Source organism: Mesorhizobium sp. BHbdii (assembly GCF_053848045.1).
The window spans coordinates 1,800,512-1,855,070 of sequence record NZ_JBSPKX010000001.1; the positions used below are offsets into that span (position 1 = coordinate 1,800,512).

Genomic DNA, 54,559 nt, shown 5'->3' on the forward strand with positions numbered 1-54,559 from the left:
GCGAAGGAATAGATCCGCCCGGTGACGCCGGCGATGTTCATGAGATTGCCGGCGAAGATGAAGAACGGCACGGCGAGCAGCGGAAAGCTCTCGACACCGGCGATCATGCGCTGCGCGGCAATGATGTCGGGCGCCACGCCATAGAAGACGAGATAGAGCAGCGACGACACTGCCATCGACACAGCGACGGGCACGCCGACCAGCATCAGGACGAGAAACGCTCCGATCAGAAGCAGCATGGCCTATTCCCCCAGTCCGTCGAACGCGGCAGGGCGCTCCAGCGCCGAGTAGCCACGGCGGATGTTGCCGATGAATACCTGGATGGCGCGCAGCATCATCAGCACGAAACCGGCGAAGACGGCGTAGAAGACGACGTTGCGCGGCAGGTTGATGGTGACCATCCGCTCGCGATGGACGATCCCGACATAGCGCCAGAGGAGCCAGGACATGTAGGCGAAGAAGCAAATGGTAATCAGATTGACCGCGAGCGCCAGGTAGCGCCCCACCCCAGCGGGGAGATAATGATAAAGCACGTCGACGTGGATGTGGCGCGTGGTGCGTGTGCACATGACTGAGCCCAAGAAGACCACGACGACGAGGCAGTTGATGGCGATCTCCTCCGTCCAGGCAAAACTGTTGTTCATGACGTAGCGCGTGAAGAACTGCAGGAACACGCAGAACGACATGCCCCAGAACACGGCGAGCGTGAGCCAGTCTTCCACCGCGTATCGCGACAGATCGACGGGCGCGGTTTCTTCCTCGAATGCATGCGCCAGTTCTTCGGGGGTAACCTGGGTGTGGACCTCTTGGGTCATCGGCAAGCTCCGGACACCGTTGGGACAGCGGGCTCAACAGACCCGACGCGCTTGTCGCGCCGGGCCGGGATTGATGCAGGTTACTTGGCGGCGCGGATCGCCTCCCAATCCTCCTTGCGGTAGCCGAACTCCTCGAACGTCACCTTCTCCATCACGTTCTTTTCGAAATCGGCGCGATCGACTTCGGTGACGGTGAGACCGCGTTCCTTGAAGGTCTCAACCAGGGCCTTCTCGCGATCGACGATGATCTTTGTCGCTCGCGCGGCGGCTTCCTGCATCACCTCGGTGAAGATCGCCTTGTCCTCGTCCGACAATTGCGACCAGCGCGATTGCGACACGATCGTGTTGAGATGGTCGACGATGTGTCCGGTCAGGATAATATGCTTTTGCACTTCGTAGAACTTCTTGGCGTCGATCGTCGTCAGCGGGTTTTCCTGCGCTTCCACCGTGCCCTGCTGCAAGGCGAGATAGACCTCGGCGAAGGCGATCGGCGCGGTGTTGGCGCCGCAGGCGCGCGGCATGGCGAGATAGGCCGGCACATCAGGCACGCGGATCTTCAGGCCCTGCATGTCGGCGCATTTTTCGATCGGCCGGTTGGAGGTCGTGTGACGGGTGCCGTAGTAGGTGGTCGCCGTGATGTGATGGCCGGACGCCTCTTCGTAGCCGCCGGTCAACTCCTTGTATTTGTCGCTCTTGGTGTAAGCGAGCAGATGATCGGCGTCGCGGAAAGTGAACGGGAAGTAGGTCACGCCGATCGGCGGGAATTCGCGGGCGGCGAAGCTCGATCCGGAGATGATGATGTCAACCGTGCCGAGGGTCAGCCCCTGGTTGATGTCGGCTTCCTTGCCGAGCTGCGACGCCGGGAAGACGTCGATTGTATAGCGGCCGTCGGTGCGCTTCTTGATCTCTTCCGCCGCCCACACGGACTCGGTGTGGAAGGGTTCGGACGTTTCGTAGACGTGAGCCCATTTCAGCGCGGTTTGTGCAGAGGCCGAAGCCATGGGCAGAGCGATTGCGGCGATCGTGCCGAGCAGAACGGCGTATTTTCTCAACATCATATTCCTCCCTGTGATTGGATTTGACTGTGCCGACAGGATCCTCCCGGTCGGCCGGCTCCTATCCCGCGACCTCCCGGGCCGCGGATTTCTCACCGAAATTGCGTGAGAATCTCAGTTGAGACTGACGCAGATGTTCCTGCATGGCGGCCTTGGCCCGTTCGGGCTCGCGCGCCGCGATCGCGTCGCGCACCGCGCGATGCTCCTCCGCCGCGGCTCGCCAGGAATCCCTGTTCTCGAAATAACTCGACAGTCGTTCGAAATATGGGTTCATGCGCTGGTCGAAAAGCTCGCCGATACAGCGCACCAGGACGGCGTTTCCGAGAATGCCCGCCACCATCGTATGGAACTCGCGGTCGAGCGCGATCGTCATCTTGGTCGGGTGAAGTATGTCCTCCATGCGGCGCAGCACGTCGTCCATGTGTTCGATGTCAATCGGCCGAACATGGAGGGCGGCTTCGGCGGCGATCGCCCCTTCGAGGAACTCGCGCGCCCGCAACAACTCGAACGGGCCTTCATCCATCTCTGCGGTCAAAACCTCGGCACGCGGCCGGTCGGTAACGTAGATGCCGGAGCCGACGCGAATGCGTATGCGCCCCTCGACCTCGAGCGCGATCAGCGCTTCACGGACAGTCGGGCGGGAGATGCCAAGCTGATCGGCCAGTTCGCGCTCGGTCGGCAGGCGATCGCCGACTGCGAACTCGCCGGCGTCGATCAGCTGCCTGAGCTGATCGGCGATCTGTCGGTAGAGTCGACGCGGTTCAACGGCCTGGATCGGCATTGTCACCCAGTTCTACTTCAACAGAATCATCCGGCTGACCTCGGATCGGTAAATTGGTCTGACCTATTGATCGAAAGTGCCGCGAAAAAAACGAAGAGTCAAGCAGTAGAGAATGCCCGTGGCACTTCGTGCCTTGCTTGGAACGACGGATCGGCCACCGCTGAACGGCAACTCTTGACCTTCCAGCAACTGGAAGACTTATCGCGTGGTTTCGCCGCCAACATCATCTCCGGAGTTCTACGCAGGTGGGCTATGACGCGGCGCGTTCAAGAAGGCGGCCGAAACAGTCCGCCGCCCTAGGTCAGTGGAGAGAAAACCGATAGGAGTTCTGCAGTGTTCGTACAGCCCGTCGACTACTTTCTTGCAGTCTGGTTCGTTCTAGCGGCCCTCAGCACGGTTTACGTGGCGTGGGATCAGTTCCGCAACAATCCCGAACCCGTGGTGATGAAATGGGGCTTCATCCTGGTCACGCTCTATATGGGGCCGCTCGGGCTGCTGATTTACGTGCTGGCCGACAAGGAGCCGCGGCCGGGCGAACACGAGGCGTTCACCAAGCCGCTCTGGAAGCAAGGCGTCGGCTCGACGATCCACTGCGTCGCCGGAGACGCCACCGGCATCATCCTCGCGGCGGCAATCACCGCCGCGCTCGGGTTGCCGATGTGGATCGATCTCATCGTTGAGTATGTCGCCGGATTCGCCTTCGGCCTGTTCATCTTCCAGTCGCTGTTCATGAAATCGATGATGGGCGGCACCTATTGGGAGAATGTCCGCAAGAGCTTCATGCCGGAATTCATCAGCATGAATTTCATGATGGCGGGCATGGCGCCGGTCATGAGCTTCCTGATGATGGGCAGCGACATGCGGGCCATGGAGCCGACCGAGCTCCTGTTCTGGGGTGTCATGTCGTTCGGCGTGATCGTCGGCTTCATCACCGCATATCCTTCTAACGTATGGATGGTGGCCCGAGGCCTGAAGCACGGGCTGATGACCGAACGCGTACCGGAATTCGACAAGGCCAGGGAAGGCAGGCGCGAGCACGCATATGGCGGCGCGGAAGTCGGGATGGCGGGGCACAGTCACGCTGACGCGCGCTTTGACGAACACAGCAACCCCAGACATGGCAACCCAGGCGATAACTCCGGAGCCGGCCATCATGGATCCAGCCATGGCTCCTCCCACGGCAATCGGGGAGGCGGGTCGCGTGCTACGCATGGCGGTCACGGCATGGAACCGGATGCAACTGTGCCGCAACTCGCGGCCTTGGGCGGCGTGTCCGTACTTGCGCTGGCGCTCGGCATGATCGCTCCGGCCAATTGGGTGAACCTCACCCTCAGCGCGCGAGACGTAGGCGGCGCCATCATGCCGCCCGGCATGGTCATGGACCGCGACACGCCGGCTGCAGCGATGCTGGACATGGCCGCCGTGCATCCTCGCCTGATCACGGCCAGCCATGGCCTGGAGGTTCGCGGCGACCGGGAACTGCAAGCCAGGATGGAGAACGGGGTGAAGGTGTTCGACCTGGAAACCTCGGTCATCCGCTGGGCGATCCTGCCGGACGTGAAAGTCGACGCCTATGCTATCAACGGTCAGGTTCCGGGCCCACGGCTGCATATCCGGCAAGGCGACCGGGTGCGGATCAATGTCACGAACCGCCTGCCGGAGAGCACGACCCTGCACTGGCACGGGTTGATCCTGCCGAACGAAATGGATGGCCCGGCCGAGATCACGCAGGAGCCGATCCAGCCCGGCGGCAGCTACCGATATGAATTCACGGCGGGCCAATCGGGAACATACTTCTATCACTCGCATGACCATGTCGATCGTCAGCAGGCGCTCGGACTCTACGGCGCGCTCATCATCGATCCCGCCAATCCCCAGGACGAGATTGCGGCAGACCACGACTATGTTATCCAGCTTCAGGAATGGCTGATGCGGGAGGGCCTGACTTTTCCGTCGATGCCGATGGACGGCGGGCAGCCGAATTATTTCACCATCAACGGCCGCGCCTATCCGTCAACCGACACGATCAGGATGAAGGTCGGCGAAACTCTGAAAGTGCGCTTCATCGGCACCAATAATGGGTTTATCCACCCGATGCACATCCACGGCGGTCCATTCGAAGTTGTCGCCCGCGATGGCGAGACTATGCCGGAGTCGGCGCGTTTCCTTGCCGACACAGTCAACGTCGGACCAGGGCAACGCTACGATGTCGTCTGGCAGGCACGCCGCCCCGGAAAATGGCTGATCCACTGCCATATCGGGCATCATACGACCAACAACAATGTCGAAGAGAAGGGCGGTGGCGGACTGATGGTCGTGATCGATGTGCAACCCTGAAACCTTTCCGCAAGGCGAAACATAGATGGATGTGTTTGCCGTATACGGCGGCCTGTTTGCCATTGCCTTCGCCGCGGCGACCATCCTTCCGGCGCAGTCGGAGGCCGCGCTTGCCGGGCTCCTCGCCACACATTCCTTCTCGCCCGCAATGCTGGTTGTTGTCGCCAGCATAGGCAACGTCCTGGGCTCGGCGGTGAATTGGGGGCTTGGTCGAGGCATCGAACGCTTCCGGGACAGGCCCTGGTTTCCGCTGCCTCCCGCGACGCTCAACCGCGCCATGAGATGGTATCACCGTTATGGAAGATGGTCGCTCCTGTTAAGCTGGATGCCGATCATCGGCGATCCACTGACAGTGGTCGCTGGGGTTTTGCGCGAGCCGCTATGGAGCTTTGTCGCAATCGTGGCCCTCGCAAAGGTTTCGCGTTATCTGGTTGTCGCCGGGGTGGTCCTGGGCCTGATGTAAACCGAAATGGCAGGCAGTTGCGTTCACTTTTGGTTGCACCGCAGCAAAGTGACCGCCACGACCTTGACAAATCAGACGAACAATTGTCGGAAGGATGCGATGAGGGCTCTTGGTCGAATTACGATCTTAGGAAACATACCGGTCCGAGCAATGCTGGCGGTTGTGTTCCTGGTCATGTCGGCACTTCAGCCTGGTCTGTTCGCCACAGCCAATGCCACGGGTTTTCACGCCGGGGCAGATCTCCAGGCCGGGGTGGATCTCCAAGCCGAGACATCCGCACACGACATGGGCCATCACGGCGCCACTGCGGACGACGCGGATACGTCGGAGCATCATCACGGCGCCAAGCAATCCTCCGACAAGAACTGTGAAGTCCATTGCGCGCCGGCAAATGCGGTGCCGGTCGACTGCCCTGACTTGGAGCATGTTGTCTCCCGCTGCTTTGCACCCGTCGTTGACGTCACCTTACCGCTTGGCGAATACACTGCGCTCATAAGGCCCCCCAAACATCTGAACTGACGCGCCCTTTCGGGGTGTTCGCGCAGCGTCGGGAATCCGTTCCCGCGCGGCCAAACGCATACGTCAAGCTTCAGGTCTACAATGAAAATCGCAAGCTCCGCGATGCTCGCATCGCTGTTAGTTGCCGGATGTGCGGCAACCACGCCGCCGGACATCCTTCCCGCCTTCAATCCGGCCGATCCCGCAATGGGCGTCCGTGATGCACACTACCACCCGGTCGTCGTCAACTATCGCCACCGGGACCCGGTGGATCCGCAGAATTGGCGGCGTCTCAATGAAGAACGCTCCTCTGCGAACCCGGGAGCCGGATCATGAAGCGCCGGCCCCTGACCATAGCTGTGGTGGTAACCATCCCGCTGATCGCAGCCGGATGCACGACCAGCAGGCCCCTTGATGGCATCTCAGCCCCGATGGCCGGCTTCACGACGGTCGCGGCGCGCGCCGAATCCGTGATCGGCAAGAAAACCGTGTGGGTACAATCCAGCGAGGAAGCGCGGGCGGTTTCAGAGCGCGTGAAGCGCCTCGTCCAGAAGAAGACGATCGGCCCGGACACCGCAGTGCAGGTCGCCTTGCTCAACAACAAGGGCCTGCAGGCCGCCTACGCCGAGATCGGTCTCTCGGCGGCCGACATGTGGCAGGAATCGATGCTCGTCAATCCGACGATCTCTGTCGGCATGATCGGCGTCGATCCTGTGCGGACGATTGAAGGAGCGGTGGTCAGCAACATCCTTGCGCTGGCGACCCATAAGCGGCGAGTCGCAGTCGCGGATGCACGTTTCCGTCAGGCCCAGCTCCGCGCCGCCGAAGAAACGCTACGACTGGCCGCGGACACGCGGCGGGCCTGGATCAATGCTGTCTCAGCCTGGGAGAGCGTTTCGTATCTGAACAAGGCGCAAGCCGCCGCTGACGCTGCCTCCGAACTCGCTCAAAAACTTGGCGAGACGGGCGCCTTCACAAAGACCGGCCAGGCCCGTGAACATGTCTTTTATGCCGAGATCACCGGTCAGGCGGCGGAGGCGCGGCTCGCCGCGCGGACCGCCAAGGAAGAGCTCACCCGGCTGATGGGTCTATGGGGACCGGATGTCGATTATTCAGTCCCCAACATGCTTCCAGCCTTGCCGAAAGGGGCCAAGGCCAAACGCGCAATCGAGGCGGAGGCGCTAAAAAATCGCGTTGACCTTGAGATCGCGAAACTTGAGCTGGAAGCGCTGGCGAAATCCTACGGTCTGACCGAGGCGACCCGCTATGTCAGCGATCTGGAACTACTTTCCGGCGTGGAGGTGGAACGCGAGGAGTCGGAGGAGGGCGGAACGGAGACGAGTGTCTCACCCACTCTGGAGCTCGAGTTCGTCATTCCGATTTTCGATACCGGCAAGGCACGCATGCGCAAGGCCGAGCTAGCCTACATGCAAGCCGCAAACCGGATCGCGGAAAAGGCCGTCAACATCCGGTCGGAGGCCAGATCCGCCTATGACACCTACCGTTCGACCTACGACATTGCCCGGCACTATCGGAACAATGTTGTGCCGCTGCGAACAAAGATCGAGGCGGAGTCGGTCCTCACCTACAACGGCATGATCACCAACACGTTCGAGCTGCTGGCGGACACACGCGCGAAAATCAGCTCGATCATGCTTTCCCTCAACGCCAAACGCAATTTTTGGCTGGCCGACGTCAACCTCGGAACCGCTATCCACGGTGGCGGCGCAAGCTCGTCCGGAGGCGGCGATGCACCGGCCGCGGCCGAAGCGGGCGCCGAAAGCCACTGAACTCAAGGAGAAGAAAAATGCTTTCAAGACGTCAGTTGCTAGGCGCGGGAGCCCTGCTCGCCGGCGCCACTGCATGGACCAAAACGTCCGCGATGGGGCTGCCCGACGCTCCAATCATGGAGTCCCCCGACATGCAGCCTCCGATCTTCCCGACAAGCGGACCGGACTACCAGCCGGTCGTGACGCTCAACGGCTGGACCCTTCCGCATCGCATGAACAACGGCGTGAAGGAGTTCCACCTCGTGGCCGAGCCGGTCGAGCGCGAGATGTCGCCCGGCATGACTGCCTATCTCTGGGGCTACAACGGTCAATCTCCCGGCCCGACCATAGAGGCGGTCGAGGGCGATCGAGTCCGCATCTTCGTAACAAACAAGCTGCCGGAGCACACGACTATCCATTGGCACGGCATGATCCTGCCCAACGGCATGGACGGCGTGACCGGTCTTACCCAGCCCGGAATCCCACCTGGCAAGACCTTCGTCTACGAGTTCGAACTCGTGAAGAGCGGCACATTCATGTACCACCCGCACGCCGACGAAATGGTCCAGATGGCGATGGGCATGATGGGCTCCTTCGTCATTCATCCCAAAGACCCTAAATTCATGCGGGTGGACCGCGATTTCGTGTTCCTGCTGAATGCCTTCGACATCGAGCCGGGGTCGTACGTCCCGCGCATCATGGAGATGACGGATTTCAATCTCTGGGGCTGGAACAGCCGCGTCTTTCCGGGGATCAGTCATCTTCCAGTTGCGAAAAACGACCGAGTCAGGGTCCGCGTCGGCAACCTGACCATGACCAATCATCCGATCCACATGCATGGCTACGACTTCGAGGTGACCTGCACCGATGGCGGCTGGATCCGGCCGGAGGCGCGGTGGCCGGAAGTGTCGATCGACATCCCCGTCGGCGCCATGCGGGCATATGAGTTCGAAGCCAAATACGAAGGTGACTGGGCGATCCATTGCCATAAGTCACACCACACAATGAACGCCATGGGCCACGACGTGCCCACGTACATTGGCGTCGACAACTCGAAGCTCACCGATAAAATCCGCCGGGTCCAGCCCGAATACATGGCCATGGGTGACCGCGGCATGGCCGACATGGGCGAAATGGAGATGCCGCTTCCCGACAACACGATCCCGATGATGACCGGCTGGGGCCAATTCGGCGCCATCGAGATGGGCGGGATGTTCTCGGTCGTGAAGGTTCGCGAGGGCCTTGCCTCGAACGATTACGCTGATCCGGGCTGGTACCAGCACCCGGAGGGAACCGTGGCTTACGAGTGGAAGGGAGAAGTCCCCGCTCCGACGAAATCAGGCGATGCAAAAACGATGGCCCCGGCAGCGCACGGCGGTCACGGCAAACAGGGATGAGAAACCGAACCCTCAACCGCAACAACGAAAGAAAGTGCAGCATGAAACACATAATCGCAGCGGCCGTTTTGATGGCGGTCAGTTCGGAAGCAGCTCTTGCCGGTGGAACCCATGCCGGAGGCCATGGCGACAAAGCCGCCACGATGCCGATCGGCAACCCTGGTGAAGCTGGCAAGGCAAAGCAGACTGTCAACATCTCGATGTCGGAGAAGGACGACGGGACGATGTTGTTCCAACCGGCCGTGCTCAAGGTGAAGAAGGGCGAGACCGTTCGCCTGAAGTTCGTCAACAAAGGCCAAGTCGACCACGAGTTCGTCATGGACGTCCATGAGGGGATCATGGAGCACAAGGCGCTGATGGAGAAGTTCCCCGAGATGGAGCACGCCGATCCCAATTCGATCCGGCTGGCGCCCGGCGCCAGAGGCGAGATCATCTGGACGTTCGCCAATGCCGGCGAATTCGGTTTCGCCTGCCTGGTTCCGGGTCACTACGATTCCGGCATGAAGGGCGACATCACCGTCGCCAACTGACCGCCAAACCGCAAAGGAAGCAGATCATGACACTATTGGTAAAGACACTCTCGACACTCGCGCTTATGCTCTCCATCGGCGGGAGCGCGCTCGCGCAGGAATACGTGAAGGGCGAAGTCGTCAAGGTCGACGCGAAACAGAAGAAGCTGACGATCAAGCATGAGCCGCTGACCAATCTCGATATGCCCGCCATGACGATGGTGTTCGTCGTCGCGGAGGGCGGTATGCTCGAGAAGGTCAAGGCGGGGCAGGCGATCGAGTTTACAGCCGACCGTGTCAACGGACGCATAACGGTCACCGGCATCAAGTGATCCGGGACCAGCGCCGCGGGTTGAAAAATCAACCTGCGGCGCTGCCCTGGCGAGAATGCCATTACGGAAGTCAGGATGAAGGGGCCGCGCAGAAAGTCATCCAGAGTTTTTCTTTCCAGTCGTCATGTGCGGAGCGGCTCAGAGGCGTCTCTATAGGGTATTTTCGCGTACCCACGCTGACATATGCCGGATAATTACATCGAACGCGTGCATGATGCCTGCCGGTATCTTCGTACCTGATGACGCCGTTCGCGTCCGTCTCGACCAGGCCAATAGCGACGTCAAAGTCATAATCCCCATGTCGTGAGTCACTGTTGTTCATGACGCTGAGCTGGACCGAGGTGGCATCTGGAAAATTGGCGGTGTGAAAGACCAGTTGCTCCGCCGCCATCGACGGCGTAGCCACCAACACGCCGGCAAATACTGCAATGGCGCGCATTTCCTCCTCCGAGGAGCCAAGGCGAGACTATCACCTGTCGCATCGGTATTCGAATCGAATCTCCATTTTCGGCAGAGCGGCGGAGGCAATCGAAAGGGCCGGATATCCCTCGAAGCGCGCAGCACTCGAGCCATGCCCATGATCGGCGTCCTGACGCTCGTCGTGATTCCGGCCGTCTACGGCATCGTCAAGGGCTGGCGGTTGCCGAGCCGGAGTATGGTCGATGAGCCAAGAGCAGACGCTGAACTGAAGTTGGCCGCGGAACAGGAGCGAAATTATGGATCAGATGATGTCCGGGGAATGTGGGGAATGGGCGTGGCAGGCTTCATCCTCCTCGCTCTGGTCGTGCTGGTGACCGCTGGCTTGGTCAAGTTCGTGTTCTTCAAATGACAATCGCAGTAACGAGGGCGCGGGTTCTGAACCGGGGGCCCTCGGACAAGATCCTAGGCTGCCATTTTCCGGCAGCTCTCTGCGCAGCGACGGCAGGCCTCGACGCATTCCTGCATGTCGCCAATGCGCTCACAGTCATCCGCACATTCGCTGCAGATCTCGGCGCATTCGCTACAGGTATGCTTGTGGTGCTCGGAACCGATGAGCATGAAATGCGCCGATGTCCGGCAGATCTCGGCGCATGCCATCATCAACGTGAAGTGCCGCTTTTCTGTGTGTTGGCCGCCCAGTTCCAGGCAGTGGCCCATCGCGGTCGAAAGGCACACGGAATAACAGCGCAGGCATTCGTCGATGCAGCTTTTCATTTCGGGGCTAAGGTGATGCATGGAAGGTGTTCCTTGTTCGAGTCGAGAAGCGCCTTACGACGTCTCCTGACGATCACTTTGCGTTGGCATCAAGCCACTGCTTGAACTCACCGATTTCGTTAGTCTGGCGTCGATGATCTTCTGAGCCATCTTTTGGCTTCGTCATTGTCGCCGTATTTCAGCTCGACTTCGGCCATGTCGATCGCGCCCTGGTGATGCGCGATCATCCCGGAGGCGAAGGCGACATCAGGGTCTTTGGCCATCATCCCTTGCATCATGGCAGGATGCATCTTCATCATCGCGGCCATGTTGGCCTTGTGCGCTTCATCCATGCCCGACATGTCCATGCCTGCCAATCCTGGCATGGTGTGCCCTGCTGATGCGCCTTCAGCCTGACCGCATTGCTCTGGCAGGGGCGTCGGAGCCACATCCATAGGCTGGTCGGAGGATTGCTGAGCGAACGCCGCCGGGGCGAAACCCGACATCAACAGTGCCATGGCGAACGTGAGTTTGGTACTTGCCATGATTCATCTCCTAATCTTGAACTACGACGCGCGGTGCCGAGGTCTCGCCCCGGCGCCGGCTCGGGGCATGAATGCGTTCATGGTTTTGGAGGTCGGCCCAACCGGTCAGGGATCCGCGAGCAACGCATGACATGCTGCGTAACTGGAAGCGTAGAAGTTTGTTCCGGTGTGGCGGAACGCCGGTTTTAGACGGGCTGCATCTATGGATGCGGAGCCATCGACCCCTCATACTGCTTGCGCCACCCATAAGGGGTCAGGCCTCGCGGCTTGTAGAGCGACAGAACCACGGGCACGAGCAGTGCTAGCAGCCCTCCCGCAGCGTGGATCACAGGTGAGACCCTCAGCCCCCGAAGATCCGCGCTGGAAAACATCGCCTCTGCGGAGACGTCTGCTAAATAGCCGATTAGCTCCAGCTGAAGCAGCAGGACGATGGTGACAAGGACGTTCAGCAGCAGTTTCGCCACGACCCAATAGTGGCGGAACAGGCCCCATGGAGTGCCCAGTGACTGGACAAGCCCGGTGACCAATGAGGCCAGGACCAGCGGAACGATGACGTACCATGCGGTCAACTCCATCGCGAGATAGGCGGCGCGCACCATCTGCAGATCCTTGCTGGCCAGGCCGGCGACGGCGAGAGCCAGGAAGCCGGCGACCGCGCCGAGCGTGCCGACCGAGGACGTGATATGCGCGGTGAGCGCGAACTTTCGAAGGCCGGGTGTCATGGTCATCGCTGTTGCATGCCAGGCTCTGTAACGCTGGAGGACTGCAGGTGCCGACCGGGGCCGTGGGGCCCGCCGACGCCCGTGAAGACCACAGCGATAATCAGCAGGACCAGGACGATCGCGATGATCCCCGAAACTTTCACCCAGCGGGGTGCGCCGGGATAAGGAGGTGGGTCGGCCATGGGCGTCTCCTGCGTCGTGCGGGGTGGTCGCGTTTTCATGACACGAAGATTTTATCGACACAGTATGTCTCCATCAAGTCTTGATGTCTCGTATCTCGACACGGCTGCTACGTCACGTATATTGGGACGGTGCCGAAGTTATGGAACGAAACAATCGATGCGCACCGCCGCGCGGTGCGCGACGCCACCTTGGACACCACCGCGGCGCTGGTGGCCAAGCACGGGCTGCTGTCAGTTACGATGGCGAAAATCGCCGAGGAGACCGGAATAGGTCGCGCAACGTTGTACAAATATTTCCCGGACGTCGAAGCAATCCTCGTCGCCTGGCACGAACGCCAGGTCGCCGGTCACCTCGAACACCTCGTTGCAATCCGGGACAAGGCTGGCGACGCCGGTGAGAGGCTGGAGGCAGTACTTGAAGCGTACGCGTTCATTTCTCAGAAGCACCATGGCACCGAACTCGCCGCACGCCTGCATCGCGGCGACCACGTCGTCAAGGCGCAGCACCATCTCCACCTGCTTATACGCGATCTGCTGGCCGAGGGCGCAGCGATGGGCGCCCTCCGGAACGACGTCGCGCCTGCCGAGCTTGCGACCTATTGCCTCCACGCCCTCACGGCAGCCAACCGCCTGACATCCAAGGCCGCTGTCCGCCGGCTGGTCGCGGTTACACTGGCCGGGTTGCAACCTCGCGGCTAACCCGTGCAAAAGCGGACCCAAGACGTTGATACAGCGCTTCTAGCGGTTGCGATCGAGGAGTTTCTGGCTGTGCATGTTGCCGGCGTGCTGCGATCTTGTCGGCGAGCTAAGACCAAAACGGAATCGTGCGCACGTCGCCGGACCACGGCACAGCTCTGGACCTCGCTGGGCGCGGGGTCGCGGATCCGGGCAGCCTCATCTCTGCGATGCCGCCAGGATCGCGAAACATCGTTCTCTGTCCAAAACGTGAATCCTCGCGTGAGACAGATACGTCTCGGTGCCAGGCGGTCGTCACCGTGGACTTGCCGGCCAAAGCCGTATCGGTCGAGACCGGGGCCGATGCTGAAAGAATTTCGCACGCGGTCGAGAACGCCGGATGCCTGAATAGGGCGGCCTGACATCAGCGGCGCATTTGCACGGCTCGCCTTGCGCGTCAGTCAAACCGGGGGCTGGCTGCGCAGACGGGATCCGATGCACTGCAATCCCCGTTCTGATATCGTGCGCACAATGAATGCCAGAAGCCGGAGGTGATCAGATGAGACGAACTTTGATGACGATCGCCGCAAGCATGATATCGGCCTTTGCGCTTGCGGCCGCCTGGAGCGCATCCGCGGCGGGAGCCGAGGCTGTTTCGGTTTCACAGCTGAAACAGCGCACCCATATCCATGGGCTGGCCATCGACAGGGAAGATTCGCAAAAACTCCTGATAGCAACGCACCATGGGCTCTTTCGTGCCGGGCCGGACGGGAAGGCAGAGCTCATTTCGCCGGTGCAGGATTTCATGGGATTCACTCCGGACCCATCCGACCCGAGGTCGCTTTACGCCAGCGGCCACCCCGCAGGCGGCGGTAATCTCGGATTCATCGCCTCGACCGACAACGGCGCGACATGGACGCAGATCGCGCCGGGTGCAGACGGGCCGGTCGACTTCCACCAGTTGACGGTCAGCTCGGCCGATCCTCAGGTTCTCTACGGCGCCTACGGCGGCCTACAGGTGAGCCGCGATGCCGGGAAGACATGGTCGGTGGTTGGACTGCTGCCCGAAAAGCTGATCGACCTCGCCGCATCGGCAAAGGACGCCGACACGATTTACGCCGCGACTGAAGGAGGTCTGTCGGTCAGTAGGAATGGAGGCCTGATCTGGGAAACGGTCGTCGATGGCGCGCCCGTCAGTCTCGTTGAGGTGACGGCCGACGGTTCCGTCTACGCGTTCGTGGTGGGACGAGGACTTGTCCGATCCGCGGAGGCTGCTCTGAACTTCGCGCCTCTTTCCAGCGGCTTGAGTGACCGAATCCTGCTGCATCTCGCGGTCGATCCGGCCGACGAGGATCGGATATTCGTGGCGTCTCACCAAGGTGATATCCTGGCCAGCACCGACGGCGGCGTCAACTGGACCGAACTCGGTCGTTGATGCAGTGACACAGTGGATCGTAGGGTGACTGGAAAGCTGGCGCTGGCGCTTGCTCTCGCCGCCTTGGTGGCGGTCTGCGTGGTTCTTGTTTTCGGCGGCAAGTCGGGCGGGATCCTCAAGCCCGACGATGCTCGTGTCATCGCGCGCGGCGAGGCCGTTTACGTGGCGCATTGCGCCTCTTGCCATGGCAAGAACCTCGAAGGTCAACCGGGCTGGAAAGCGCAGGACAAGGATGGATTCCTTCCGGCCCCGCCCCACGACGAAAGCGGTCACACCTGGCACCACCCGGACACACTGCTGTTCAGGATAACGAAACTTGGCGTCGCCGAAGCCGCCAACCTCAAGGATTACAAAACACGGATGCCAGCTTTCAGGGGACTCCTGACCGACGCCGATATCATCGCGGCCTTGTGCTATATCAAGTCGCGCTGGCCGGACGACATGCGCCGTCGCCACGACGAACTGAACCGCGTCTTTGCGCGGCGGGAATCGTACGCACGATGAGCCGCATTGTGGCGGCACATTATCGCCGACGGGCAAGCTCCCGATAAAACGCCTCCGGCGTAACGGCGATCTCCGACGCAACGTGATGCCAGCGTCCCTTGGGCGGCAAGATGCCACCGTTGCATGCCATCCAGGCACTAACTCTCGCCGCGACGGATTTCAGGGATAATATCTCGGCCCGCGTTCGCGTCCGGTGGACCTCGCCCGCCAAGTGTCGCAGCAGTGAGGAGGCCAGCGCGCGATCGCTTTCGAGCACCGCCTTGGCCCTGGTGATCGACACAGCGCGCACCGTCGATTCCTCGGATGCCAAGGCGTCGCAATGGTATCGATCCGCAAACAGCGAAGCCTCGGCCAGGATCGAAGCAGAGCCGGCACGCTGCAACGTCAGCTGGAACCCGTCAGGAAGTGCCCGGACAAGGCGCAGTTCTCCCGCGGTGACCAGGAAGAGCGACAAGACCGGGTCGTCCATACGAAACAGGACGCTGCCGGCAGGGAGAGATTGCTCGCGTTCCGCGAGTTCAAGGAATCGCTCGAAGAGGAGTTCAGACATGATCGCAATCATGTTTCAGTTCCCGCGGCCGTGTCAAACCTCGCAAGAAGAAACGCCGGAGATCGCTCGATGAACCGCATCCCCATTGCCGTGCTGTCTCTCATGCTGACTTTTCTTGCCGTCCCTCACGGGCTGGCACAGCAGCATGGCAGCATCAACCATCACAAGGCCGCTGAAGGAAAGGATCCAGCCACATCTTCTTATTCCGGGATGGATAAACGCCGCGTGAAAGCGCTCTCGGGCGAGCAGATGGCTGATCTTTTGGCCGGGCGAGGGATGGGTCTGGCGCTGGCGGCCGAACTCAACTCCTATCCGGGTCCGTCACATGTCCTCGAACTGCGGGATGCTCTTGGCGTCACCGATGAACAGGCGTCGCGGACCAAGGCCCTGCTGGATCGAATGAAGGCAGAAACCATCCCGCTCGGACTACGCATCATCGAGAAAGAGACCGAACTTGACCGCTTGTTTTCCGAACGAAAGATAATTTCGGCACACCTCGCTGAACTGACAAAGACCATCGCCGACGTGCAAGGCGCGCTACGGGCAGCGCACCTGCGCTATCATCTCGAGATGGCCGAATTGCTTACCCCTGAGCAGATCCGCCGGTACTCACAGCTTCGCGGATACTCTGGGCAGGTCGATTGAACAGGGCTACGCCTTGGTTTCATCAGCGGACACTATTGTGCGACCGCACCTTCCAGATAGCCGATGATCGCGGCGCGCTGAGCGGCGTTGGGAACGCCCACTGTCATCGACGTGCCCGGAACCATCTGGCGTGGCGCCGCGAGGAAGGTATCAAGGGTACCGCCTTCCCAGACGATGGCCGATTCTCGCAGCGCGGCCGAATAGCGGGCGCCCTCGACACTGCCGGCCTTGCGGCCGATGACGCCCGACAGATGCGGACCGGTTCTGTTCTGGCCTGGCTCCAAGCTGTGGCAGCTGCCGCAGCCTTGCCGGAACAGCCGCTCGCCGTCGGCCTGTTGCGCGGAAGCGGCGCCCGGCAACAGCAGGCCGCCGGCAACCAAGAGCGCGGCCAGGGACGCACGCGCTCGCGTGATGAACGTCGCCGGAGATGCGGTGGCAACTCCGACGGAAATAACGTGGTTGCGTGTCGTGGTTTGTGAATGACTCATCGGATGACCTCTGCGGAACGTTGAAGAGAGGGGCTTTGCTGGTGGCCGGAAGCTTCCGGCAGGACCAGCCACTCAGCAGCGAGAGCGGCGGCTGGGTTAAAAAAGGCACTGGGGAGCATGTGGGTTGCGATGACATTGATCGAACCGTGGCGCGACAGCGCGGGAGTTCCGATCGCGGGACAGGTTTCGGTCAAACGGGCAAGGATCGCAGTCCGGTCGGAGGGTGCGTTTCAGGTACAGGCGCCGGGGCCAGCTGCTTGGCCATGTCGATGAGCGGCAGCCTGATGACCGCGCGAAGACCGTTGCTCCGGTTTTCCAGCACGATGTCGCCGCCGTGGTGACGGGCGATGGCGCGGGCAATTGACAGGCCGAGCCCGACGCCGCCAGTCTCCCGGTTGCGCGACTGCTCCAGGCGGAAGAAGGGGGCGAACACCTGTTCCATATCGCCTGGCGGTATGCCAGGTCCGGCGTCCTCGACCATGATGTCCAGGCTGTCGGCACTCCTGACCAGGCTCACCTTGGCCTGCTCGCCATAGCGGACGGCATTTTCGACGAGATTGCGGATCGCCCGGCGAAGGGAGTCCGGCCGGCAGCGATACAGCACCTTTGGCCCGTCGCTGACGGTGATGTTTTGGCCCAGCTCTGCCAGATCGTCGCAGAGGCTGCCGACCAGCGCCGAAAGATCGACGGTTCGCGTCTCCTCCACGGCGGCGTCCTCGCGCGCGAAGGCGAGCGCTGCTTCCGTCATCGACTGGATCTCCTCGATGGTCTTCAACATCTTTTCCTGGAGATCGTGATCCTGGACAAACTCCGCGCGCAGCCTGAGCGAGGTCAGCGGCGTGCGCAGGTCGTGGCTGATCGCCGCCAGCATGCGCGTGCGGTCCTCGACGAAACGCTGCAGGCGCTCCTGCATGCGATTGAACGCCTCGGCGGTCTGGCGGATGTCGGCCGGCCCTGATTCCGGCAGCCGCGGCACAGCCTCGCCGCGGCCGAACAGTTCAGCGGCATTGGCGAGCCGTCGCAGCGGACGCGCGATTGCCTGCGCTCCGAAAATCGCGATGGCGGAGAGGATGAGTGCAGTGAGCGCCAGCGATATGGCCGATTGCGTCGTCCAGAAGGCGTTCGGCATTGCCTTGGCGTAGGCCGCATTCAGCCAGGTGCTGTCATCGAGGCGGACGGAAAGGCCCATGCCGTTTGGGGCGGCGTCCATATAAAGAAACTTGGCCGGCCGAGAGAAAGGTCTGCCATTGCCGGACAAATCCACCATGCGCGGCGGCACGGAAGGGTCGGCGGCATCGACTGCGCTCGAGGCCTGTCCGTTCACGTAGGCGGCATACTTCCCGGCAATCCCGGGCAGCGGCTTGGCGAGCTGGGTCAAGGCTTCCTGTTGCCAGGCGAGAGGATTGTTCGGTCCGCCGTCCGAGGTCCAGAAACGCGTATAGGCCGTGCCGCTGACGTTGAGGATGTCGGGCCGAAGCGAGGGCGGCGTGGTGTCCAGCAGAAGCGCAAGCGAGGACGTGCGGCTGACGAACTCGCCCTTGGCCGCCGCGTGCAGGGCCTGTCCGCGCTCGTCCCACGAGATCAGGAATGTGATAGCCTGCGACAGGGCGAGCGCAAGCAGCACCAGCATGAGGAAGCGGGCCGCCAGGCTGCGTCTCCACAACAGCATCATGCCGGAGCCACCTCGGCGGTGAAGCAGTAGCCGCCGCCCCAGTGCGTCTTGATCAGCATCGGACTCTTCGGGTCCGCCTCGATTTTCTTGCGCAGCCGGCTCACCTGGTTGTCGACGGCCCGGTCGAAACCGTCGGCCGAACGCCCAACCGTGAGGTCGAGCAGCTGATCCCGGCTGAGTACGATCCCGACATGCTCGATAAAGGCGGTGAGAAGGCGGAATTCAGCCGTGCTGAGCGCGACCGCCACGCCGTCGAGCCCGACCAGCTCGCGGCGGCCTACATTCAGCGTCCAGCGGTCGAACCGCAGCGCGTTCGATTTGAGACGACCGCGCTGCGGCGGCAGGCTGTGGACGCGCCTGAGCACGGCCTTAATCCGCGCCAGCAGCTCTCGCGGATTGAACGGCTTCGTCAGGTAGTCGTCGGCCCCGATCTCGAGGCCGACGATCCGGTCGATCTCCTCGGCCATGGCGGTAAGAAAGATGATCGGAACGTCCACCGTCCCGCGCACGTGCCGGCAGGCGGCAATGCCGTCCTCACCAGGCATCATGACGTCGAGGACGATAAGATCGGGCAGGCTGCGGTCGAGCAGCCGCTTGAGCGCGGCCGTGCTGTCGGCGACGCTGACGCGATAACCTTGCTGGGTGAGGTATTTCCCGACGAGGTCGCGGATGTCCCTGTGGTCGTCGACGACCGCGATGTGCTGCGCCGCTTCCATACAATGCTCCAAAGCCGCCGCTGAACAGTCGGCCAGTATCGACGATATCTAGTTTGCGTCTACACGGATGATCACCTTCTGCGCCACGGCGGCAATCTCGTGCGGCATCAACAAAGCGTGAGAAGTGTAACGAGATGTATCAGAGCGCAGCGCCTGCGACAGCTTGCGATGAACTGCCGGTCGTCGGGACAAGGTTCTGCGACAGCTTCCGCCTAACTTGGCCTCGTCGCTAGCCCGGACTTCCGGTCTTGCCGCCAGGCCATGCCGCGCGGCATCCAGACGGCGGTCCTCGCCAGCCTTTGATCGAAAGGATTGCACAATGGCCAGATTGATCATCAACGGCACGTCCCGTGACATCGAGGTCGATCCGGATACGCCGCTGCTGTGGGTGATCCGCGAGCAGATCGGGCTTACGGGCACGAAGTACGGTTGCGGCGTTGCCGCCTGCGGCGCCTGCACCGTCCATATAGACGGCGTCGCCACGCGCTCCTGCGTACTTCCGGTGAGCGCGGTCGAGCCGGACCAGCAAATCACCACCATCGAAGGGCTTTCGCCAGACAGTTCACATCCGGTCCAGCAGGCTTGGCTTGCGCTCGATGTGCCGCAATGCGGCTACTGCCAGGCCGGCATGATCATGGCTGCGGCGGGCCTGCTCATGCAGAACCCGAACCCCGCGGACGAGGACATCAACGCCGAGATCACAAATATCTGCCGCTGCGGCACCTACAACCGGGTGCGCGCCGCGATCAAGCTGGCCGCCAAAAGCGGCGAAGCCACGCAGCGCGGTTGAGGAGATCAGTCATGAACGCCATAATTTCCATCTCCCGCCGCAGCTTCATCATCGGCGTGGCCTCCACGGCCGGCGGCCTGTCCCTCGGATTCAACGTGCCGTTCATCAAGCCCGCACTTGCCGAGGGCGCCGAGACCGCGCCGGAGATCAATGCCTGGGTGGTGATCAGGCCCGACGATACGGTTGTCATCCGCATCGCCCGTTCCGAGATGGGGCAGGGGACGCTGACCGGCCTGGCGCAACTCGTCGCCGAGGAGCTGAATTGCGACTGGTCAAAGGTCACGACCGAATATCCGTCGCCGGCCCAGAACCTCGCACGCGACCGCGTGTGGGGCAATTTCTCGACCGGGGGCAGCCGCGGTATCCGCGAGTCGCACGAGTATGTGCGCATTGGTGGCGCCGTTGCGCGCGAGATGCTGATTGCCGCAGCGGCCGCCGAATGGGGCGTGCCGGCCAGCGAATGCACTGCAAGGATGGGCATGGTCACGCATGCAGCATCCGATCGCGCCACCTTTTATGGTCAGTTGGCCGCCGCCGCCGCGCGGATGACGCCGCCCGCCAACATCACGCTGAAGGACCCCAAGGATTGGACCATAGCCGGCAAGCCGCTGCCGCGGCTCGACACGGCCGACAAGCTCAACGGCAGCCAGGTTTACGGTGTTGATCTCAAGCTGCCGAACATGCTCAACGCGGCGATCCGGGCCTGTCCGTATTTCGGCGGCAAGGTGGAGAGCTTCGACGCGGCGGCGGTCGCAGGCATGCCCGGCGTGCGCACCGTCGTTCAGGTCGACGAAACCGCCGTTGCCGTTGTCGCCGACACGTGGTGGCGGGCGAAGACCGCTCTCGATGCCCTGCCGGTCGTCTGGGACGAAGGTCCCAACAGGCAGGTCACCAGCGCCTCGATCGCGGCGATGCTCGAAGAGGGCCTCGCCGCAAATGATGTCTTCATTGGCGCCGAGCAAGGTGACGCGGGTGCCGCCCTGTCCGCCGCCGGCCGGACGGTCACGGCGACCTATGCCTACCCCTATCAGAACCATGCGACCATGGAGCCGATGAACGCGACGGCGCTCTACACGCCGGAGCGCTGCGAGGTATGGGTGCCGACCCAAAATGGCGAGGCGAGCCTTGCTGCAGCGGCCGAGGCCGCAGGCCTGCCGGTGCAGCAATGCGAGGTGCACAAGATCCATCTCGGCGGCGGCTTCGGCCGGCGCGGCAACTTCCAGGACTATGTGCGCCAGGCGGTCAGCATTGCCAAGCAGGTGCCAGGAACGCCCGTAAAGCTTATGTGGTCGCGCGAAGAGGATATGCTGCACGGCGCCTATCACCCGACCACGCGATGCCGACTGACGGGCTCGCTTGACGCGGACGGCAACCTGACCGCTCTGCACATGCGTATATCCGGCCAATCGATCCTTGCCGCAGTGCGGCCGGAAGGCATGCAGAACGGTATGGACCCGGTGGTCTTTCAGGGCCTCGTGCTCGCCGGCACGGAAGGCACGCTGGGATATACGGTGGACAATCTGCTTGTCGACCATGCGATGCGCAACCCGCCGATCCCGCCAGGATTCTGGCGCGGCGTGAACCTCAACCAGAACGCGCTCTACGTCGAGTGTTTCATGGACGAACTCGCCCATGCGGCCGGCGTCGACCCGCTCGCCTTCCGCCGCAAGCTGATGGCCAAACATCCGAAGCATCTCGCTGTGCTGGAGGCGGTTGCCGAACGGATCGGCTGGGACACCCCGGCCGCAGCGGGTGTTCACCGCGGGCTCGCGCAGATCATGGGTTTCGGCAGTTATGTCGCGGCGGCAGCGGAGGTTTCGGTCACCGACGGGCAGCTCAGGATCCACCGCATTGTGGCGGCCACCGATCCGGGTCATGTCGTCAATCCCGCACAGGTGGAACGGCAGGTCGAGGGCTCCTTCGTCTACGGCCTTTCCGCCTGCATTTACGGCGAGTGCACGGTCAATGGCGGCCGAATGGAGCAGGAGAACTTCGACAGCTACGAGGTTCTGCGCATGGCCGAGATGCTGGAGGTGGAGACGATCATACTGCCGTCCGGCGGCTTCTGGGGCGGCGTCGGCGAGCCGACCATAGCGGTCGCCGCGCCGGCCGTCCTCAATGCGATCTTCGCCGCCACCGGAAAGCGCATCCGCACGCTGCCGTTGAAAAACCATGACCTCGCATGACATGAGGCGCTCGAAGAACAGGCGCGGCAGACGATCGTTCGTGCCCGTTCTGCTTGCGGGGCTCGTGGCCAGCGCGTCGGCGAGGGCCGACGCGGCGCCTGGTGCGACGGCGTGCACCGGCTGTCACGGGCCGGCGGCGCTCGGCTCAGCCATCCCCTCGCTCGACGGCCATGCGGCCGACGACATCATTGCCCAGATGCAAGCCTTCCGTTCCGGTGAGCGCAAGGCGACGGTCATGGACCGCATCGCCAGGGGATTTACCGAGGAGGAGACGCGCGCCATCGCCGAATGGCTCGCCAAACCGGAGGCGGCACGCCATGCCCAGCCGTAGAGCCCTGATCGGCGGCGCGGCGGCCAGCGTCGCCGCGGCCGTCCTTACCGCGCCGCAGGTGCGCGCACAGGTGCAGCCCTGCGTGATCGTCGTCGGCGGCGGCTTTGCCGGGGCGAGCTGCGCCCGCGCGCTGAAACGGCTGGATCGCGACCTTGCCGTGACGCTGATCGAGCCAGATACAGCCTATCTGGCCTGCCCGTTCAGCAATGCCGTTGTTGCAGGGCTGCGTGGCATCGAGGCGCAGACCTTCGGTTATGACCGGTTCGGCGACATCGGCCTCATCCGCAAGCGCGCTGTCGCCGTCGATGCTGAGCGCCGGCGCGTTCGGCTCGAGGATGGTACAGACATCGGCTACGTCAGACTGGTGCTGGCGCCCGGCGTCGACCTGCGCTTCGACGCTTTGCCGGGCTACGACGAGGCGGCAGGGGCGATCATGCCGCATGCCTGGAAGGCGGGGCCGCAGACGCTGCTGCTGCGCGACCAGCTCGCGGCGATGCCGGACGGTGGGGTCGTCGTTCTCTCCGCGCCAGCCAATCCGTTCCGCTGCCCGCCCGGTCCCTACGAGCGGGCAAGCCTGATCGCGCATTACCTCAAGACCAGCAAGCCACGCTCCAAGCTGATCATCCTCGACGCCAAGGACGCCTTTTCGAAGCAGCGCCTGTTCGAAGCAGCCTGGCAAGAGCTCTATGCCGGCTTAATCGAATGGGTGCCGCTGTCCTTGGGCGGCAGGGTGACGGAAGTCGACCCGGCAACAAGGACGCTGGTGACCGAGTTCGGCAATCACAAGGCGGATGTCGCCAACGTGATCCCGCCGCAGCGTGCGGGCGGGATCGCGCAGTCGGCCGGCGTCGCCGATCAGACGGGCTGGTGTCCGATCGACCCGGTCACCTTCGAGTCCCGCCTGCAGCCGGCGATCCACGTCGTCGGCGACGCGGCGATCGGCGGGGCTATGCCGAAATCCGCCTTCAGCGCCAACGCCCAGGCAAAAGCCTGCGCCGCGGCGGTCAGCGCGCTGGTCAGGGAGCGGCAGCCGGCGCAGCCGAAGCTCATCAACACCTGCTACAGCCTGGTCGCGCCCGGCTACGGCATTTCGATCGCAGGCGTCTACCGGCCGCGCGACGGCCTGCTTGCCGAGGTGGAGGGTGCGGGCGGCACCAGCCCGCTCGAAGCACCGCCCTCCGATCGCGAACTGGAAGCGGCCTATGCGGAGGACTGGTTCCGAACGATCACCAGTGAAGTGTTCGGATGAGCAGGGTGGCTTGCCTCGCTCTTATCGGATTGCAGCTTGCGGCCTCGCCCGGTGCCGGCGAGGAGATGGGGTCTTATGTCGTGACCAGCGATGCGATCATGGAGCCTCTGGTCGGCGGCACGGGTGATCCGGCGCGCGGCGCCACGCTGATCTCGGACCGGCAGCGCAGCCTCTGCACGCTCTGCCACAGCGGCCCGTTTCCCGACGCGCATCTGCACGGCACGCTGGCGCCCGACCTGACCGGCGTCGGGGCAAGGCTTTCGGATGGCCAGATCCGGCTGCGCGTGGTCGACATGAAGCGGCTCGTGCCGAACACGATCATGCCTTCCTACTATCGGGTCGCGGATGAGCAAGTCCGGCGTGTCGCCACCGTCTGGCGCAGCAAGCCGATCCTGAGCGGCGCCGATATCGAGGATATCGTCGCCTATCTCACCACACTGAAGGGGTGATCATGCACGAAGACCCGCTTCGCTTGGCCGGACGGCGGCAGTTTCTTCGGGCCGGCATGACTGGTCTGCTGGTGATCAGTCTGCCGCGCTGGGCTGTTGCCCGTCCGAGCCTCGAGGACGCGATCCGGACCTTCACCGGGGGAGCCGATGTCCTCGAGGGCCGCGTCCGGCTCGATCTGCCACCCCTGGTCGAGAACGGCAACGCGGTCGGGATCACGGTCGCCGCCGAGAGCCCTATGACCGCGGACGACCATGTCCGGCGCATCGCGGTCTTCAACGAGAAGAACCCGGAGGCGAATGTCGCGGTTTTCCACCTCGGGCCGCGCACGGGCCGCGCCACCGTCTCGACGCGGATCCGGCTCGCGACCTCTCAGGTGGTGGTGGCCGTTGCAGAGATGAGCGACGGCAGCTTCTGGTCGAGCCGGGCGAGCGCCATCGTCACGCTGGCCGCCTGCATCGAGGATCTCTCATAATGGCGCGCGCGCTCGTCAATGTGCCGAAAATGACCAGGCAGGGCGAGGTCGTCGAGATCAAGGCGATGATCGCCCATCCGATGGAAACCGGCTATCGTATCGGCCCGAACGGCTCCAACATCCCCCGCGACATCATCCGCCGCTTCGCCTGCGCCTACAACGGCGAGGAGGTGTTTTCGGCCGATCTCTTTCCAGCGGTGTCGGCCAACCCGTTCATTGCCTTCACGCTCGTCGCCACGACGAGCGGCACGATCGACTTCACCTGGACGGACGACACAGGAAGGACGCAGACGGCGTCCGCCATGATAACGGTGAACTAATGCATACGCTCTGGCGGCTAGCAGCCCTCGGTGTTGCCGCTATTTGCGGCATCGTCTCTGCAGCCGGCATCGAAGACAGCGCGAAGCGCTCCGGTTTCGACTTTATGACGCCGGAGACGCAGGCGCTGCAGGCCGACGACACGAGCAACCCCGGCATGCTGTGGGTGCTGCAGGGCGAGCAGCTCTGGCAACAGGCTGGGGGCAGGGCGGATGTCGCCTGCGCCGGCTGCCATGGCGATGCTTCCCAGACGATGCGCGGCGTTGCCGCGCGCTACCCGGCCTTTGACGAGGCGATTGGACGGCCGATCGACCTTGCCGGGCGTATCAACTCCTGCCGAGCGGAGCGGCAGCAGGCCGAGCCGTTAGCGCCGGAGTCTGACGCTTTGCTCGCCCTGACGGCCTATGTGGCGCATCAGTCGCGCGGCATGCCAATCATACCGGCGACCGACGCCCGGCTCGCGCCGTTTCGCGACAGCGGACGGCGCCTGTTCCAGAGCCGCATCGGCCAGCTCGACCTCTCCTGCGCCTCCTGCCACGACGACAGTTGGGGCAAACGGCTCGGCGGCAGTGTCATCCCGCAGGCCCATCCGACCGGCTATCCGCTCTACCGACTGGAGTGGCAGACGGTCGGTTCGCTGCAGCGGCGCCTGCGCAACTGCATGATCGGGGTGAGGGCCGAGCCCTTCGCGTTCAGCGCACGCGAACTCGTCGAGCTGGAGCTCCATCTGATGGAGCGGGCCCGCGGCCTGCTGGTCGAGACGCCGGCGGTCCGGCCGTGATGCCGGCCGGTCTTCACCTGTCGCGGACGGACAGTTGATCGCAACTTCGGTCGTCTTATTCTCTGAAGCGCAGACGTTCCAGAAGGAGGCTGAAAGTTGGCGATGGCTGCCGCCGACTCGGGTCGAAGGCGTGGAGCCGTTCCGAAATGAGGTCGTGATCGCAACCAAGTTTGGCTGGAACATCGATCAAGAGACCGGCGAGCGGCGCCCGGCCTGAACAGCCGTTCGGACCACATCAAGATTGTTGAAGCGCCTGCGCACCGACCGCATCGATCTCCTCTACCAGCACCGCGTCGACCCTACAGTGCCGATCGAAGACGTGGCAGGCGCGGTCAAGGGCCTGATGGCGGAAGGCAAGGTCCTGCACGGGGCCTGTGAGATGGGGCTGGGAACGCTTCGCCGCGCGCATGGCGCACTGCCTGTCACGGCCGTCCAGAACGAATACTCCATGCTATGGCGTGGGCCGGAAGAAGAGGTGATCCCGAGGAACTTGGCATCGGCTTCGTGCCGTGGAGCCCGCTCGGGGCGGGTTCCTGGCGGGTGCTATCGATGCCAGGACACGGTTCGCCGAAGGCGACATTCGCGGGATCGAGTCACGGTTCTCGCCGGACAACCTGCCGCATAACCTGGCGTTGGTGGATCTGGTGAAGGCCTGGGCCGAACGGAAGCGGGCCACGCCCGCGCAGATCGCGCTAGCCTGGCTGCTGGCGCAAAAGCCCTGGATCGTGCCGATCCCCGGTACGACCCAGATGCCGCACATGCTCGAGAACACTGGTGCGGCCGACGTCCAGTTCACGCCGCCGAAGTCGCGGAGCTCAATGCGGCGGTGGCCGCGGTCGAGTTCAGGGGCGCACGCCTTCCTGACGCCGTGCTGGTCTATTCGGGCGTAGAAAGCGCCTCCGAAAGCCTGATCGCCATGGCTAGCCGTGACGGGAGGACCCGGTGACTTGACTGCCTTCATCTCGCGCCGGCAGGGCCCTGCAACGCTCGTTCCTGCTGCCTTTGATGGCGGGAGTGAGTTTGCGGCAACATGCGCTGATCCGACCGCGGCCGGTCGCAGTGCCTCGGTCCTAGTGGCCGCCTGAGCGCCACCCAGATTGTCTGCGCGCTTGATGCAACCCTGTTTCAGATCGTGCCGGCGGCGGCCTATTCGGAAGACTACGAGCCACAGGTCGCATAGGCAGAGGAGCGGCAGCGGGGTTACGAACCCGCCGCTGCAGGCGAGGGTGTCGGATCTGAGCTCCTATGAAACCGTGTTCCTGGGCTTTCCGATCTGGGGAATGACCGCGCCTTCCGTCATACGCTCGTTCCTGTCGCAGCACGACCTGTCGAACAAGACGGTGGTGCCGTTCATGGCGCATGGCGGCTATGGGCTCGGCAGCAGCCTGGCCGTAATCGCCGAACATGCACCAGGTGCCCGTCTGATCGATTGGTTTTCCAAACAATGCGACCAGGAGCGCGAGACGCTTCGAGAGGTCACTCGGTGGCTCGCGAGCGTCGAGATAGGCCGTTAGCCTGAGTTGTACACCCCCTAGCTCGTGTGCGTTCTGTGCTGTGGGTCTTCGATCGATCTCCGCCTACTTCAGGTCTTCCTCCAATTTTGCAGAAGCGGGCCTTTGCTCCCATAGACGGGATCCCTGCGTGGACGACCTACCTTCTGGATTGTCGCGAGCGCGCGATCATGCTCCTGGGCAGTCGTGCATTCATCATAGGTCCCAAATGGAGGATAGGCGCCGACCACTAGAAAATCGTCGGATGCCGAAAGGCATTGGTGCCCGGTGCCGGCCGGAAGAACCGCGACGTCGCCGGCCTTCAGGGACAGGGTTCGTCCCTTTTTGCCCCCAAACTGGACTTTGGCCGTTCCGGCTGCAACCCCGAGCACCTCATGTATTCGCGAATGGTAGTGAACGTAGTCGTAGATGCCATTCCGCCAGCTGTCCCCCCATCCATTGGCCTCGAAAAGCTCCTCCAAGACGGCTGCGGGATCAAATTCCTCAGGCAGCCTCACGGCGCCACGATAGACGACAAGCGGCCAAAACGGATGATTGGGCACCAGGCCATCATCCTTGAACCAAAACTCATTCGCTTTTCGCCGCCTTACAAGACCGGTTACTTCTTGCCTGCCCGGTCTTGCGACACCGGTAACCTGCTCGACAGCTTTCTTGGCACTCTGCAGAATGCTCATAATGTAGCCTGCATTGCTGGCTGTCAGAAGACGAGCCTTCATGCCGATTCAACCGTCTTCATGCCGGTCGGTTCCGCTGCCTGTTCGGTAGGGATCTACGCCGTGTCTATGTCTGCCCTGCGCTTCACCGATCAGGCGATGGCCATCGAGGACGGCCGGTTGGTCGCATGCGGGTCATCGCCGGACGTCATCACATCCGATCTGCTGCGGGACATTAATCATGTCAACGCGCGAATCGCACCGTGCTCGCGCGGCATCGGCCACGTTAGATGGCATGGCGGGTGGGGCGTCGGACGGTCATTGTGTCGGCAGCGAAACCGAATCCGGGATTCGGGGAAGATTCTAAGCGGTAGTCGTCCCGGCCGCATGATAGCAACCGCATTACACCCGTTTCTTGGGCTTTTCGGTGCAATTCGAGCGCTCTGATCTACAGACACCTCTGACCGCTGCTTGAGGGCGGAGTGTGCTTGCATTCAGCTCCAGGCGTGGCTGGCCAGCCCATAAACCCAAGGTCCGTTGCTTTCCCGGTTCAGAAACCGGCGGCCTTTGGACATTGTCGTCACGGTCTCGGCAACGCCGAGGCCGCTCTGCTGAAGGAACTCGGCAAACACGCCATCCCTCTCGCGGGTATCGACGCGCGCGAATCGACCTGCCAGCTTCTTCAGATGGACGGCGGTGAGATGAACCGCGTCCTGGTCGCTCCGAGCCACAATGGGGCCAATCACGTGGCCGCGCCCGAACTCGCGACACATGGAATAGCCAACGACCTCGCCGCCACGACTCAAAGTGGCGATTGAGGCATCGTCCGAGAGCAAGGCAAGCAGCCTTGCACGGTTTGTCCCGAATGCGCGCGCGTCCAGCGCGGTGATGTCGCCGAACCTGTCGCTAGGCAGGTCACTTAGTTCACCGTCGAGAGCTGGCATCGGCGGGAGTGTTTGGGGGACCTGTCCCTGGCGCATATAGTCGATCGCCTCGCTCGTGAAGCCGAGCGAAATATACAGAGGATAGGCGGGATGAGTTGCATTCAGAGCCAGATTGCGATCCCCGCACTGCTCAAGGACCTGTTCCATGAGCCATCGGCCACCTCCCTGCGCCTGTGCGCGGGGCGTCGTGATCACAAGACCAATGGTGGCAAAATCGTCCCCGTGGGGAAACCACATCGCGCTTCCGAAGACGCGCCCAATTCCGTCAACGGCGACGATGCCGTGGCCGGCGCGGCGCAACAAATCCCAGTCCTTGGGGCGATGCGGCCAGCGGACAGAAATCGATAGTGCATGCAGCAGCTCAACGTCGACATCATTGATGTCCCGCGCAACCAGTTCAAAGGATTTCAGGCGCACTGATCTCTGCATCTCAGTCGATCGGCTCCTTCAAACCAAAGCCCAGCGTCGCAAGCATGTGGTGTTTCCGTCGTCGACGCCATGTCACGACAGGCCTCATTTGCCGCAGCTTTACACGGGAAAGCTAGCAGGTTTCGCTGGTTCGAGGCGTTTTTTCGCAATCTTCAGCCGAAGCACGACGCGATTCGGCAGGGAACACTGCTGCCTACGGATAGGCTGGTCGCACCCGGTGACAATGTGCAAGCAGAGCGGACCGCCATGAACGTGGAAGAAATCCTCGCGACCCTGATTGCATTTCCCTCTGTTGTGGGCACCCCAAACGGCGCGATCGTCAATTGGATCCGCGACTACTGTCAGGCAGCGGGAGCCGAGGTGACGGTTCTTCCTGGTCCCGAGGGCGACCGGTCCAACCTCTTCGTCACGATCGGCCCGCGCGAGGGTCGGGGCTACATCATCTCGGGACATGTGGATGTCGTGCCGGCCGGCGAGCCGGAATGGAGCTCGGATCCGTTTGTCCTGCGCCGCGAGGGCGGCAGGCTTTACGGCCGCGGCGCCACCGACATGAAGGGCTTTCTCGCCTGCGCATTGGCCACGCTCCCAGGACTTGCGGCGATGAACCTGCGGCAGCCAATTCATCTCGCATTCTCCTACGATGAAGAGGCGGGGTGCCGTGGCGTACCGCATCTCTTAGCTGCGTTGCCAGGCCTATGCGAGAGGCCGCTTGGCGCGATTGTCGGCGAGCCGAGCCGGATGCAGCCGGTGCGCGCGCACAAGGGGAAGGCCGCTGCGCGGCTCGAGGTGGTCGGGCGATCCGGCCATTCGTCTCGCCCCGATCTCGGACTCAATGCCGTGCACGCCATGGCCGGCGTCATCACGCACGCCGTGGCCTATGGCCAATCCCTCGCCGACGGACCGCTCGATCAAGATTTCGAACCCCCATATTCTTCGTTGCAGGTGGGCGTCATCGCCGGTGGACAGGCGGTCAACGTCATCGCTGGCCACTGCACCGCCGATATCGAGGTACGTGCCGTGCCGGGCGTTTCTCCATCCTCCCTGCTTGAGCCGGTCAAGGCTGGGCTTTTTGCCCTGCGCGACAGCGGCTTCCAGGTAATTTGGCACGAGTTGAGTTCCTATCCCGCCCTTGCACCCGCGAAGGGGAGTGAGCTAGCGGCGGTTCTGACCGAGCTGACGGGGCAGGAGCCGCACACAGCGGTCAGTTACGGCACGGAGGCCGGGCTTTATCAGCAGGCCGGTATCGATGCGATCATTTGCGGCCCCGGCGACATCGGCCGTGCTCACCGTGCCGACGAATATATCGAGACCGGTGAACTCGCCGCTTGCCGGAAGATGATCCACGGGCTCGGCGCGCGTCTCGCGGCCTGAAGGAAGGGGCGGTTTCCATGGCGTTTCTTTTCAATTCCGATGCCGCGCGTGCTGCGGTATTCCGCGAGATCTTCGCGCGCGAGCTCCCGGAGCTGGAATTCTTCCATTCCGGCGAGGAGATGGAGCCGGAGAAGGTGCGCTATCTCATTACCTGGACGGTGCCGGACGAGATCTCGCGCTACCGCAATCTGCAAGTGCTATTTTGCATCGGAGCGGGCGTCGACCAGTTCAAGCAGGACGTGGTGCCAAGCCATGTGAAGCTTGTGCGGATGGTCGAGGATGGCATCATCCGCATGATGCAGGAATACGTCGCGCTCGGCGTGTTGGCGCTCCACCGGGAGGTGCCCGCCTATCTCGAGCAGCAGAAAAGGTGCCTCTGGCAACCAATTGCCGCTCGACAGGCGGCCGAGCGCCGGGTTGGCTTCCTCGGCCTTGGCATGCTGGCGCAGGCGGCTATCGAGCGCTTGAAGCCGTTCCAGTTTCCGCTTGCCGGGTGGAGCCGCAGCGAAAAGCGGATAGAGGGGGTGGCCTGTTTTCATGGCGCGGACCAACTCGCGGGCTTTCTGAAGCAAACGGATATTCTCGTCTGCCTGCTGCCGCTGACGGAACAAACGCGCGGCATGCTCGATGCAAAGCTCTTCGACCTACTGCCCGCCGGGGCGCGGCTGCTGCATGTCGGCAGGGGTCCGCAACTCGACCAGGCCGCACTGATCGACGCGCTCGACACCGGTCACGTATCTGCGGCGATGCTTGACGTAACTGATCCAGAACCGCTCCCGGAACACCATCCGCTGTGGTCGCATCCGAAGGTGATGATAACGCCGCACATCGCCTCGGTGACGCAACCGCATACGGCGGCGCAATCCGCCGTGGACAACATCCGGCGCCACCGCGCCGGGAAGGCTCTGATCGGCCTCGTCGATCGGACGCTCGGCTACTAACCAGGAAACCTCAAATGTCACTTCTGATCACTGTCGACACAAATCCCGCCTTCACGCCGAAGGAGGCATTGCCGCTGCCGGAGCGGCTCATTTCCGGCACTCCATCCTTCAAGACCTGGGCGCAGGATGCCTCGAAAGGTGAGAAGGTTCTGACCGGCGTCTGGGAGGCGACGCCCGGCGAGACGCATTCGATCAAAGGCACCACCTACGAGTTCTGCCACATCATTTCGGGTGTGATCGAAATCGAGGAGAAGGGGGGCGAGACGAAGACCTATCGCACCGGCGACAGCTTCGTGATGAAGCCCGGTTTCGTCGGCGTCTGGCGCACGATCGAGACCGTGCGCAAGATCTACGTCTGCGTTTATGACTGAGTTCAATGTTCAAGGTCCTGCCGAATAGCGCGCGCGGCGGTTCCAGAACAATCGACTTTCCAAGTTCCGCCTGACGCGGTTCGACGCCGTCGGGCGGCTCATCCTCGACGGAAAATGCGGCGCGCGGTCCATTATTGTTCGATGAAACGCTAGTGCGAATGAGGACCTCCATCAAATGAAGACCTACAACATAGCGCTCATCCCGGGCGACGGCATCGGCAAGGACGTGACCGAGTCGGCATGGCAGGTGATGCAGGCGGCGGCAAAACGGGGCGGTTTCGCCCTTGATGGCAAACGCTTCCCATGGTCCTGCGCCTACTACCTGGAAACCGGCGCGATGATGCCGCCAGACGGCATCGAGACACTTCGAGAATTCGATGCGATCTATCTCGGCGCTGTGGGGTGGTCCGCGGAAGTGCCCGACTCAGTATCGCTTCACGGACTGCTCCTGCCGATCCGGAAAGGGTTCACGCAGTACGCCAACATACGACCGCACAGGCTGTTGCCGGGCGTTCAGGGGCCCCTCCGCTCTGATGGATTCGACATCCTGTGCATACGCGAGAATACGGAAGGCGAATATTCCGGCGCCGGCGGGCGCGTCCATTCCGGCACGGCCAATGAGGTCGCGATTGAGACGGCAATCTTCACGCGTGCGGGTGTCGAACGGATCATGCGTTTCGGTTTCGAACAGGCGCGGGCGCGCCGCCAGAAGCTCGCATCTGTGACCAAATCCAACGCGCAGAAACATTCCATGGTTTTCTGGGATGAGGTGACGCGCGAGATAGCGAAAGACTATCCCGATGTAGAAGTCTCGCACTACCACATCGACGCCATGGCTGCCCGCATGGTGCTGGCGCCTGAGAGCCTCGACGTAATCGTCGCCTCGAACCTGTTTGGCGACATCCTCACCGATATCGGAGCGGCCATTCAGGGCGGGCTGGGTTATGCTGCCTCTGCCAATATCAACCCCGATCGCAGCGCACCTTCCATGTTCGAGCCTGTCCATGGTTCGGCACCCGATATCGCGCATCTCGGCGTCGCCAATCCGATCGCCGCGATCTGGTCCGGTGCGATGATGCTCGAGCATCTGGGCGAGCGGCATGCTGCGGCCGAAGTGATGTCGGCGATCGAGTCCGTAACCGCGCGGGGCATAGGCACGATCGCAGGCAAGGACCGGACTGAAACCATCACGCGAGCCGTGCTTGCGGCACTGAGCTGAAAGGGCAGAGGAAAAAGACCATGAATGCGATCACGAAGATTGGCACCTTTAACGATACGGACCTGTTCCGCCAGCAGGCGTTGATTGGCGGTGTGTGGCGGGAAGCGGACACAAAGGCCGTCGCCGAGGTCACCAACCCCGCCAGCCTGAATGTTCTCGGCACCGTTCCCGACATGGGCGGCGACGAGACCAGGGCCGCGATCAGCGCTGCGGCCGAGGCATTCAGGAGTTGGAGGAAGAAGACTCATGCCGAGCGCGGGGGACTGCTGGAACGCTGGCACGACCTCATTCGCCGGCATGAACAGGATTTGGCGCTTCTGCTGACTCTGGAACAGGGTAAGCCGCTTGCCGAAGCGCTCGCGGAGATCCGCTACGGCGCGTCGTTCGTGAAATGGTTTGCGGAGGAGGCGCGCCGGATCGGTGGCTCGACCATTCCGTCACCCACTGCCGATCGCCGCATTCTGGTTCTCAAGGAAGCAGTCGGCGTCTGCGCCGTCATCACCCCGTGGAATTTCCCCAACGCGATGATCACGCGCAAAGTCGCCCCCGCACTGGCTGCCGGCTGCACGGTGGTGATCAAGCCGTCCGAGTTCACACCATTTTCGGCGCTCGCGCTCGGCGTCCTGGCGGAGCGAGCGGGCATCCCGGCAGGCGTTATCAACATCGTAACCGGCATGCCGGCGGAGATCGGCAAAGAGCTGATGGCCAACGAAACGGTGCGCAAGATCTCCTTCACAGGTTCAACCCGCGTCGGCGCGCTTCTGATGAAGGGCGCCGCCGACGGCATCAAAAGGCTCAGCCTCGAGCTCGGCGGGAACGCGCCTTTCATCGTCTTCGATGACGCAGATCTCGATCTCGCCGTCGAAGGGGCAGTAAACTCCAAATTTCGGAATGGCGGCCAGACCTGCGTCTGTGCCAACCGCATTCTCGTGCAGGCCGGCATCTATGAGGCGTTTGCTGCGAAGCTCGCCAGCCGAGTTGCAGAGATGAAGGTTGGCGCCGGTACAGAGGAGGGCGTCGTCATCGGGCCGATGATCAATGGTGCCGCCATTGAGAAGATCGAGCGGCATGTCGCCGATGCTTTGGAGAAAGGCGCCCGGATAATTGCCCGGAGCGAAGCAGTGCCGGAAGGCAAGCAATACGCCCGGCCTATTCTGCTCGGCGACGCCACGACCGAAATGCTCCTGGCGTCGGAAGAGACGTTCGGCCCCGTGGCTCCGCTCTTCCGCTTCGAGACGGAGGAAGAAGCGATCGCGATCGCCAACGGAACGCCCTTCGGCCTTGCCGCCTATTTCTACACGGAAAACCTCAAACGATCGTGGCGTGTCGCTGAGGCGCTGGAGTTCGGCATGGTCGGACTCAACACCGGTCTTATCTCGACTGAGGTCGCGCCGTTCGGCGGTGTGAAGCAGTCGGGGCTGGGGCGCGAAGGATCGCAGCTGGGGATTGAGGAATATCTGGAGGTCAAGACGCTTCACGTCGGCGGCTTGCATTAGAGGCTATCCGGAATCCCAAGACCGAGACCAGCAATGAGAGAGGGGCGGTCGAACCGCCCCTTTCTCATTCGATACATCGGATGCCGCGATGGCCGGAGACCCGCCAGCCTCAAGCAACTTCCCGAACGGGCTCCAGTCCGACGGCGGCGGCCAGACCTCCGATATCCTTGATCTCGGTATATTCGTAGAAGAGGTTCGCGGGCTCGTGGCCGCGATTCACCCAGACCTTGCTCTTGATACCGAGATCATAGGCGGTCATGAGATCGTAGCGGAATGAGGACGACACGTGCGTAATGTCCTCAGGGCCGCAGCCGAGCTTGTCGAACATATATTCGAAGCCCTTCATCAAAGGCTTGTAGGCGCCGGTCTCCTCGGCCGTGATGACCATGTGGAAGGGTGCGCCGAGCTTCTCCACGTTTGACATGATCAGGCTGTTCATGGAGTTGGATAGGATCACCAGCGGGATTTCCTTGGCGACCTTGGCCAGCCCCGCCGGGACATCCGGGTGCGGACCCCATGTCGGCACTTCCTCATAGATGCGCTGGGCATCCTCGGGCCGGAATGCGACGCCGTTGCGCTTGCAGGTCCGTTCCACGGAATTGTGCACGACCTCGATATAGGGCTTCCAGGCGCCAAGAACCTCGTCGAGGCGATAGCCCGCGAAATCCTTGATGAACTGCGTCAACGCGGCAGGCGAAAGCTGCGAGCCGTAGACGCGCCTCGCGGCACCGGCCATATCGAAATTGGTGAGCGTGCCGTAGCAGTCGAAGGTGATGTATTTCGGTCTGAACGTCGACATGGCGACCATCCTCCTAGTTTTCCTCGGCACAGCGTGCCTGTACCGCAATCACCATAGTCGGCGACATGGAAGACTAACGGCCGCATTCGCCGCGACCTGAAGCAGATCGTTTCGTATTGCATCGCCGGATTGGCAGAGAGTTGCGCCAGGTGTCCTTTCGAGCTTGGGAGCAGCACGGCCTGTCGGCCATGCTTCGGCAGAAGATGCGGCGCGAGCGGCGAAGGATAGCGAAAACGCGTAGCGCATGGCCGTGCGTCGGGAGGAACTGCTGTCTTCGGCGGTTTACCGTTAGCACCTGAAGACGAAGGCCGGAAATTCATCATGACCACACGACAGATCATCCTTGAAGAGATGACACCGGGGCACCTGGAAGGTGCTGTCGAGTTGTCTCGCCAAGTTAAATGGCCGCATCGCCGCGAGGATTGGGAGCTGGTCCAGTCGATCAGCCGGGGGATCGTCGCTCTGGAAGAAGAACGCGTGGTGGCGACCATCATGATTACCCCCTACGGCGACGATGCCGCCACCATCAACATGGTGATCGTCGATGCGGCCATGCGCGGCCGCGGGCTCGGCCGAAAGATGGTGGAGGAGGCGCTTGCCAAGGCGGGTGAGCGCACTTGCTATCTGGTGGCGACACAGGAAGGGCTCCCGCTTTATGAGAAGCTGGGCTTTGTTACGACAGGCGAGATCGTGCAGTATCAGGGCGAGGCTTTGCCGGTCGACGCACCGGACCATGTATCCTGGAGCGAGAGCGGCGATCATGGCCGCCTCGTGGCGCTGGATCGCGCGGCGTATGGATATGACCGTTCGGCGCTGATGCAGCTCTTGCGAGAGCGGGCGAAGTTCGCCGTCGTTCGTGACGAAGGCGAAGTCCAGGCCTTTGGGGCGATCCGCCCGTTCGGTCGAGGCTTGGTCATCGGCCCAGTGGTGGCGAGAAACGGTACCGAAGCCAAGGCGCTGATCGACTTTCTGCTCGCCCATCACCAGGGCAGGTTTGTCCGTCTCGATACGGATGGTTCCACAAATCTCGCTGAATGGCTCACCGGGCGCGGGCTCGCGCACGTCGGCGGTGGGATCACGATGCGACGCTCCATGGCCACGCACAAAGAAAGCAAGCCCGCGCATCACCGCACATATGCGTTGGTCAGTCAGGCACTCGGTTGAATCGGAGGAAGAAATGCTGGCAAACTCACTGATCGAACTCGATCGCGCACATCTGGTTCACCCGTTTTCATGCTATCGGGGCCACGAGGAAACCGGTGTGCGGGTGCTCAAATCCGCCAAGGGCGCGATGGTGACCGATGCAAGCGGGAAAACGCTGCTGGACGGATTCGCGGGTCTATGGTGTGTAAACATCGGATACGGGCAGGAAAGCGTCGTTGAGGCAGCGGCCAAGCAGCTAAGAGAGCTTCCCTATGCGACGGGATATTTCGGGCTGGGGTCCGAGCCTGCCATTCGTCTTGCTGCCAGACTTGCCGAACTGGCGCCCGGCGATCTGAACCATGTCTATTTCACGCTGGGCGGTTCCGACGCAGTCGACAGCACGATCCGTTTCATTCGCTACTACTACCATGCCAAGGGTAAGCCGCAAAAGGACCAGTTCATCTCGGTCGAGTATGGCTACCACGGATCCTCGACGGCAGGGTCCGGTCTGACCGCGATCCCGGCTTTCCATGCGGGCTTCGGCGTGCCTTACGACTGGCAGCACAAGATTCCCTCGCACTACGCCTATCGCAATCCGGTCGGTTCCGATCCGCAGACGATTATCGACGCATCGGTCGCGGCCCTGCGCGCCAAGATCGCGGAACTCGGCGCGGACCGCGTTGCGGCCTTCTACGCCGAACCTATTCAGGGTTCGGGCGGAGTTCTCGTTCCACCGACAGGCTGGCTGAAGGCCCTGCACGCCGTGTGCAAGGAACACGACATTCTGTTCGTTGCCGACGAAGTCATCACTGCCTTTGGCCGCACCGGCCCGCTCTTCGCCTGTGACGAGGACGATGTGGTGCCGGATTTCATGACCACGGCGAAGGGACTGACCTCGGGCTACGTGCCGATGGGCGCAGTCTTCATGTCGGACCGTGTCTACAATACGATCGCGGATGGAGCCGGCAAAGCGGCTGTCGGCCATGGCTACACCTATTCAGCCCATCCCGTGAGCGCGGCGGTGGGGCTGGAATGCCTGCGTCTCTACGAAGAGGGCTTGCTCGAGAACGGGCGTAAGGCCGGGAAGCGCTTGATGGAAGGCCTTCGCTCGCTCGCCGACCACCCGCTGGTTGGCGATATTCGCGGTCGCGGCATGCTCGCCGCGGTCGAGCTGGTCACCGACAAGGAGCGCAAGACGCCCCTGCCGGTGGCAGCCGATCCGGGTCGCCGTATTTTCGACCGCGCATGGGCGAACGGCCTCGTCATCCGCGCCTTCAACAGCGGCATCCTGGGCTATGCGCCGCCGCTCTGCTGCACAGAGGACGATATCGATGGAATCCTCGAACGCACGCGGATGACGCTGGATCAAACCCTCGAAGACCAGGACGTGCGGGCAGCAATGAAAAGATGATCGTCCAGACTGCCGCCGCATGCGCGGGGCAGCCTCTTCCTCATCTGTCGAATATGGCGTCGAGCGGCAGGTGAGATTTCACGATAGGGGATTTCAGCACGACGAAGCTGAAATATTTGTCGATGCCGATGTCCATTTCGACAAGGCGCTCCATGACCGTCTGGTATTCGGTGATTCCCGCTGTCACAAACTTCACCAGGTAGTCGTAGCCACCTGAAACAAGATGGCATTCGATGACGGAATCGATCTTCTCGACGGTGGCAAGAAACCGCGCGAAGTCGTTCTGCCGATGGTTCCTGAGCGTGATCTCGGTGAAGACCATCAACGTCTGCCCGAGCTTGGAGACGTCGATCTGGGCGGAATAACCGGTGATGAAGCCTTCCGCCTGAAGCTTCTTGACCCGCATCAGGCAGGGGCTCGGTGACAGATACACCAGCTCGGCAAGCTCGACGTTGGATATGCGCCCGTTCTTTTGCAGCTCGGAGAGAATTTTGATGTCGATCTTGTCGAGCTTCATCAGAAACCTGTCAGACGTTCGAACCGCGGATCGTCCGGCAAACGGCGTCCGTTACTTCCTGCGTGGTCGCGGTGCCACCAACGTCCGGCGTCAGCACGCCTTCCCTTGTCACCGATTCCACGGCGCGCATCAGCCGGTCGGCCGCTTCGTTCTCGCCCAGATGGTCAAGCATCTGGGCAACGGTCCAGAAGGTGGCGACAGGGTTGGCGATACCTTTGCCGGCAATGTCGAATGCCGAGCCGTGGATAGGCTCGAACATCGAGGGGTAGCGCCGCTCGGGATCAATATTGGCGGTCGGTGCTACACCGAGGCTGCCCGCAAGCGCGCCTGCAAGGTCCGACAATATGTCGGCGTGAAGATTGGTGGCGACAATCGTATCGAGGCTCCGTGGTTTCAGCGTCATACGCGCCGTCATAGCATCAACCAGCATCTTGTCCCACGTGACGTCCGGGAATTCCCGTGCCACCTCGGCGGCGATTTCGTCCCACATTACCATGCCGTGACGCTGCGCGTTGGATTTCGTAACAACTGTCAGGAGCTTTCGCGGCCGTGACTGCGCCAGCCGGAATGCATAGCGCATGATGCGGGTGACGCCGACGCGCGTGAAGATCGCGACCTCAGTTCCGACTTCCTCGGGGAGGCCGCGATGGGCGCGGCCGCCGTGGCCGGAATACTCGCCCTCGGAATTCTCCCGCACGATCACCCAATCGAGATCGCCAGGGCCAACGCCCGCCGGCGGAGAAGCAATGCCCGGCAATATTCTTGTCGGCCGCACGTTCGCGTATTGATCAAAGCCTTGGCAAATCGGCAGCCGGAGCCCCCAGAGCGTGATGTCGTCGGGCACACCGGGAGCGCCGACCGCGCCAAAGAAGATAGCGTCGAAGCGCTTCAGTTGCGCCACGCCATCTTCGGGCATCATCCGACCATGGCCCTTGTAATAGTCTGAGCCCCAGTCGAAGTGCTGGACGCGCAGCTTGAAGTCGCCGCAGCGCTCTTCAAGTGTCTCAAGCGCCTGGAGACCGGCGGCAATGACCTCTGGGCCGATCCCGTCGGCTGGAATGGCGGCAATCTCATATTCGCGCATCGTCACTTCCCCCGTTGTTTTCAGTGCTGGCCGCCTTGCGGCCTCGATCTCGTGTGCGACCGGTTGGACGTTGGCAAATCGGTCTTCTCAGAATTCAGCGACCTTGCCCCACGCAGCGGTCTTCAGGCGCTCCGGCCTATAAGGACGCGGATCGACGATCGGCTCGCTGCCCGTGATGATGTCGGCAATCATATGCCCCGCGCCGGGGCCGATCCCGAAGCCGTGGCCGCTAAATCCCGCCGCCAGGATAAAACCCGGAATCCCCTCGATTTCACCGACTGCGGGAATGCCATCGGGCGTGCTGTCGATATAACCCGCCCAGGCATCGGAGATCGCGACGCGCTTGAGTTCGGGCATCAATTCGCAGGCTCGTCGATATGTCAGCCGAATCTGCCTCATGTCAGGTTTGGGGTCGAGAATCCGATTCCGTTCCATTGGTGTCACGTCGTCAAGTACCCATTTCCTCAGGCTTTCATGACCTTGACGCCAGCCCTCGAACGCTCCCGGGGCCAGACTGCGCCAGCGGCGGGCGAACATGGGCACGAACTCGCGGCTGAACCTGAGCTGCTGCGGCGTTGGATCGACTCGCGCCCGCCCGCTGATCGCCAGAGTGTATCCACCGTTGCCGCGCCGCGTCAGCGAGACGCGCGCGGTATGCAGGGCATCCGGCAGGCCATTTGCGCCCGGCGCTACGGCTAGAATGGACTGACGCACGGCAGCTTGCGGGAAACGAATACCAAGCTGGTTGCAGAAGGAAGAAGCCCACGCGCCTCCGGCCATGACCACGGTCCTTGTCCGGATGGTTCCCGCTTCTGTAACGACGCCGCTGACCCGGCCGGCACTCAACTCTACGCCGCGAGCCGTGCAATATTGATGTACGGAGCCGCCAGCCGCCATGATCCCTCGCGCGGCTACAGGTACCGCCCTCGAGGTGTCTGCCGTTCCGTCGGTCGGTGAGAAAACGCCGCCCTTCCACTTGCAGCCGGTCGCTTTACCCCGTTCGGTGGCTTTTTCCGCGCTCAGCATATGCGTCGTGACGCCGACCCTCCTTGCAAAATCGCGCCACTTTGCCCAACCTGCGAGTTCATCGTCGTTCTGCGACAAATAGAGCAGCCCGCAACGACGAAAGCCGGTGTCTTCGCAAGTCTCCTGCGCCACTTTTTCCCAGAGATCGAGGCTCTTGGTTGCCATCGGCAACTCGCGCGCGTCACGGTTCTGCTGGCGGCACCAGCCCCAGTTGCGGCTGGACTGTTCGGCGGCAACGCGCCCCTTCTCCAGCAGGGCAACGCTGACGCCGCGGCGTGCGAGATAATATGCCGTGAATACGCCTACCACGCCGCCGCCGATGACGACGACGTCCGCCTCGCGAGGCAGGGATGGGCTGGAATCGATGTGGATGAGCGGCGCGGGCATGGATGGGGACTCCGGTAATTTGAAGCATCCTAACCTGCCCCCTCCAGAGGCAGGCCGCGAAGTTTGTGCCTGGACGGAATATCGTGCGGTTAGCGGCCTCTAGGACGGGCAATTGTTGCGCGAAAAGCTCGCTGGTACCGGGGCAAGCAGGAGTACACTTCATGCAGTCGCGTCATCTACGGCATGGCTATTCAGGGCGCGCGGCGCACAGTTGCCGACCCTGATCGGCAGTGCCTTGGCCTACATTGCGATGGGCCGCACGGACACCGTTCCGCTCGACCGCATTGCGTGGCACACGGTGTCGATGCACGCCGGAGCCCTGGTTCCTGCCCGTCGTGGGCGAGTGTTACCGCATGAAGGATATGATTGCCGGATCATGTCGCGGGCCCCGAACAGCTGCAGAGTGAAATGCCGAACTGGACGTTCTTTTCAGAAGTTCCTGCCGCCCGAGGGCCAAGTTTCGATGACTCTGCGGAAACAAAACAGTCAAACTGGCTGAAAGAACGGAGCAACCTTTCCTTATGGCAGGCAAGCTCCAGAGGACTTCCGATAGGCAGGGCTTACGCCTTCGGAGAGTTCTCCAACAAAAGGGAACAGTGTCCGGTACACGGACCGGATTTCATCAAGGGAGCCGCCAGGATGAGCAGAATCCGTTTCTCGCAGCCTCAGGGCGCGAAGCGCCGAGATGGCCAGACGACGGCCGCTCCGGTGAGGCGCTTCTGCTCAAAGGGCGATGATTCGGTCCGCAACAGCGTGGACCCGTTCGGTTTAAAGGGGAGGTGATCTCGATGGTCGCAAGCATCCAGGCTGTAGCCCCCCACGATGTGGCGCTTTCGATACGCGACCTCACGGTGAATTTGCCGGAAGGCATGGAACGGACCCATGCCGTCGAGAACATCTCCTTTGATCTGAAGCGCGGTCAGATCCTGTGCATCATCGGCGAATCCGGATCGGGAAAGTCTGTCACAGCCAATGCGATCATGGGGCTACTGCCCAAGGTGATCCGCGTCTCCTCGGGCGCCATCCAGCTGGATGGGATGAACATCATAGGTTTGTCGCCCGACAAGCTGCGCAGCCTACGCGGTCGGGTTGTGTCGATGATTTTCCAGGATCCGCTCTCGGCACTCAACCCGCTGATGACGGTGGGCGCGCAGATCGACGAAGTGATGGCGGCACATGGCGTCGGCACCCCGAAATCCCGTCGTGGCCGCGCTGTCGAGTTGCTGACCGAGGTGGGGCTGCCCGATCCCGAACTCATGTATCATCAGTATCCGTTCCGGCTTTCTGGCGGGCAGCGGCAGCGGGTTATGATCGCCATGGCGCTGGCGCTTGAACCCACGATCCTGATCGCGGATGAACCGACGACCGCGCTCGACGTGACCACCCAGGCACAGATTCTGGAGCTGATCCGCGACATTCAGCGCCGCAAGGGAATGAGCGTCATGTTCATCACCCACGACTTCGGGGTGGTGGCCGAGATCGCAGACAGTGTCGTCGTGATGGAGAAGGGCCACATCGTCGAACAGGGTAGCGCTCAACAGGTCCTAAAGTCGCCCAGCCATCCCTACACCCGGCGCCTTATCGCAGCCGTCCCCCACCTGACCGGCGAGGACCGCATTCCTCTGGAGACGGCCAACAAAGCGCCGATCCTGAAGGTCGAGGGCCTGGTGAAGACCTACCGCAGCGGCAGTGCGCTGTTCGGCAAGGAGCGCGTCGTGCCCGCCGTTAACGAGGTCTCGTTCGATCTGGCGCCCGGGCGCACGCTGGGCGTCGTTGGCGAGAGCGGTTCCGGCAAATCATCGCTGGGCCGGCTTCTGATCAAGCTGCTGGACTGCGACGGGGGCGGGATTCTGTTCGAGGGCCGCGACATTGCCAGGCTTTCCGAAGCCGAGTTCCGCCCGCTGCGGCCGCGGGTCCAGATGATCTTCCAAGACCCCTTCGCGTCGCTCAACCCGCGTTCGACTGTCGGCCACATCCTGACCGTTGGCCCAGTCGCGCACGGGATGCCCTATGCCCAAGCGCGTGAAGAAGCGAAGGCGCTGTTGGCTCATGTCGGGCTCGATGCCGGCGCCTTTGGTCGCTTTCCGCACGAATTTTCCGGTGGGCAGCGCCAGCGCATAGGCATCGCCCGCGCGCTGATGTTCAAGCCGAAGCTGCTGATCGCCGACGAGGCGGTCTCGGCGCTCGACGTCTCGATCCAGGCCCAGATCCTGCAGCTTCTGGACCAGATCCAGCGAGAGACCGGCGTATCGATGATCTTCATCACCCACGATCTGCGCGTCGCCAGCCAGATCTGCGACGAAATCGCGGTGATGCAGAAAGGGCGGATCGTTGAACGCGGACCACCCTCGCAAATCTTCCTCGACCCGCAATCAGCCTACACACGTGAGCTGGTGGCGGCGATTCCTGGAGAGCAGCCGGGATCTACCCGTCCGGTTGCAGCAAATGGGTAAGAGCCACGGCGGATACCGCCAGAACAAGGGGAATTCCAATGACTGAACGCTCAAACACCAAATCAAACTACTCGCGGCGCGATGCCCTGCGTTTGATGGCCATAGGTGGGGCTGCAGGCCTCATTGCGCCCAATCTGTTGGGCAAACCCGCCTTCGCCCAGAACTCTCCAGCGAGCCCAACCGGCCGCGTCGTCGTCGGATTTTCGCAGGAACCCACCGTCTTCAATCCACTGATGCCGCATACCGAGTGCGACGACGCTGTGCATTTCTCAGTGTTTGATGCACTCGTTCGCATGGACCCCAAGGGCGTTCTTCAACCCAATCTTGTGGTCGAAGTGCCCAGCCAAAAGAACGGCGGCATTTCAGAGGACGGACTTGTGTGGCGCATTCGCCTGCGTGATGACGTCCGCTGGCACGACGGCGAGCCCTTCACTGCCGATGACGTGAAATTCACTCTCGAGCTCATCACCAATCCGAAATTCCGCGCGTGGCGCACGGCGGGCCATTCGCTGGTGCGCGATATCAAGGTGGTCTCGCCGACCGAGCTCACTTGGCGGATGGAGGAGGCTTTTGCCCCCTACCTGTCGTTTCTCGCCGAAACCTTCATGGTGCCCAAGCACATCCTCGAAAAAGAGGCCGACCCCAACGCCGCCGCCTTCAATCAGGCGCCTGTCGGCACTGGCGCATTCAAGTGGGCGCAGCGCATCGCCGGCGATCATATCGAACTCGTCGCGAACGCGGATTATGCCGGGGAGGGCCCCTATTTGGAGCGGCTCGTCTTCAAATACATCCCCGACATGACAGTGCTCTACACCCAGTTCAAGAGCGGCGACATTGATCTTGTCGACCAGGCATTCATAACCGCCGACCACTACGCGGAAGCCAGCAAACTATCGGATCGCGTGGTCATGTTGGAGCGCGGGGCATCGGTCGAGTCGATCTATCTCAATCTTGAGAAGCCGCAATTCAAGGACCCGGCGGTCCGCCAGGCGCTCTACGCCGCAATAGATAGGAAAGCGATCCTCGAAGGACTTTATTACGGGGTCCACTCCCCCACCGAGACGTTCATGCCGCAGAATTCCTACTACTACAATCCGAACCTGCCGGCGCAGGAGTTCAACATAGAGCGCGCGCGCCAGATCCTCGACGAGGCCGGCTGGGTACCCGGAGCCGATGGAATACGGGTAAAGGACGGGGTGCGTCTGTCGTTCGCCAACTCCACCACCTCCGGCAACCACCTGCGCGAGCAGACGCAGCAGTTTCTGCAGCAGACATTCACCGAGATCGGGGTGGAGATGACCATTTCGAACCTGCCGGCCGCCGTCATGTGGGGCGATTTCTGGCTCAAATCGCAGTTCGAGTCAGCGATCTCCGGCGTAACCAATGTCATCGCGGGCGACCCCGACGTGTCCAACCGCCTGCACACCAAGGCGATCGTTGCGAAGGGCGGAAAGGGCTCGAACACAGGCCAGTACTCCAACCCGGAGGTCGATGCGCTGCTCGAGAAGGGTACCCGCACCTTCGATCGGGAAGAGCGGCGCGCCATCTATCTGCGTGTGCAGGAAATTGTTCGTCAGGATCTGCCGTTCCTGCCTCTGTTTGCCTACGCCAATGTGTTCGGCCGTAAGGAAGGGCTGGAGGGTTTCGAGGCAAATTCCAACGCCCGCGTCGCATCCTGGCATGCCGCCGGATGGCATTGGAAGGGCTGACATACTTATGCCGCCGCCGCCTTGCGGCGGCGGCCAGTCATGTCTTGAAAGAGGAGAGTTAAATGCGCGGCTTCCTGCTCAACCGGCTCTCACAGAGCCTCATCCTGCTCCTCATCGTCTCGGTCATCGGGTTCCTCGTCCTGAACCTGCTGCCGGGGGGTCCGCTGGCGCAATTCGGGCTCGATCCCGGCATGACGCAGGACGATCTCGATCGGCTGAAAGAGCAATTGGGGCTAAACCGTCCTCTTTTAATTCAATATCTGGACTGGGCCCGGCGCCTTGTACAGGGTGACTGGGGCCACTCCTTCCGCGATAGCGCACCTGTGCTGACAGTGATTGGCCGGCACGTCTTTGCCACGCTGCTGCTGATGGGTACGTCCACCGCGATCGCAATCGCCATCGGCACCTGGATCGGCATTCGCGGCGCCACGCACCGCTATTCGCTGTTCGACCACGTGGCGACGGTCGGCGCCATGGTCGCGCTGTCGATCCCGACCTTCTGGTTCGGGCTCGTCGGCATCTACATCTTCTCCCTGCGGCTGGGCTGGCTGCCTGCAGGCAACATGTACACGATCGGCGACGGTTCGGTCCTCAACTACCTGCATCACCTCATCCTGCCAAGCATCGTGCTGTCGCTGGTTCATGTTGCGATCTGGAGCCGCTACATGCGCACCGCGACGCTCGACGCCATCAGCCAGGATTTCGTCAAGACCGCCCGCGCCAAGGGCCTGAGCGAGCGCCGAGTCATAATGAAGCACGTCGTCGGCAATGCGCTTTTGCCGATGATCACACTGGCCGGTGTGCAGCTTCCCAGCATCCTGACCGGCGCGCTGGTGACCGAGACGGTGTTTACCTGGCCGGGCATGGGGCGGCTGTTCCTGGACAGCCTCGGCTACAGCGACTACCCGGTCGTGATGGGACTGCTGATGTTCTCGGCCATCCTCGTCATTCTGGGCAACCTGATCGCAGACATCGCCGTGGCAATCGTCGACCCGCGCATTCGTCTGGGTTGAGCGCGTAACCTCACGCCCCAACAGGAGGCACCCGAAATGACCGCTCTCGCCGCAAATGCAGGACCAAGCCGCTGGTGGCGCAGCCGCACCGTGCGCCGTTTCACGAGCCATCATCTGGCGTTGCTGGGGGTGGCGATGATCACCCTTCTCACGCTGGCATGCGTCTTCGGCCCTCATCTCCTGCCCTATGATTCCCTATACATCGATTTGCGCGCCCGCTTTTCACCGCCGCTGACCGGCAACCACTATCTCGGGACCGATCCTTTGGGCCGCGACGTGGCGGCGCGACTGTTCATGGCGGGGAGGACCTCACTGCTGGTGGCCTTCTTCGCCATGCTGCTGTCAACGCTGATCGGAACTCTCGTCGGTGTGATCGCGGGCTACCGCGGCGGCTGGATCGGCGCAGCGCTGATGCGCACGGTCGACGGCTTCCTGTCATTCCCCTCCATCTTCCTGCTGCTGGCCTTGGCCGCGGCACTGAAGCCGAGCCCCGCTATGGTCACCGTCATCGTCGCTGTCACCAGCTGGATGGAGGTAGCCCGTATTGTCGAGGCCGAGGTACGGTCATTGCGCGAGCGCGAGTTTGTGCTGGCCGGGCGCATGCTGGGGCTGAGCGGCACGCATATCATGTTCCGCGAGATCCTGCCCAACGCCATGGGCCCGATCATCGTGGCCGCTACGCTGACAGTCGCGCGCGCGATCCTGCTGGAAGCCTATATCAGTTTCCTGGGTTATGGCATTCAGCCGCCGCTGCCCAGCTGGGGCAACATGCTCGAGGGCGCCCAGCAGTATCTGGACAGTGCGCCGTGGCTAGCGATCATTCCCGGGGCCGCCATCACGATCGCCGTGACCAGCTTCAATTTCATCGGCGACGGGTTGCGCGATGCGCTCGACGTGCGGGACGACCGTGTCTGATCTCGCCGGCAAAGGCAGACCACTCCCGATCCCGAAAACCAAGCGAGAAGTGACGTGACTCAAGTACACGAGCCCAAAGTCGCCGACAAGAACACGCCCTACTGGTGGGAAGCGGCATCCGTCATGCCGCTGCCGCCGCAGCCCCTGGTCAAGAAGCTCGACGTGGTGATCGTCGGCGCCGGCTACGCCGGCCTTTCAGCTGGGCTTGCGCTGGCGCGCGAAGGACGCTCGGTTGCAGCTTTTGATGCGATGAATCCGGGCGAGGGGGGCCTCGTCGCGCAATGGCGGAATTACCAGCGGTAGTATCCGGTTGGACTATGCTACGATCACCCGGCGCTTCGGCGAAGAGAAAGCCATGGCGATCGAGGCCGAGGGCAAGATCGCGCGCGAATTCCTGTATGATTTCATCAGAACGGAAAAGCTCGACTGCGACTTCAAGCTGGTTGGCCTTTTCAAGGGCGCCATCGGATACGAGCAGTACGAGAAGATGGCCCGCGGTGCCGAGGCGTTGGCGAAGAAACTTGGGATCGAGTCTTACCCCGTTCCATATGCAAAGCAGCGCAACTACATCGGCACCGACTTCTATCGCGGCGGCATGGTCCGGATGGACATCGGCGGGCTGCACCCGGCCAAGTTCCACGCTGAGCTCCTGCGGGTGGCCCTTGCTTCCGGTCTGACGGTGCATTCGAACACGCCCGTGACGTCGATCGAAAGGGCTGGCTCCGGGTTCCGCGTCGTGACTTCGGCCGGAACTGTGCAGGCGCGGCAGGTCCTGGTCTGCACGAACGGCTATACCGATGGCGCCAATCCCTTCCTGCGCCGCCGCCTCGTCCCGGTTCGCAGCCGGATCATCGCGACCGAGGAACTCGCGCCTGAAGTGATGGCGCGCCTGACGCCGAAGCTGATGATGATGAGCGAGGGCCGTGAACTGGGCTTTTATTACCGGCCCTCGCCGGACGGCAGACGCATCCTGCTGGGCGGGCGCGACAGCTCCCGTGTAGGTGATCCAGCGGCCCCCACGCTCCGTCTGCGCAACGGGCTGGTCGAACTTTTCCCGGAACTGGAGAATGTTCGACTTTCGCACAGCTGGTTCGGCAATGTGGCGATGCACCGCGACATGCTGCCCCGCATCTTCGAGAAGAACGGCGTGGTCTATGCCACCGGCTTCTGCGGTTCGGGTGTGGTCTGGGCGCCATGGATTGGCACGCGTGCAGCCCACAAGCTGATGGGACATGGCGGGCAGGCGCGCACCGCGTTCGATTTCCGGCCGCCTGCGGCCATCCCGCTCTATCGTGGCAATCCGTGGTTCATGCCGGCCGTTATCAAGGGCTACGCCCTGCAGGACCGAATCGCCTGGTGGCGCGCCAGCCGCTGACGGCCAAAGGTGACGGCCTTTTGACCATTCGTCGCTGCGGCCCGGCTGGAGGCACCGCGGAGCTTGAGGGCGCTGGCGAAGCGCTATGGAATCAACCAGAAGACCGTCGCGAAGTTGCAGAGTCGGATCTGTGTCCTCGATCTACCGACTGGGCCGAAGGAGGCGCGGTCGACCGTGCTCACGGTCGAGGAAGAGGCCGTTATCGTCGCCTTTCGACGCTATACGCTGCTGCCGCTGGATGACTGCCTCTATGCGTTGCAGCCGACGATCCCCGCATCTGACACCCTCGTCATTGCACCGCTGCCTGCAGCGTCACGGCGTCAGCCGCTTGCCCGATGTCAAAGGCGACCGGCCGGCGAAGAAGAAGTTCAAGAGCTATCCGATCGGCTACTTTCCATATCCACATCGCCGAGGTGAGAACCAAACAGGGCAAGCTGCACAGGTTCGTCGCCATCGATCGTACCTCGAAGTTCGCCTTCGTGGAGTTGCATGAGAAGGCCACCACTGTCGTCTCCCGAGAGTTCCTGCTCCGGCTGATCGCGGCCGTTCCCTATAAGATCCACACCGTGCTCACCGACGATGGAATCAGTTCACCACACCCGATGCCGGAGGCTCGGCCGTGCTGCTGATCAAAGAGGCTATCGCCAACGGCGAACGCTTCTGGGCGCATGCCTTCGAATATGCCTGCGCCACGAACGACATCGAGCACCGTACGACTAAGGCCAAGCATCCTTGGACCAATGGACAGGTCGAGAGGATGAACCGCACGATCAAGGACGCCACGGTCAAACGCTTCTACTACGAGAGCCACGATCAGCTCAGGTAACACCTCGCCGACTTCGTTTGCCGCCTACAACTTCGCTCGCAGGCTCAAGACCCTCAAGCGCAGGTTGCGCCGCCCTGCGCCGAACTGGAACTCGGTCGGGCTTGAGCAGCTCGTATCGATCAAGCGATCAAAAACCCGCACATCTGGCGAAGTCCTAGATGATTTCGGCACATTCTTTCGAGCGCACGATGCGATGAAAGGCTGATCGGAACTTTGCTTCCGCATTCTTGGCAGCCGAGGTTGGTTGGAACATGTCGCCCCGAGTCGAACGCATTCACAGCGATGAGCGTCTCCCGGCCGAGGTCAACGTCGTCATCGTCGGCGGCGGCATCCTCGGCTCTACGGCCGCCTATTTCCTGGCGAAGCGTGGCCTCTCTGTGGCTCTGCTCGAGAAGGGCCACGTCGCCTGTGAACAATCGAGCCGAAATTGGGGTTGGTGCCGCCAGCAGAACCGCGATCGGCGCGAACTGCCGCTCTCGGTGATCTCCATGCGACTGTGGGACGAGCTGACGCGCGATATCAATCGGGACCTTGGATTTCGACGCTGCGGTCTCGTCTATGCGACTCACGACGAGGCTGTGCTCGCCGGCTGGGAAAGGTGGCGCGAGGTCGCCAGGGAGTACGAGGTCGACACCCGCATGCTGAGCCGGGCGGAGGTGGCGGAGCGCGTCCCCGAAGCGCGCGACAAATGGGTCGGCGGGACCTATTCGGACCGGGACGGTAAGGCCGAACCTGCGCTCGCCGCGCCGGCTATCGCCGATGGGGCCAGAGCTCTGGGCGCCACGATCCACCAGGAATGCGCCGCGCGGGCGCTCGACTTGGCCAATGGCAAGATTGCGGGCGTGCACACGGAGAAGGGCTACATCAGAACCAGCGCGGTGCTGTGCGCCGCTGGCGCCTGGTCCTCGCGCTTCCTTAGGCCGCTCGGGATCAGTTTCCCCCAAGCGAGCATCCGGCAGACCGCGCTGCGTTCCACCCCGACAATCAACATAGGCGAGGCGGTCTCCACACCCTACTGCACGATCACGCGCCGACTGGACGGCAGCTATACGCTTGCGATCAGCGGCAAGGCGAACCTCGAAATCACGCCCCAAGCTATCCGGTATAGCCGGGAATTCATGCCGCAATTCTTGCGTCGCCTGAAGAACGTCAGGCTCGGCATCGGCCAATCGTTCCTTTCGGGGCCGGATTCAATGCCGGCGCTGCTGACCAGCGACGATCGGATCTTCGAACAGAATCGGGTGCTGGATCCTCCACCGTTGAAATGGCTGGTAAGCCAAGTGGTGGAGAGTGTCCGGAAGACCTTCCCCCAACTCCGCGACATAGAGATCGATAGTGCGTGGGGCGGCTTCGTCGATTGCACGCCGGACGCAGTGCCTGTGGTGTCGCAGGTGGACGGGGTGAAAGGCCTCGTCCTCGCGGCGGGCTGCTCGGGCCACGGCTTCGGTTTGGGCCCGGGGCTTGGCTATCTGGCCGCAGAGCTTGTCGTAAACGACACGCCTAGCGTCGATCCTACACCGTTCCGCCTGTCGCGTCTGGTCGACGGCTCGAAGCTGGACATCGCCGCTATCTGAAGATCAGCCGGAAGTCAGGCCTGACGCGCACCAACCGAAGTCAAGGTGTCAGCAGACGGGTGAGCGGAATCCCCACGTTCCCTCGCAGTCAAGTCTCCGGGTGCATGAGCGCAACGTGGTAGGAGTTGCACCAGAATCCGCTCGGGAGAGCGCCGCGCTCGGTCGACCTTCCCGGTCGGCAGCACCATGTTGGACTGTGGCCGTGTCACCGTCAGTCCCTTGATTCCCGAGAATCCATCCGCGAGTGCCTTGGCGTTGGCGTGATCCTCAGCCAGGCGTTCGACATGATGGTCGAGCGCGCACAGTCCCGCCGCTGCAACTATTCCTGCCTGCCGCATCCCTCCGCCGAGCATCTGTTTCTGATCGTTGAAGCGGCATCGGCGGGGTTGGGCGTTGCCCCTCAGTCCCATGGTCCTTGCAACCGACGACATAGATAGAGAACGGCTCATCGCACCGGCCGGCTTCGATTCCGACGGAAGCCACTACGGGCTCATATGGATAGGACAAACTGAACTGTCTGGGAAAGCTCACGATCTTGCTCGATGGCTGGAAGCAGAATGCAAGATTTCGTTTGGCTAAGCAGGTATGCAGTAGATGTCGGTCAAATCCCTCGTGCGCCAGATCAGCGGTGGGACGCCTCAGCGCGGATCAACGCCTCGGCCATGTAGAGATCCTGTAGGGAGATGCCGGAGCTGTCGAAGACGGTGATCTCTTCGTCGGAGCGGCGTCCCGGCGCACGGCCTTCGATCACATCGCCGATTGGCGTCACGATGAGCGTGCCCGCCTCGACCGACTCGCGCACATGCTGGAACTCGCCGATTTGAATGGACTGGGAAGGCAGGTCGCAGAACAGGCTTGCCCTCGACAACAATTCGCTCGCCAATTCGCGCTTGCCTGGGGCATCCGAACCCATGCTCACGATATGAGTTCCGGGTTTCACCCACGTCGCATCGAACAGCGGTTCGCGCGAGGGTGTCGCCGTCACCACGATGTCGGCCGCGCGTACGGCTTCTTCGGCCGGTACGGCGCGTGCAGTCAGGCCGTGGTCCCCGATCCGGTCTACGAAAGCGTCGCGGCGTGGTGAGGGACTGGCCACGACCAACACGGTCTCGATGGGGCGGATGCGAGCAAGGGCTGTCACCTCGAAACCCGCCTGATTGCCTGCGCCGAAGATCGCCAGAAGCTTGGCTTGCTTCCGCGCAAGAAGATCGGCCGCAACCGCGTCGGCGGCGGCCGTCCTGTAGGCGTTAACCTTACCGGCCTCAATCACCGCACTGAGTCGTCCTGTGTCCTGGTCGAGCAGCACGATGGTGGAGTTGTGACGGGGAAGGCCACGTGCCGGATTGCGCGACCAGAAGGAGCCGATTTTCACGCCGGTAAGGTCGTTCGACGAACCGGATTTGATTGAGAAGGTATTGGTCGCCTCCCGTGCACGCCCGAGAACCGCGGGAAAGACCAGGCTCTGTTTCGAAGCGGCAGCAACGAGAGCTCTCCGCACGGCGTCGAAAGCCAGTTCATGGGTGACCAGGGCGGCTGACTCCTCTTCGCTGATGTAGATCATCCCGAATACCTCCTGAGCAACAAGCGGTTCATCGTTGGGGCGTGTTGCGACTGTGCGATTGCGGGGGCTTGGATCGCGTCCGTTGTGAACCGTGCGGGCGCAACACGGATCGCCAAACGATGAAAGCGAGGCGATACGAGGCCCGGATATACTTCGCCCGCTTTGCGCAGTTTGGTAAGCCGAGGAATGGCTCAAAACGAATAATCTCGCTGATCTGAACGGGCAAAACAGCAGCGAAATCTGTGCGCCGGACGCCACCTTGAGGTTCGATCTCTGGGTAAATCGAAGGCGTCTTGCGCATGGCCGTTGGGCTTAACAATCACATCGTCGGCGATCCGACCGAGCTGACCGCGTTCGAGACCAGCCATGTGCCGGGCGCGCTGAAGCTGTCGCAGGAAATGGGCTGGCCTTACCGCAGCGAGGACTGGGAGTTTGCTGCCAGGGTGGGCGAGGGCCTTGTTCTTGAGCGTTCAGGCGAGGTGATCGGGTCGGCAATGTGGTGGAACTACGGGCAGGCCTATGCCTCGGCCGGGATGATCATCGTCACCCGCTCCGCGCAAGGCGGCGGCAATGGCTCGCGGCTCTTCAACGCGTTGCTTGAGGCGACGGAAGGTCGCAACGTGCTGCTCAATTCGACCGAAGATGGGCTGACGCTCTACAGGCGACGCGGCTTCACCGTTTGGGGCACCGTGCTTCAGCACCAGGGCCAACTGAACGTCCCCGTACCCGCGAAGGCCTGCGCCGACATCAGGCCGGCGAAGGTATCAGACCTGCCGGCACTCCGCGCCTTCGACGAACGGGCCACCGGAATGCCTCGCGGGCCGATGGTCGCTGCGCTTGCCGATGTGGGCGACGTGGTGGTGATCGACCGTCGTGGACGGGTCACCGGTTACGTGATCGCCAGGAAATTCGGGCGCGGCTACGTTGTCGGCCCAGTGGCCGCCGAAAGCGCAGAAGACGCGCAACGCCTGATCCTAGACCAGCTTTCGAGGCTCCACGGCCAGTTCGTGCGCATCGACGTCTATGCCGAGCATGGATTGGGCGACTGGTTGGAAAGCCTTGGCCTTGTCAGGGTCGGCGGAGCCACCGCCATGGTCAAGGGGCGGCGACCAATGCCCGACGGTGCGGCCTGCACGTACGCCCTGGCGAACCAGTCCTTCGGTTAGTGATGAGGAACATCGAGAACATGGAAACGAACGCGAAATCGCTGGAACCGGTCCAAAAGATCGATGGCCTTGTCACACCGTCGCTGCTGCTGGATCGCGGGAAGCTCGAGCGCAACATAAACCGTCTCGCCGACCACGCCAGGAAGCTTGGCGTTGTGTTGCGCCCGCACATGAAGACGGCCAAGAGCATTGACGTCGCCCGACAGGTCTTCCCCACTGAACCCGGCCCGATCACGGTCTCGACAATCGCCGAGGCGGAATATTTCGCTGACCACGGCTATCGCGACATGACCTATGCGGTCGGCCTGTCGCCGGCCTCGGCTCTGCGCGCCTCGGAGCTCTGCCGCCGCACCGGCGTCGACCTGAAGCTGCTGCTTGATACCGTTGAACAGGCCGATGCCCTGGCCGATGTGCGCAAGGCCACGGGCGTTACTCCATCCGTGTTCATCGAACTGGATTGCGACGACCATCGCGGTGGACTGAAGCCGGACGATCCCAAGCTCATCGAGGTCGCCGACCGGGTGGTCGCGGCGGGCGCCCACCTCGTCGGCGTCCTCGCCCATGCGGGCGAGTCCTATGGTTTGAGCACGCCCGACGCGCTGGTGAAGGCGGCAGAGAACGAGCGTTCGGCCACGGTGCGAGCCGCCGAAATTCTGCGCACTCGAGGCCACGCCTGCCCGATCGTCAGCCTCGGCTCGACGCCCACCGCACACTTCGCCGAGAATCTCGATGGCGTCACCGAACTGCGCGCCGGTGTCTACATGTTCTTCGACCTCGTCCAGCACGGAGTCGGGGTCTGTGCCGTCGACGACATCGCGATTTCAG

The 54,559-nt window shown here is 62.4% G+C and carries 56 protein-coding genes and 5 pseudogenes (2 of these 61 cut by a window edge); 40 read left to right on the top strand and 21 right to left on the bottom strand.

Features of this window, described 5'->3' with window-relative positions; all coding sequences use genetic code 11:
• From ACWTU8_RS08650 to ACWTU8_RS08665, 4 genes are all read right to left on the bottom strand, one after another.
• Positions 1 to 239: the 5' portion of a TRAP transporter large permease gene (locus tag ACWTU8_RS08650; RefSeq protein WP_128344434.1), read on the bottom strand. It extends 1,168 nt beyond the left edge of the window; 239 of the gene's 1,407 nt are visible here — the first part of the coding sequence; its start codon is at positions 237 to 239; the stop codon falls past the left edge of the window.
• Between the two features lie 3 nt (positions 240 to 242).
• Positions 243 to 815, bottom strand: coding sequence for a TRAP transporter small permease (locus ACWTU8_RS08655; RefSeq protein ID WP_095520762.1), 573 nt, complete (start codon positions 813 to 815; stop codon positions 243 to 245).
• 80 nt (positions 816 to 895) lie between these two features.
• Positions 896 to 1,870: a sialic acid TRAP transporter substrate-binding protein SiaP gene (locus ACWTU8_RS08660; protein ID WP_455848416.1), complete on the bottom strand. Its 975-nt coding sequence runs from the start codon at positions 1,868 to 1,870 to the stop codon at positions 896 to 898.
• Between the two features lie 61 nt (positions 1,871 to 1,931).
• The gene (locus ACWTU8_RS08665; protein WP_095520761.1) at positions 1,932 to 2,651 is read right to left on the bottom strand and encodes a FadR/GntR family transcriptional regulator; all 720 of its coding nucleotides are present in this window, start codon (positions 2,649 to 2,651) and stop codon (positions 1,932 to 1,934) included.
• A gap of 333 nt (positions 2,652 to 2,984) precedes the next feature.
• Between ACWTU8_RS08665 and ACWTU8_RS08670 the strand changes: the two genes are divergently transcribed.
• From ACWTU8_RS08670 to ACWTU8_RS08705, 8 genes are all read left to right on the top strand, one after another.
• The gene (locus ACWTU8_RS08670) at positions 2,985 to 4,988 is read left to right on the top strand and encodes a DUF4396 domain-containing protein (RefSeq protein ID WP_455847792.1); all 2,004 of its coding nucleotides are present in this window, start codon (positions 2,985 to 2,987) and stop codon (positions 4,986 to 4,988) included.
• A 25-nt stretch (positions 4,989 to 5,013) separates the two neighbouring features.
• Positions 5,014 to 5,451, top strand: coding sequence for a YqaA family protein (locus ACWTU8_RS08675; protein ID WP_455847793.1), 438 nt, complete (start codon positions 5,014 to 5,016; stop codon positions 5,449 to 5,451).
• A 150-nt stretch (positions 5,452 to 5,601) separates the two neighbouring features.
• Complete coding sequence (locus ACWTU8_RS08680; RefSeq protein WP_455847794.1) at positions 5,602 to 5,970, top strand: hypothetical protein; 369 nt, start codon at positions 5,602 to 5,604, stop codon at positions 5,968 to 5,970.
• Positions 5,971 to 6,051: 81 nt separating this feature from the next.
• Entirely contained in the window at positions 6,052 to 6,285 is a 234-nt protein-coding gene (locus ACWTU8_RS08685) for a hypothetical protein (RefSeq protein WP_455847795.1), read from the top strand.
• Positions 6,282 to 7,739 (top strand): TolC family protein, encoded by a 1,458-nt coding sequence (locus tag ACWTU8_RS08690; RefSeq protein ID WP_455847796.1) that lies wholly within the window; start codon positions 6,282 to 6,284, stop codon positions 7,737 to 7,739. Before ACWTU8_RS08685 ends, ACWTU8_RS08690 begins: the two co-directional genes overlap by 4 nt.
• 17 nt (positions 7,740 to 7,756) lie before the next feature.
• Entirely contained in the window at positions 7,757 to 9,115 is a 1,359-nt protein-coding gene (locus ACWTU8_RS08695; protein WP_455847797.1) for a multicopper oxidase family protein, read from the top strand.
• A 41-nt stretch (positions 9,116 to 9,156) separates the two neighbouring features.
• Positions 9,157 to 9,645, top strand: a complete 489-nt coding sequence (locus tag ACWTU8_RS08700) for a cupredoxin domain-containing protein (RefSeq protein ID WP_455847798.1) — start codon at positions 9,157 to 9,159, stop codon at positions 9,643 to 9,645.
• Positions 9,646 to 9,671: 26 nt separating this feature from the next.
• Entirely contained in the window at positions 9,672 to 9,956 is a 285-nt protein-coding gene (locus ACWTU8_RS08705) for a copper-binding protein (protein WP_455847799.1), read from the top strand.
• Positions 9,957 to 10,026: 70 nt separating this feature from the next.
• Here ACWTU8_RS08705 and ACWTU8_RS08710 read toward each other — a convergent pair whose 3' ends face one another.
• The gene (locus tag ACWTU8_RS08710; RefSeq protein WP_455847800.1) at positions 10,027 to 10,395 is read right to left on the bottom strand and encodes a hypothetical protein; all 369 of its coding nucleotides are present in this window, start codon (positions 10,393 to 10,395) and stop codon (positions 10,027 to 10,029) included.
• 138 nt (positions 10,396 to 10,533) lie between these two features.
• Here ACWTU8_RS08710 and ACWTU8_RS08715 point away from each other — a divergent pair, with 138 nt between their 5' ends.
• Complete coding sequence (locus tag ACWTU8_RS08715) at positions 10,534 to 10,785, top strand: hypothetical protein (protein WP_455848451.1); 252 nt, start codon at positions 10,534 to 10,536, stop codon at positions 10,783 to 10,785.
• 53 nt (positions 10,786 to 10,838) lie between these two features.
• Here the strand turns inward: ACWTU8_RS08715 and ACWTU8_RS08720 are convergent, their stop codons facing one another.
• The 3 genes from ACWTU8_RS08720 to ACWTU8_RS08730 form a co-directional block, all read right to left on the bottom strand.
• On the bottom strand, positions 10,839 to 11,171 hold the full coding sequence (locus tag ACWTU8_RS08720; RefSeq protein ID WP_455839759.1) for a four-helix bundle copper-binding protein: 333 nt from the start codon (positions 11,169 to 11,171) through the stop codon (positions 10,839 to 10,841).
• Between the two features lie 98 nt (positions 11,172 to 11,269).
• The gene (locus ACWTU8_RS08725; protein WP_455847801.1) at positions 11,270 to 11,635 is read right to left on the bottom strand and encodes a DUF305 domain-containing protein; all 366 of its coding nucleotides are present in this window, start codon (positions 11,633 to 11,635) and stop codon (positions 11,270 to 11,272) included.
• Between the two features lie 239 nt (positions 11,636 to 11,874).
• Positions 11,875 to 12,402, bottom strand: a complete 528-nt coding sequence (locus ACWTU8_RS08730) for a hypothetical protein (RefSeq protein WP_455847802.1) — start codon at positions 12,400 to 12,402, stop codon at positions 11,875 to 11,877.
• Positions 12,403 to 12,767: 365 nt separating this feature from the next.
• On the opposite strand from ACWTU8_RS08730, the gene ACWTU8_RS08735 reads away from it, so the two are divergent.
• The 4 genes and pseudogenes from ACWTU8_RS08735 to ACWTU8_RS08750 all read left to right on the top strand — a co-directional run bounded on the left by ACWTU8_RS08735 (position 12,768) and on the right by ACWTU8_RS08750 (position 15,192).
• Positions 12,768 to 13,277: a TetR/AcrR family transcriptional regulator gene (locus ACWTU8_RS08735; RefSeq protein WP_455847803.1), complete on the top strand. Its 510-nt coding sequence runs from the start codon at positions 12,768 to 12,770 to the stop codon at positions 13,275 to 13,277.
• A gap of 125 nt (positions 13,278 to 13,402) precedes the next feature.
• Positions 13,403 to 13,486: pseudogene (locus ACWTU8_RS08740) on the top strand (4-hydroxythreonine-4-phosphate dehydrogenase PdxA); the annotation flags it as partial.
• 326 nt (positions 13,487 to 13,812) lie between these two features.
• Positions 13,813 to 14,688: a WD40/YVTN/BNR-like repeat-containing protein gene (locus tag ACWTU8_RS08745; RefSeq protein ID WP_455847804.1), complete on the top strand. Its 876-nt coding sequence runs from the start codon at positions 13,813 to 13,815 to the stop codon at positions 14,686 to 14,688.
• Between the two features lie 24 nt (positions 14,689 to 14,712).
• Entirely contained in the window at positions 14,713 to 15,192 is a 480-nt protein-coding gene (locus tag ACWTU8_RS08750) for a c-type cytochrome (protein WP_455847805.1), read from the top strand.
• A gap of 19 nt (positions 15,193 to 15,211) precedes the next feature.
• Here the strand turns inward: ACWTU8_RS08750 and ACWTU8_RS08755 are convergent, their stop codons facing one another.
• Entirely contained in the window at positions 15,212 to 15,742 is a 531-nt protein-coding gene (locus ACWTU8_RS08755; protein ID WP_455847806.1) for a Crp/Fnr family transcriptional regulator, read from the bottom strand.
• A 69-nt stretch (positions 15,743 to 15,811) separates the two neighbouring features.
• Between ACWTU8_RS08755 and ACWTU8_RS08760 the strand changes: the two genes are divergently transcribed.
• Positions 15,812 to 16,387 carry a Spy/CpxP family protein refolding chaperone gene (locus tag ACWTU8_RS08760; RefSeq protein ID WP_455847807.1) on the top strand — a complete coding sequence of 192 codons (576 nt, stop codon included), beginning with the start codon at positions 15,812 to 15,814 and terminating at the stop codon, positions 16,385 to 16,387.
• Between the two features lie 32 nt (positions 16,388 to 16,419).
• Here the strand turns inward: ACWTU8_RS08760 and ACWTU8_RS08765 are convergent, their stop codons facing one another.
• The 4 genes from ACWTU8_RS08765 to ACWTU8_RS08780 all read right to left on the bottom strand — a co-directional run bounded on the left by ACWTU8_RS08765 (position 16,420) and on the right by ACWTU8_RS08780 (position 19,599).
• Positions 16,420 to 16,875, bottom strand: coding sequence for a c-type cytochrome (locus tag ACWTU8_RS08765; protein WP_455847808.1), 456 nt, complete (start codon positions 16,873 to 16,875; stop codon positions 16,420 to 16,422).
• A 190-nt stretch (positions 16,876 to 17,065) separates the two neighbouring features.
• Positions 17,066 to 18,547: an ATP-binding protein gene (locus tag ACWTU8_RS08770; RefSeq protein WP_455847809.1), complete on the bottom strand. Its 1,482-nt coding sequence runs from the start codon at positions 18,545 to 18,547 to the stop codon at positions 17,066 to 17,068.
• Positions 18,544 to 19,263 (bottom strand): response regulator, encoded by a 720-nt coding sequence (locus ACWTU8_RS08775; protein ID WP_065009610.1) that lies wholly within the window; start codon positions 19,261 to 19,263, stop codon positions 18,544 to 18,546. Before ACWTU8_RS08775 ends, ACWTU8_RS08770 begins: the two co-directional genes overlap by 4 nt.
• 48 nt (positions 19,264 to 19,311) lie before the next feature.
• The gene (locus ACWTU8_RS08780) at positions 19,312 to 19,599 is read right to left on the bottom strand and encodes a hypothetical protein (RefSeq protein WP_455847810.1); all 288 of its coding nucleotides are present in this window, start codon (positions 19,597 to 19,599) and stop codon (positions 19,312 to 19,314) included.
• Between ACWTU8_RS08780 and ACWTU8_RS08785 the strand changes: the two genes are divergently transcribed.
• The 10 genes and pseudogenes from ACWTU8_RS08785 (at position 19,583) to ACWTU8_RS08830 (ending at position 27,354) form a co-directional block, all read left to right on the top strand.
• Positions 19,583 to 20,053: a (2Fe-2S)-binding protein gene (locus tag ACWTU8_RS08785; RefSeq protein WP_455847811.1), complete on the top strand. Its 471-nt coding sequence runs from the start codon at positions 19,583 to 19,585 to the stop codon at positions 20,051 to 20,053. The two genes, ACWTU8_RS08780 and ACWTU8_RS08785, sit on opposite strands and share 17 nt — an antisense overlap.
• Before the next feature lie 11 nt (positions 20,054 to 20,064).
• The gene (locus tag ACWTU8_RS08790) at positions 20,065 to 22,239 is read left to right on the top strand and encodes a molybdopterin cofactor-binding domain-containing protein (RefSeq protein WP_455847812.1); all 2,175 of its coding nucleotides are present in this window, start codon (positions 20,065 to 20,067) and stop codon (positions 22,237 to 22,239) included.
• Positions 22,226 to 22,570, top strand: a complete 345-nt coding sequence (locus tag ACWTU8_RS08795; RefSeq protein ID WP_245485894.1) for a c-type cytochrome — start codon at positions 22,226 to 22,228, stop codon at positions 22,568 to 22,570. The genes ACWTU8_RS08790 and ACWTU8_RS08795 overlap by 14 nt, the downstream gene beginning before the upstream one ends.
• Entirely contained in the window at positions 22,557 to 23,819 is a 1,263-nt protein-coding gene (locus tag ACWTU8_RS08800; protein WP_455847813.1) for an FCSD flavin-binding domain-containing protein, read from the top strand. The genes ACWTU8_RS08795 and ACWTU8_RS08800 overlap by 14 nt, the downstream gene beginning before the upstream one ends.
• Entirely contained in the window at positions 23,816 to 24,268 is a 453-nt protein-coding gene (gene soxX, locus ACWTU8_RS08805) for a sulfur oxidation c-type cytochrome SoxX (protein WP_455847814.1), read from the top strand. Before ACWTU8_RS08800 ends, soxX begins: the two co-directional genes overlap by 4 nt.
• Positions 24,269 to 24,270: 2 nt before the next feature.
• Positions 24,271 to 24,741 carry a SoxY-related AACIE arm protein gene (locus ACWTU8_RS08810; protein WP_455847815.1) on the top strand — a complete coding sequence of 157 codons (471 nt, stop codon included), beginning with the start codon at positions 24,271 to 24,273 and terminating at the stop codon, positions 24,739 to 24,741.
• Positions 24,741 to 25,061, top strand: coding sequence for a thiosulfate oxidation carrier complex protein SoxZ (gene soxZ, locus ACWTU8_RS08815; protein ID WP_455847816.1), 321 nt, complete (start codon positions 24,741 to 24,743; stop codon positions 25,059 to 25,061). The genes ACWTU8_RS08810 and soxZ overlap by 1 nt, the downstream gene beginning before the upstream one ends.
• Complete coding sequence (gene soxA, locus ACWTU8_RS08820) at positions 25,061 to 25,840, top strand: sulfur oxidation c-type cytochrome SoxA (protein ID WP_455847817.1); 780 nt, start codon at positions 25,061 to 25,063, stop codon at positions 25,838 to 25,840. Before soxZ ends, soxA begins: the two co-directional genes overlap by 1 nt.
• Positions 25,841 to 25,964: 124 nt before the next feature.
• Positions 25,965 to 26,786 (top strand): annotated as a pseudogene (locus tag ACWTU8_RS08825) (aldo/keto reductase); the annotation flags it as partial.
• Between the two features lie 166 nt (positions 26,787 to 26,952).
• Complete coding sequence (locus tag ACWTU8_RS08830) at positions 26,953 to 27,354, top strand: flavodoxin (RefSeq protein ID WP_455847818.1); 402 nt, start codon at positions 26,953 to 26,955, stop codon at positions 27,352 to 27,354.
• A gap of 68 nt (positions 27,355 to 27,422) precedes the next feature.
• Here the strand turns inward: ACWTU8_RS08830 and ACWTU8_RS08835 are convergent, their stop codons facing one another.
• Both ACWTU8_RS08835 and ACWTU8_RS08840 read right to left on the bottom strand, forming a co-directional pair.
• A complete protein-coding gene (locus ACWTU8_RS08835) occupies positions 27,423 to 28,025 on the bottom strand; it encodes a cupin domain-containing protein (protein WP_455848417.1) in 603 nt (200 codons plus the stop codon).
• Between the two features lie 473 nt (positions 28,026 to 28,498).
• Positions 28,499 to 29,377 carry a GNAT family N-acetyltransferase gene (locus ACWTU8_RS08840; protein ID WP_455847819.1) on the bottom strand — a complete coding sequence of 293 codons (879 nt, stop codon included), beginning with the start codon at positions 29,375 to 29,377 and terminating at the stop codon, positions 28,499 to 28,501.
• Between the two features lie 246 nt (positions 29,378 to 29,623).
• On the opposite strand from ACWTU8_RS08840, the gene argE reads away from it, so the two are divergent.
• The 5 genes from argE to ACWTU8_RS08865 all read left to right on the top strand — a co-directional run bounded on the left by argE (position 29,624) and on the right by ACWTU8_RS08865 (position 34,775).
• Complete coding sequence (gene argE / locus ACWTU8_RS08845; RefSeq protein ID WP_455847820.1) at positions 29,624 to 30,748, top strand: acetylornithine deacetylase; 1,125 nt, start codon at positions 29,624 to 29,626, stop codon at positions 30,746 to 30,748.
• Positions 30,749 to 30,765: 17 nt separating this feature from the next.
• The gene (locus ACWTU8_RS08850; protein WP_455847821.1) at positions 30,766 to 31,689 is read left to right on the top strand and encodes a 2-hydroxyacid dehydrogenase; all 924 of its coding nucleotides are present in this window, start codon (positions 30,766 to 30,768) and stop codon (positions 31,687 to 31,689) included.
• 14 nt (positions 31,690 to 31,703) lie between these two features.
• Positions 31,704 to 32,060, top strand: a complete 357-nt coding sequence (locus tag ACWTU8_RS08855) for a cupin domain-containing protein (protein WP_394886188.1) — start codon at positions 31,704 to 31,706, stop codon at positions 32,058 to 32,060.
• A 175-nt stretch (positions 32,061 to 32,235) separates the two neighbouring features.
• On the top strand, positions 32,236 to 33,279 hold the full coding sequence (locus ACWTU8_RS08860; protein WP_455847822.1) for a tartrate dehydrogenase: 1,044 nt from the start codon (positions 32,236 to 32,238) through the stop codon (positions 33,277 to 33,279).
• 20 nt (positions 33,280 to 33,299) lie between these two features.
• Positions 33,300 to 34,775 carry an NAD-dependent succinate-semialdehyde dehydrogenase gene (locus ACWTU8_RS08865; RefSeq protein ID WP_455847823.1) on the top strand — a complete coding sequence of 492 codons (1,476 nt, stop codon included), beginning with the start codon at positions 33,300 to 33,302 and terminating at the stop codon, positions 34,773 to 34,775.
• Positions 34,776 to 34,884: 109 nt separating this feature from the next.
• On the opposite strand, the gene ACWTU8_RS08870 is transcribed toward ACWTU8_RS08865, so the two are convergent.
• Complete coding sequence (locus tag ACWTU8_RS08870; protein ID WP_455847824.1) at positions 34,885 to 35,574, bottom strand: haloacid dehalogenase type II; 690 nt, start codon at positions 35,572 to 35,574, stop codon at positions 34,885 to 34,887.
• A gap of 321 nt (positions 35,575 to 35,895) precedes the next feature.
• Here ACWTU8_RS08870 and ACWTU8_RS08875 point away from each other — a divergent pair, with 321 nt between their 5' ends.
• Positions 35,896 to 36,738, top strand: coding sequence for a GNAT family N-acetyltransferase (locus ACWTU8_RS08875; RefSeq protein ID WP_455847825.1), 843 nt, complete (start codon positions 35,896 to 35,898; stop codon positions 36,736 to 36,738).
• A gap of 13 nt (positions 36,739 to 36,751) precedes the next feature.
• A complete protein-coding gene (locus ACWTU8_RS08880) occupies positions 36,752 to 38,128 on the top strand; it encodes an aminotransferase class III-fold pyridoxal phosphate-dependent enzyme (protein ID WP_455847826.1) in 1,377 nt (458 codons plus the stop codon).
• A 40-nt stretch (positions 38,129 to 38,168) separates the two neighbouring features.
• On the opposite strand, the gene ACWTU8_RS08885 is transcribed toward ACWTU8_RS08880, so the two are convergent.
• The 3 genes from ACWTU8_RS08885 to ACWTU8_RS08895 form a co-directional block, all read right to left on the bottom strand.
• Complete coding sequence (locus ACWTU8_RS08885) at positions 38,169 to 38,645, bottom strand: Lrp/AsnC family transcriptional regulator (RefSeq protein ID WP_455847827.1); 477 nt, start codon at positions 38,643 to 38,645, stop codon at positions 38,169 to 38,171.
• A 10-nt stretch (positions 38,646 to 38,655) separates the two neighbouring features.
• On the bottom strand, positions 38,656 to 39,729 hold the full coding sequence (locus ACWTU8_RS08890; RefSeq protein WP_455847828.1) for a tartrate dehydrogenase: 1,074 nt from the start codon (positions 39,727 to 39,729) through the stop codon (positions 38,656 to 38,658).
• Between the two features lie 87 nt (positions 39,730 to 39,816).
• Positions 39,817 to 41,142, bottom strand: a complete 1,326-nt coding sequence (locus ACWTU8_RS08895) for an NAD(P)/FAD-dependent oxidoreductase (protein ID WP_455847829.1) — start codon at positions 41,140 to 41,142, stop codon at positions 39,817 to 39,819.
• A gap of 788 nt (positions 41,143 to 41,930) precedes the next feature.
• On the opposite strand from ACWTU8_RS08895, the gene ACWTU8_RS08900 reads away from it, so the two are divergent.
• From ACWTU8_RS08900 to ACWTU8_RS08930, 7 genes and pseudogenes are all read left to right on the top strand, one after another.
• Positions 41,931 to 43,595, top strand: coding sequence for an ABC transporter ATP-binding protein (locus ACWTU8_RS08900; protein ID WP_455848418.1), 1,665 nt, complete (start codon positions 41,931 to 41,933; stop codon positions 43,593 to 43,595).
• Between the two features lie 38 nt (positions 43,596 to 43,633).
• The gene (locus ACWTU8_RS08905) at positions 43,634 to 45,304 is read left to right on the top strand and encodes a peptide ABC transporter substrate-binding protein (RefSeq protein WP_455847830.1); all 1,671 of its coding nucleotides are present in this window, start codon (positions 43,634 to 43,636) and stop codon (positions 45,302 to 45,304) included.
• Between the two features lie 62 nt (positions 45,305 to 45,366).
• A complete protein-coding gene (locus tag ACWTU8_RS08910) occupies positions 45,367 to 46,317 on the top strand; it encodes an ABC transporter permease (RefSeq protein ID WP_455847831.1) in 951 nt (316 codons plus the stop codon).
• 36 nt (positions 46,318 to 46,353) lie between these two features.
• Complete coding sequence (locus ACWTU8_RS08915) at positions 46,354 to 47,232, top strand: ABC transporter permease (RefSeq protein ID WP_455847832.1); 879 nt, start codon at positions 46,354 to 46,356, stop codon at positions 47,230 to 47,232.
• A 123-nt stretch (positions 47,233 to 47,355) separates the two neighbouring features.
• Positions 47,356 to 48,607 (top strand): annotated as a pseudogene (locus ACWTU8_RS08920) (NAD(P)/FAD-dependent oxidoreductase).
• A gap of 45 nt (positions 48,608 to 48,652) precedes the next feature.
• Positions 48,653 to 49,638 (top strand): annotated as a pseudogene (locus ACWTU8_RS08925) (IS481 family transposase).
• A gap of 46 nt (positions 49,639 to 49,684) precedes the next feature.
• Positions 49,685 to 51,007: an NAD(P)/FAD-dependent oxidoreductase gene (locus ACWTU8_RS08930; RefSeq protein WP_455847833.1), complete on the top strand. Its 1,323-nt coding sequence runs from the start codon at positions 49,685 to 49,687 to the stop codon at positions 51,005 to 51,007.
• Positions 51,008 to 51,189: 182 nt separating this feature from the next.
• Here ACWTU8_RS08930 and ACWTU8_RS08935 read toward each other — a convergent pair.
• Both ACWTU8_RS08935 and ACWTU8_RS08940 read right to left on the bottom strand, forming a co-directional pair.
• Positions 51,190 to 51,366: pseudogene (locus ACWTU8_RS08935) on the bottom strand (beta-eliminating lyase-related protein); the annotation flags it as partial.
• A 263-nt stretch (positions 51,367 to 51,629) separates the two neighbouring features.
• On the bottom strand, positions 51,630 to 52,568 hold the full coding sequence (locus ACWTU8_RS08940; protein WP_455847834.1) for an ornithine cyclodeaminase family protein: 939 nt from the start codon (positions 52,566 to 52,568) through the stop codon (positions 51,630 to 51,632).
• 299 nt (positions 52,569 to 52,867) lie between these two features.
• Between ACWTU8_RS08940 and ACWTU8_RS08945 the strand changes: the two genes are divergently transcribed.
• Positions 52,868 to 53,734 carry a GNAT family N-acetyltransferase gene (locus ACWTU8_RS08945; protein ID WP_455847835.1) on the top strand — a complete coding sequence of 289 codons (867 nt, stop codon included), beginning with the start codon at positions 52,868 to 52,870 and terminating at the stop codon, positions 53,732 to 53,734.
• Between the two features lie 20 nt (positions 53,735 to 53,754).
• Positions 53,755 to 54,559, top strand: the 5' portion of a protein-coding gene (locus tag ACWTU8_RS08950) for an alanine racemase (protein ID WP_455847836.1). The gene runs 365 nt beyond the window's last position; only the first 805 of its 1,170 coding nucleotides appear in the window; it begins with the start codon at positions 53,755 to 53,757; the stop codon falls past the right edge of the window.

What these genes read in the sequence shown, in the direction of transcription:
- ACWTU8_RS08655 (WP_095520762.1), bottom strand. Translation starts at nt 815, where the DNA reads ATGACCCAAGAGGTCCACACCCAGGTTACCCCCGAAGAACTGGCGCAT.
- ACWTU8_RS08660 (WP_455848416.1), bottom strand. Translation starts at nt 1,870, where the DNA reads ATGTTGAGAAAATACGCCGTTCTGCTCGGCACGATCGCCGCAATCGCT.
- ACWTU8_RS08665 (WP_095520761.1), bottom strand. Translation starts at nt 2,651, where the DNA reads ATGCCGATCCAGGCCGTTGAACCGCGTCGACTCTACCGACAGATCGCC.
- ACWTU8_RS08675 (WP_455847793.1), top strand. Translation starts at nt 5,014, where the DNA reads ATGGATGTGTTTGCCGTATACGGCGGCCTGTTTGCCATTGCCTTCGCC.
- ACWTU8_RS08680 (WP_455847794.1), top strand. Translation starts at nt 5,602, where the DNA reads ATGCTGGCGGTTGTGTTCCTGGTCATGTCGGCACTTCAGCCTGGTCTG.
- ACWTU8_RS08685 (WP_455847795.1), top strand. Translation starts at nt 6,052, where the DNA reads ATGAAAATCGCAAGCTCCGCGATGCTCGCATCGCTGTTAGTTGCCGGA.
- ACWTU8_RS08690 (WP_455847796.1), top strand. Translation starts at nt 6,282, where the DNA reads ATGAAGCGCCGGCCCCTGACCATAGCTGTGGTGGTAACCATCCCGCTG.
- ACWTU8_RS08695 (WP_455847797.1), top strand. Translation starts at nt 7,757, where the DNA reads ATGCTTTCAAGACGTCAGTTGCTAGGCGCGGGAGCCCTGCTCGCCGGC.
- ACWTU8_RS08700 (WP_455847798.1), top strand. Translation starts at nt 9,157, where the DNA reads ATGAAACACATAATCGCAGCGGCCGTTTTGATGGCGGTCAGTTCGGAA.
- ACWTU8_RS08705 (WP_455847799.1), top strand. Translation starts at nt 9,672, where the DNA reads ATGACACTATTGGTAAAGACACTCTCGACACTCGCGCTTATGCTCTCC.
- ACWTU8_RS08710 (WP_455847800.1), bottom strand. Translation starts at nt 10,395, where the DNA reads ATGCGCGCCATTGCAGTATTTGCCGGCGTGTTGGTGGCTACGCCGTCG.
- ACWTU8_RS08715 (WP_455848451.1), top strand. Translation starts at nt 10,534, where the DNA reads ATGATCGGCGTCCTGACGCTCGTCGTGATTCCGGCCGTCTACGGCATC.
- ACWTU8_RS08720 (WP_455839759.1), bottom strand. Translation starts at nt 11,171, where the DNA reads ATGCATCACCTTAGCCCCGAAATGAAAAGCTGCATCGACGAATGCCTG.
- ACWTU8_RS08725 (WP_455847801.1), bottom strand. Translation starts at nt 11,635, where the DNA reads ATGTCGGGTTTCGCCCCGGCGGCGTTCGCTCAGCAATCCTCCGACCAG.
- ACWTU8_RS08730 (WP_455847802.1), bottom strand. Translation starts at nt 12,402, where the DNA reads ATGACCATGACACCCGGCCTTCGAAAGTTCGCGCTCACCGCGCATATC.
- ACWTU8_RS08745 (WP_455847804.1), top strand. Translation starts at nt 13,813, where the DNA reads ATGAGACGAACTTTGATGACGATCGCCGCAAGCATGATATCGGCCTTT.
- ACWTU8_RS08755 (WP_455847806.1), bottom strand. Translation starts at nt 15,742, where the DNA reads ATGTCTGAACTCCTCTTCGAGCGATTCCTTGAACTCGCGGAACGCGAG.
- ACWTU8_RS08760 (WP_455847807.1), top strand. Translation starts at nt 15,812, where the DNA reads ATGAACCGCATCCCCATTGCCGTGCTGTCTCTCATGCTGACTTTTCTT.
- ACWTU8_RS08765 (WP_455847808.1), bottom strand. Translation starts at nt 16,875, where the DNA reads ATGAGTCATTCACAAACCACGACACGCAACCACGTTATTTCCGTCGGA.
- ACWTU8_RS08770 (WP_455847809.1), bottom strand. Translation starts at nt 18,547, where the DNA reads ATGATGCTGTTGTGGAGACGCAGCCTGGCGGCCCGCTTCCTCATGCTG.
- ACWTU8_RS08775 (WP_065009610.1), bottom strand. Translation starts at nt 19,263, where the DNA reads ATGGAAGCGGCGCAGCACATCGCGGTCGTCGACGACCACAGGGACATC.
- ACWTU8_RS08785 (WP_455847811.1), top strand. Translation starts at nt 19,583, where the DNA reads ATGGCCAGATTGATCATCAACGGCACGTCCCGTGACATCGAGGTCGAT.
- ACWTU8_RS08780 (WP_455847810.1), bottom strand. Translation starts at nt 19,599, where the DNA reads ATGATCAATCTGGCCATTGTGCAATCCTTTCGATCAAAGGCTGGCGAG.
- ACWTU8_RS08790 (WP_455847812.1), top strand. Translation starts at nt 20,065, where the DNA reads ATGAACGCCATAATTTCCATCTCCCGCCGCAGCTTCATCATCGGCGTG.
- ACWTU8_RS08795 (WP_245485894.1), top strand. Translation starts at nt 22,226, where the DNA reads ATGACCTCGCATGACATGAGGCGCTCGAAGAACAGGCGCGGCAGACGA.
- ACWTU8_RS08800 (WP_455847813.1), top strand. Translation starts at nt 22,557, where the DNA reads ATGCCCAGCCGTAGAGCCCTGATCGGCGGCGCGGCGGCCAGCGTCGCC.
- soxX (WP_455847814.1), top strand. Translation starts at nt 23,816, where the DNA reads ATGAGCAGGGTGGCTTGCCTCGCTCTTATCGGATTGCAGCTTGCGGCC.
- ACWTU8_RS08810 (WP_455847815.1), top strand. Translation starts at nt 24,271, where the DNA reads ATGCACGAAGACCCGCTTCGCTTGGCCGGACGGCGGCAGTTTCTTCGG.
- soxZ (WP_455847816.1), top strand. Translation starts at nt 24,741, where the DNA reads ATGGCGCGCGCGCTCGTCAATGTGCCGAAAATGACCAGGCAGGGCGAG.
- soxA (WP_455847817.1), top strand. Translation starts at nt 25,061, where the DNA reads ATGCATACGCTCTGGCGGCTAGCAGCCCTCGGTGTTGCCGCTATTTGC.
- ACWTU8_RS08830 (WP_455847818.1), top strand. Translation starts at nt 26,953, where the DNA reads ATGCAACCCTGTTTCAGATCGTGCCGGCGGCGGCCTATTCGGAAGACT.
- ACWTU8_RS08835 (WP_455848417.1), bottom strand. Translation starts at nt 28,025, where the DNA reads ATGAGCATTCTGCAGAGTGCCAAGAAAGCTGTCGAGCAGGTTACCGGT.
- ACWTU8_RS08840 (WP_455847819.1), bottom strand. Translation starts at nt 29,377, where the DNA reads ATGCAGAGATCAGTGCGCCTGAAATCCTTTGAACTGGTTGCGCGGGAC.
- argE (WP_455847820.1), top strand. Translation starts at nt 29,624, where the DNA reads ATGAACGTGGAAGAAATCCTCGCGACCCTGATTGCATTTCCCTCTGTT.
- ACWTU8_RS08850 (WP_455847821.1), top strand. Translation starts at nt 30,766, where the DNA reads ATGGCGTTTCTTTTCAATTCCGATGCCGCGCGTGCTGCGGTATTCCGC.
- ACWTU8_RS08855 (WP_394886188.1), top strand. Translation starts at nt 31,704, where the DNA reads ATGTCACTTCTGATCACTGTCGACACAAATCCCGCCTTCACGCCGAAG.
- ACWTU8_RS08860 (WP_455847822.1), top strand. Translation starts at nt 32,236, where the DNA reads ATGAAGACCTACAACATAGCGCTCATCCCGGGCGACGGCATCGGCAAG.
- ACWTU8_RS08865 (WP_455847823.1), top strand. Translation starts at nt 33,300, where the DNA reads ATGAATGCGATCACGAAGATTGGCACCTTTAACGATACGGACCTGTTC.
- ACWTU8_RS08870 (WP_455847824.1), bottom strand. Translation starts at nt 35,574, where the DNA reads ATGTCGACGTTCAGACCGAAATACATCACCTTCGACTGCTACGGCACG.
- ACWTU8_RS08875 (WP_455847825.1), top strand. Translation starts at nt 35,896, where the DNA reads ATGACCACACGACAGATCATCCTTGAAGAGATGACACCGGGGCACCTG.
- ACWTU8_RS08880 (WP_455847826.1), top strand. Translation starts at nt 36,752, where the DNA reads ATGCTGGCAAACTCACTGATCGAACTCGATCGCGCACATCTGGTTCAC.
- ACWTU8_RS08885 (WP_455847827.1), bottom strand. Translation starts at nt 38,645, where the DNA reads ATGAAGCTCGACAAGATCGACATCAAAATTCTCTCCGAGCTGCAAAAG.
- ACWTU8_RS08890 (WP_455847828.1), bottom strand. Translation starts at nt 39,729, where the DNA reads ATGCGCGAATATGAGATTGCCGCCATTCCAGCCGACGGGATCGGCCCA.
- ACWTU8_RS08895 (WP_455847829.1), bottom strand. Translation starts at nt 41,142, where the DNA reads ATGCCCGCGCCGCTCATCCACATCGATTCCAGCCCATCCCTGCCTCGC.
- ACWTU8_RS08900 (WP_455848418.1), top strand. Translation starts at nt 41,931, where the DNA reads ATGGTCGCAAGCATCCAGGCTGTAGCCCCCCACGATGTGGCGCTTTCG.
- ACWTU8_RS08905 (WP_455847830.1), top strand. Translation starts at nt 43,634, where the DNA reads ATGACTGAACGCTCAAACACCAAATCAAACTACTCGCGGCGCGATGCC.
- ACWTU8_RS08910 (WP_455847831.1), top strand. Translation starts at nt 45,367, where the DNA reads ATGCGCGGCTTCCTGCTCAACCGGCTCTCACAGAGCCTCATCCTGCTC.
- ACWTU8_RS08915 (WP_455847832.1), top strand. Translation starts at nt 46,354, where the DNA reads ATGACCGCTCTCGCCGCAAATGCAGGACCAAGCCGCTGGTGGCGCAGC.
- ACWTU8_RS08930 (WP_455847833.1), top strand. Translation starts at nt 49,685, where the DNA reads ATGTCGCCCCGAGTCGAACGCATTCACAGCGATGAGCGTCTCCCGGCC.
- ACWTU8_RS08940 (WP_455847834.1), bottom strand. Translation starts at nt 52,568, where the DNA reads ATGATCTACATCAGCGAAGAGGAGTCAGCCGCCCTGGTCACCCATGAA.
- ACWTU8_RS08945 (WP_455847835.1), top strand. Translation starts at nt 52,868, where the DNA reads ATGGCCGTTGGGCTTAACAATCACATCGTCGGCGATCCGACCGAGCTG.